The sequence below is a fragment of the Parabacteroides caeci genome (genome assembly GCF_023656795.1).
Classification (GTDB): Bacteria; Bacteroidota; Bacteroidia; order Bacteroidales; family Tannerellaceae; genus Parabacteroides; species Parabacteroides segnis.
Genome location: NZ_JAMOKT010000031.1, coordinates 1 through 57671, shown reverse-complemented (window position 1 = coordinate 57671; position 57671 = coordinate 1). Strand labels below are relative to the sequence as shown.

General features: G+C 39.0%; 34 protein-coding genes (1 of these 34 running past the window's edge). 32 read left to right on the top strand and 2 right to left on the bottom strand.

Annotation, left to right across the window (positions count from 1 at the left end):
- The 11 genes from NBH15_RS15915 to NBH15_RS15865 form a co-directional block, all read left to right on the top strand.
- On the top strand, positions 1-965 hold the final stretch of the coding sequence (locus NBH15_RS15915) for a YyaL domain-containing protein (RefSeq protein ID WP_250823035.1). Its footprint begins 1378 nt before the window's first position; 965 of the gene's 2343 nt are visible here — the last part of the coding sequence; its start codon lies off the left edge, out of view; the stop codon is at positions 963-965.
- Positions 966-998: 33 nt separating this feature from the next.
- Entirely contained in the window at positions 999-3260 is a 2262-nt protein-coding gene (locus tag NBH15_RS15910) for a hypothetical protein (RefSeq protein ID WP_250823034.1), read from the top strand.
- A 349-nt stretch (positions 3261-3609) separates the two neighbouring features.
- On the top strand, positions 3610-4476 hold the full coding sequence (locus NBH15_RS15905) for a DNA-directed RNA polymerase subunit alpha C-terminal domain-containing protein (protein WP_128134492.1): 867 nt from the start codon (positions 3610-3612) through the stop codon (positions 4474-4476).
- Positions 4477-4651: 175 nt separating this feature from the next.
- Complete coding sequence (locus NBH15_RS15900) at positions 4652-5212, top strand: RNA polymerase sigma factor (protein WP_250823033.1); 561 nt, start codon at positions 4652-4654, stop codon at positions 5210-5212.
- 140 nt (positions 5213-5352) lie between these two features.
- On the top strand, positions 5353-6345 hold the full coding sequence (locus NBH15_RS15895) for a FecR family protein (RefSeq protein ID WP_250823032.1): 993 nt from the start codon (positions 5353-5355) through the stop codon (positions 6343-6345).
- A 251-nt stretch (positions 6346-6596) separates the two neighbouring features.
- Positions 6597-9893, top strand: a complete 3297-nt coding sequence (locus NBH15_RS15890) for a SusC/RagA family TonB-linked outer membrane protein (protein WP_250823031.1) — start codon at positions 6597-6599, stop codon at positions 9891-9893.
- 10 nt (positions 9894-9903) lie between these two features.
- Entirely contained in the window at positions 9904-11547 is a 1644-nt protein-coding gene (locus NBH15_RS15885) for a RagB/SusD family nutrient uptake outer membrane protein (RefSeq protein ID WP_250823030.1), read from the top strand.
- A gap of 85 nt (positions 11548-11632) precedes the next feature.
- Positions 11633-13546: a glycoside hydrolase family 97 protein gene (locus NBH15_RS15880; RefSeq protein ID WP_250823029.1), complete on the top strand. Its 1914-nt coding sequence runs from the start codon at positions 11633-11635 to the stop codon at positions 13544-13546.
- 5 nt (positions 13547-13551) lie between these two features.
- Entirely contained in the window at positions 13552-14193 is a 642-nt protein-coding gene (locus tag NBH15_RS15875) for an SGNH/GDSL hydrolase family protein (RefSeq protein WP_128135718.1), read from the top strand.
- 18 nt (positions 14194-14211) lie between these two features.
- A complete protein-coding gene (locus NBH15_RS15870; RefSeq protein ID WP_244050517.1) occupies positions 14212-15711 on the top strand; it encodes a sulfatase in 1500 nt (499 codons plus the stop codon).
- A gap of 49 nt (positions 15712-15760) precedes the next feature.
- Positions 15761-17281 carry a sulfatase family protein gene (locus NBH15_RS15865; protein WP_250823028.1) on the top strand — a complete coding sequence of 507 codons (1521 nt, stop codon included), beginning with the start codon at positions 15761-15763 and terminating at the stop codon, positions 17279-17281.
- 37 nt (positions 17282-17318) lie between these two features.
- Here the strand turns inward: NBH15_RS15865 and NBH15_RS15860 are convergent, their stop codons facing one another.
- A complete protein-coding gene (locus tag NBH15_RS15860; RefSeq protein ID WP_250823027.1) occupies positions 17319-18299 on the bottom strand; it encodes an IS982 family transposase in 981 nt (326 codons plus the stop codon).
- A 141-nt stretch (positions 18300-18440) separates the two neighbouring features.
- Here NBH15_RS15860 and NBH15_RS15855 point away from each other — a divergent pair, with 141 nt between their 5' ends.
- Both NBH15_RS15855 and NBH15_RS15850 read left to right on the top strand, forming a co-directional pair.
- Complete coding sequence (locus NBH15_RS15855) at positions 18441-19544, top strand: sialate O-acetylesterase (protein WP_250823026.1); 1104 nt, start codon at positions 18441-18443, stop codon at positions 19542-19544.
- Between the two features lie 73 nt (positions 19545-19617).
- Positions 19618-22869: an SUMF1/EgtB/PvdO family nonheme iron enzyme gene (locus NBH15_RS15850; RefSeq protein WP_250823025.1), complete on the top strand. Its 3252-nt coding sequence runs from the start codon at positions 19618-19620 to the stop codon at positions 22867-22869.
- A 155-nt stretch (positions 22870-23024) separates the two neighbouring features.
- Here the strand turns inward: NBH15_RS15850 and NBH15_RS15845 are convergent, their stop codons facing one another.
- The gene (locus NBH15_RS15845) at positions 23025-23606 is read right to left on the bottom strand and encodes an RNA polymerase sigma-70 factor (protein ID WP_128135333.1); all 582 of its coding nucleotides are present in this window, start codon (positions 23604-23606) and stop codon (positions 23025-23027) included.
- A 267-nt stretch (positions 23607-23873) separates the two neighbouring features.
- On the opposite strand from NBH15_RS15845, the gene NBH15_RS15840 reads away from it, so the two are divergent.
- The 19 genes from NBH15_RS15840 (at position 23874) to NBH15_RS15750 (ending at position 57391) form a co-directional block, all read left to right on the top strand.
- Positions 23874-27293: a TonB-dependent receptor gene (locus NBH15_RS15840; RefSeq protein ID WP_250823024.1), complete on the top strand. Its 3420-nt coding sequence runs from the start codon at positions 23874-23876 to the stop codon at positions 27291-27293.
- A gap of 11 nt (positions 27294-27304) precedes the next feature.
- Entirely contained in the window at positions 27305-29053 is a 1749-nt protein-coding gene (locus tag NBH15_RS15835) for a RagB/SusD family nutrient uptake outer membrane protein (RefSeq protein ID WP_128135331.1), read from the top strand.
- A gap of 102 nt (positions 29054-29155) precedes the next feature.
- Positions 29156-30007 (top strand): alpha/beta hydrolase, encoded by an 852-nt coding sequence (locus NBH15_RS15830; protein WP_128135330.1) that lies wholly within the window; start codon positions 29156-29158, stop codon positions 30005-30007.
- Positions 30008-30045: 38 nt separating this feature from the next.
- Complete coding sequence (locus NBH15_RS15825; RefSeq protein WP_128135329.1) at positions 30046-31491, top strand: sulfatase family protein; 1446 nt, start codon at positions 30046-30048, stop codon at positions 31489-31491.
- A 27-nt stretch (positions 31492-31518) separates the two neighbouring features.
- On the top strand, positions 31519-32928 hold the full coding sequence (locus NBH15_RS15820) for a sulfatase-like hydrolase/transferase (RefSeq protein ID WP_128135328.1): 1410 nt from the start codon (positions 31519-31521) through the stop codon (positions 32926-32928).
- A 28-nt stretch (positions 32929-32956) separates the two neighbouring features.
- Positions 32957-35173 (top strand): glycoside hydrolase family 3 C-terminal domain-containing protein, encoded by a 2217-nt coding sequence (locus NBH15_RS15815; RefSeq protein WP_128135327.1) that lies wholly within the window; start codon positions 32957-32959, stop codon positions 35171-35173.
- A gap of 85 nt (positions 35174-35258) precedes the next feature.
- Positions 35259-37577: a GH92 family glycosyl hydrolase gene (locus NBH15_RS15810; RefSeq protein ID WP_244050519.1), complete on the top strand. Its 2319-nt coding sequence runs from the start codon at positions 35259-35261 to the stop codon at positions 37575-37577.
- A 135-nt stretch (positions 37578-37712) separates the two neighbouring features.
- Entirely contained in the window at positions 37713-38600 is an 888-nt protein-coding gene (locus tag NBH15_RS15805; RefSeq protein WP_128135848.1) for a FecR family protein, read from the top strand.
- Between the two features lie 405 nt (positions 38601-39005).
- Positions 39006-40502, top strand: coding sequence for a sulfatase family protein (locus tag NBH15_RS15800; protein WP_128135650.1), 1497 nt, complete (start codon positions 39006-39008; stop codon positions 40500-40502).
- A 1-nt stretch (position 40503) separates the two neighbouring features.
- Positions 40504-41952: a sulfatase family protein gene (locus NBH15_RS15795; RefSeq protein WP_250823023.1), complete on the top strand. Its 1449-nt coding sequence runs from the start codon at positions 40504-40506 to the stop codon at positions 41950-41952.
- Between the two features lie 49 nt (positions 41953-42001).
- On the top strand, positions 42002-43660 hold the full coding sequence (locus NBH15_RS15790; protein WP_369977445.1) for a beta-N-acetylhexosaminidase: 1659 nt from the start codon (positions 42002-42004) through the stop codon (positions 43658-43660).
- 50 nt (positions 43661-43710) lie between these two features.
- On the top strand, positions 43711-45081 hold the full coding sequence (locus NBH15_RS15785) for a sulfatase-like hydrolase/transferase (RefSeq protein ID WP_250823037.1): 1371 nt from the start codon (positions 43711-43713) through the stop codon (positions 45079-45081).
- Between the two features lie 49 nt (positions 45082-45130).
- Complete coding sequence (locus tag NBH15_RS15780; protein WP_250823022.1) at positions 45131-46567, top strand: glycoside hydrolase family 30 protein; 1437 nt, start codon at positions 45131-45133, stop codon at positions 46565-46567.
- A gap of 134 nt (positions 46568-46701) precedes the next feature.
- On the top strand, positions 46702-48291 hold the full coding sequence (locus NBH15_RS15775) for a sulfatase family protein (RefSeq protein WP_128135647.1): 1590 nt from the start codon (positions 46702-46704) through the stop codon (positions 48289-48291).
- 319 nt (positions 48292-48610) lie between these two features.
- Positions 48611-50389: an arylsulfatase gene (locus NBH15_RS15770; protein WP_250823021.1), complete on the top strand. Its 1779-nt coding sequence runs from the start codon at positions 48611-48613 to the stop codon at positions 50387-50389.
- A 49-nt stretch (positions 50390-50438) separates the two neighbouring features.
- Positions 50439-51959, top strand: a complete 1521-nt coding sequence (locus NBH15_RS15765) for a sulfatase family protein (protein WP_244050520.1) — start codon at positions 50439-50441, stop codon at positions 51957-51959.
- Between the two features lie 236 nt (positions 51960-52195).
- A complete protein-coding gene (locus tag NBH15_RS15760; protein WP_128135486.1) occupies positions 52196-52651 on the top strand; it encodes an HU family DNA-binding protein in 456 nt (151 codons plus the stop codon).
- 417 nt (positions 52652-53068) lie between these two features.
- Complete coding sequence (locus NBH15_RS15755; RefSeq protein WP_128135487.1) at positions 53069-55027, top strand: glycoside hydrolase family 97 protein; 1959 nt, start codon at positions 53069-53071, stop codon at positions 55025-55027.
- A 12-nt stretch (positions 55028-55039) separates the two neighbouring features.
- On the top strand, positions 55040-57391 hold the full coding sequence (locus tag NBH15_RS15750) for a glycoside hydrolase family 95 protein (RefSeq protein WP_250823020.1): 2352 nt from the start codon (positions 55040-55042) through the stop codon (positions 57389-57391).
- Positions 57392-57671 lie beyond the last annotated feature (280 nt).

Below are 57671 nucleotides of genomic sequence, written 5' to 3'. Positions count from 1 at the left end.
GAGAATTCGGGAACTATGTAAATACGGAAACCGGGGATGTGATTATCTACCATTCTGCTTCAGGAGCTATGGTTCCAGCCGGTTTGGTCATGGCAAGCCGTTATTTCAATGAGCCCAAATTCTTAGAGGTAGCCAAAGAATCGGCCCAATTTATGTATGATAGAGAAATTGTCGGTTTGGGATTTACTTCCGGTGCTTGCGGTGATATCATGCGGGATGCCGATTCAGAGTCGAACTTCGCTTTTACTGAGTCGTTGATGGCGTTGTATTATGCCACTTCCGATAAACAATGGCTGGATATGGCTCGTAATGTAGCCAATATAGCCGCTACATGGACACTTTCATACGATTACCAATTCCCCGTAAACTCTACCATTAGCAAGTTAGGCGGCCATGTGGCCGGTGCGGTATGGGCCAGTACCCAAAACAAACATGCGGCGCCCGGCGTGTGTACGATGTCGGCAGACCATTTGTTTAAGATTTACCGGGCAACAGGCGATCGGCGGTATGCGGATTTGCTTCGGGATATAAACCATACACATGCGGAAGTCATGGAAACACCGGGAAGACCTACCACTGGCATGGGACCGGGCTCTTCGATGGAACGTATCCAGGCAACAGATGCCGATGGCAAAGGAGCTGTCGGTGTTATCCTTCATACATCCAATGGCTGGACGGAAGGGAATGGTATGTTGATGGGTATCGAAATTCCGGGTATTTACCTCCGGACGGACAAAGATGAAATGTATGTATTCGATCATGTGGATGCCAAAGTAGTCAAACGTGATAAGTCGGGTATAACTTTGGAGATCACCAATCCGACGCGGTTTGATGCCTCTGTAAGTATTTTTGCGGAAGCATCGAAAGAAGCAAAGAAGCCGTTAGGATACCATAACTTCCTTGGTTGGAAAAAGGTTGACATAAAATCGGGTGAAACCGTGCAATGTATGTTGCCTTGTCAATAAAACAGAGTTTCTCATTTAAATAAACATAGTTTTATGCTTAAGAAAATATTGTTTTTTGTAATAACCTTGCTGGTTACCGGATGTACGTCCAAAGGGTCTTGGAATTTCAAGACCGATTATTTTGAAATAGAAGTCAATGACAAAGGGTATATCACTTCGATGCAAAACACGACGGTATCTCCTTGCCGGGAGTTCGCGATCGAGGATAAACCATCTCCTGTCTTGTCATTATATAATAGTGAGGAAAAGGAATATTATTATCCTTCCCATGCGGTATTCAACAGTCAGACAAACATTCTGACAGTAGATTATCCAAATGGTTCGGTAGCAGAAATTGCGATGGAGCCGAAAGGGAAATATATAAAGATGACTTTGCTGGATTTATCACCTCGGAATGGAGTGGACGATGTACAGTGGGGGCGTTATAATACGAATATAACCAATTTGTTCGGAGATATTATTGGTGTGGCACGTGATACGAGTGCCACTGTCAATTATGCGATAGGTGTATTGGCTCTCGACGATAATACGATTGGCGGCAGTTCGGATGTGGAAGGCGATGCCGGTCCTACACAGTATGTGGTCCATAGTCCGGATCCGAAGCTCTATCCGTTGCCGGACAACTTGCATGAAGGACAGGAAATTCCTTTAGGTGGAGATGGCATCAGCGATGTGGCTTTCTTCGCCTATAAGGAACCTTACTATCGTTTTGTTGCGGCAAATACGGCTATGGTGGACGAACAAGGTCGTGTTTTCATACAGTATCATTCCCGTAACCGGACGCTTCCGAGGGAGGTCTGTTACTCGTTGCTTCCTAACAAAATAAACAATGAGCCGAACCATATTGAGGTGGAACCGATACCCGAAGTGGATTTCATAGGATCTTCCGTGGCTCTTTGGGGAAGCCCGGATGATATCGCTTTGATGGATGTGATTCAAAACATTGTATTGTCGGAAGGATTGCCTTATCCAACAGTGAATGGTAAATGGGTAAAAGATCCGACAGCCTTTGTACCCGATGTCATTTGTTATGGGAATCAGTATGATAGTATCATTTCTTACGCCGATCGGTTGGGTTTTAAAGCGATCAGTGCTTATGATCTAGGTTTCGTAAGACCGGATAGAAATGTGGGAGGTTATATAGATGGAAAAGATTTTTCTAAGAAACCTTTTACCTGTGCAGGCGGGAATATGTCACATAAAGAGTTTACGGATAAAGCAAAAGAAAAGAATATCTTGGTTGGTCGTGCCAATATAACGAATGCGTTGGCACCAGGCACTAAAGATGCAAGCCCTGTGCCTAGCGATAGCCTGTGTTACCAGCAAAAACGGGTGCTGAAGAATAATCTGTCAGCCACAGATACAATCATCATTGTGGATGATCCGAAGTACTTGGAAGAAATAGCCAGCTGGGAAGGGCATTGTAAAAACTTAAACATGGTAAAAATAGGGAAAGAACTGATCCATTATCTAGGTGTTTCGGATACAGAACCATACAGGCTGTTGAACGTAACCCGTGGTTATTGGAATACGGAAGCAAGCAGTCATTCAGCCAATGACACTATTTATAAGTTACAGGTTACGTTGAATTACGGTTATGACGGAGTGATTCCTAATATGGCTCTTCAGGATGAAATAGCTGAGGTATATGCGGAAATAGCGTCAGTCAATGGTATCCGTTATTACGATTTTGATGGTTTTGAGTTTCTTTGGAACAGCGGTCATGGTTATTATTCTACAAAACGCTTTTTGCGGAAAATGTTTGAACATGCCAAAGAACTGGGAGTGGATTACATCCGTTTCACCGGTGCAGGGTTCAACGAAGGTTCATGGCATTATCAAAGTATCAATAATGCCGGTGGCGGAAAAAATTTGTATGATACGGAATTGAGGGTATGGGGTAGTACCACCAGCCAGGGGAAGGATGCCCGAGACCAATGCTTTGCTAACTTCTTCCCGATCTCGTTCGGCTCAAATTTCCCGATAGTGGAAACATCTACAGTGGAGACATATGAGCACGTCGAAGCCATGTCGGTGGGTTGGGGAGTAACTTATGCTCTGAAGTTAAGCCAGAAAGACGTGGAAAGTTGTCCGCAAAAAGAGGCCATTTTTAAAGCAATACGCACCTGGGAAGATGCCCGCCGGGCAGATGCTTTCCCGAAAGAGATAAAAAAAATGCTTACCAACCCATCTTATGATTGGCGTTTGGAAGAGGGAGTGGAAAAGGATACTTGGGTATTGTATCGAATGATTGATGGGGAAAAGGCCCAATCGTATCCGTTAAAGAGATTTTAGAATATTATATTTGCCCTGTATATGTAGAAGATGCGAGAGGAGATTTGAAATAAGTATACAATATATTCAAATATGTAAATAGCTGTCTGGTTCGCGAGGATAGGGCAGTTTTAATCTTTAGCATTGATTTTCTTACCATAATCTGTTGTTTTTTTAATCATATCTGTTACCTTTGTTCCTGTGGGGAATGTTTTAGAAGCCATGGCGTTGACTTCCTTCCGTTATAATTATGGAAAAAAGGTATTTTAAAGTTTTATTTCAGTTTGCATAAATTATCCCCGGTTCTAATTTCGGCTGAGATAGTAATATCACATTCTTTATATTTTGACTTAACTAAACTATTTACGTTATGATGAGTATGTTAACTAGATTACGCGATTATGCAAAACTTCTTTTTACCCGAGAACAGAAGCTTTGTCTTGTAAATAATGCATTTACAGCTCCTGACGCAACGTTGCAGGAAGAAGTTCTTATTGTCTCTCCAACACCCGAAGAACAACCTTCCGTGCCTGAGCAACAACGTGTAGAAGCACAGCCACAACCTGTATCTTCCAAAAAATATGTGACTGAAAAAGATGTTGTATATGAATCATTTAAAAAGCTCACTCCGGAATATCTGTTTATTATAACGGAAATGCGCAACTTGCTTAACTCTGAGAACAAAAAATTCGTATTCCATGCGTTGGCAACCCATATAAGTATTAAAAAGGTGGCAAAACATCTGAAAATTACACAACGCAAAGTAAAGATCATATTTCAGGAAGCCTTGGTGGATATCGGCATTCAGACCGGATTTATTAGGAGTTATCTGGATGAGAGCGAAAAGAAAGATAAGGAAATCAGGGAACTGAAATCGAAGATTATATCATTGAATGCCAGAATAAATAAACTGCAGGATGAGCAAGCCTTGCGAATGAAGTTTGCCGGAGAAAAGATTTCATTAGAGAACCAGCAACTTTTGCTGAAGAAGCCATTGACTGTCTCTCTTGATTTGGATACAAGGACCTATAATGCCTTAAGAGATAATCATATAGATACGTTGGAAGATTTAGTGAGATATATTTTAGAAAATAAAGAGATAGAAAGGTTGAAAACATTACATAACTTTGGAGAAGTCTCGTTTAAGAGGTTGAAAAGCGAATTGTTCAAAAAAGGAATAATGGATGTCAACGGGCATTGCGAACTTTTACGATATGTGACGGTTTCCAAGAAATAACTGTGATCCGGTTGTTTATAACTTTGTGGTTCATGTATTGGCAAATACTATTTGTAATAATAATAATAGGTTTATATTTGTACTGGATTAGAATATGTTACTCGGTGAAAATAATTATCTCTTGTCAAATATGTTAACCTGATAGTTATTAAATGAGGAGAATTGCAGTATAAACATGGATAGTGAACTTTTATATCGTCTGAAGGAGGGAGACAGGGATGCTTTTAATACTGTCTACTGGCGGTACAGTCCGAAGGTATACAACACCGTTCTGTATTTGCTGAATGACGCAGATTTGGCTGAAGATGTCGTTCAGGAACTCTTCCTGACTATTTGGGAAAAGCATGGAAATATATTACCTGAGCTTAACTTTGAAGCCTATATCTCGACCATCGCCCGTAATTTAGCCTATAAATATGTGGAAGAAGCTCTTCATAAAAACCTTCCGGTGGAAGAAATCAGGGATGCGAAACTGATCTCCAGCTCGGAAGAAGATGCGATTGAGGCCGATTCGTTGCGGGAATATATTTTCAATGTCATCTCTTCCTTTCCGGAAATGCGGCGGAAAGTATTTATCATGAGCCGTTTTGAAAACTTGTCGCATGCAGAAATTGCGAAAAAACTATCCTTGTCTGAACGTACGGTAGAAGCACATATCTATCAGGCCCTGAAAGAACTTCGCAAAGTGCTTGGAAATAAAGCGGTCGTTTTTATCTTTATCTATCTTTCCTTATAAAACCGACTTCCCTCTTTTCTGAATATTCCTTGTCTTTAAGTAGAGCTTATTTGTGAACTAAAGTTAAAAATTAGCCTGTTTTATCTTTTGACTAAGTAGTAGGTATATTTATCCCACTATAATATATAAACGGATTAATAATGAGAATAGAATTACTTCACCGTCTGATAGCAGGTACGACTACCGAAGAAGAAAACCGGCAGTTGATGGAATGGTTCCGGCAGTGCGCATCCAAAGAGGAATTCTTCATGCTTTTTGAGACAGCATGGAAAGAGAGCCCGGATGAGATGCCCAGGGACGTACAGGAACGCATGTACCGCAGGTTGAGTCGGGAGTTGGATGGCGAGAAAAAGTCGGCCAAAGTCGTTCCGTTACGTTCGCGTTTCTTCTGGAAGGTTTGGCCACGGGTTGCAGTGGCTAGTATTATCATTGTTTTGAGTTTGCTCAATTACCGTATGAACGATAAACAAAAACAACTGTCGACACAGAATTTCACGGTATCGGCCGAAAAAGGGCAGCGGGCCTTCGTCACTTTGCCCGACAGCACGAAGGTATGGCTGAACTCCGATACGAAGATCAGTTACCCGGCTGATTACGGCATGAAAGAACGTAATGTGGCACTGGTGGGAGAGGCCTATTTCGAGGTTGCAAAGAATCCGGATAAACGTTTCATCGTGGAGGCAAAAGGCATGCAGGTGGAAGCTCTAGGGACAGCCTTTAATATAAATGCTTACAGAGATGATAGCAAAATTATCGCATCATTGTTTTCCGGCTCCGTACGGGTCAGCTATGACGACCATGTGGCAATCCTCAAACCGCATGAATCGGTTAAAGTGGATTTGTTGACCCATAGTTTTTCACAGTATGCAGATGAGAATATGCAGGACATAGCCCTTTGGCGGCAAAATGAAATTACATTCGACGGGGAGTCGCTGGAGGAGATTACCCGGATAATGAATCGCCTGTATAATACGACAATATACATAGAAGACGAATCGTTGAAGAAAGAATGCTATATAGGAACCATCCGGAATAACAGTCTTGAAAACTTTATCGACATTATTAACCTGACAACTTCGGTTATATATGAAAATAAAGGAGATACTGTATTCCTGAAAAAAAGGATTCCTTAGCAAGAGTTAACCATACAGGATATACTACTTGTCTAATCTAACAATATTGCCTATGGGAAAGGAGTAAAAGAATTAAAAAAGCGAGGTAACCCTTTACAGAGCTACCTCACACTACAGATTTTGCAGAAATCCCCTTAAGTTGATACAGCCGATCTAGGGAATCGACTGTTTTAACGGGCCTTTTCTGCTTACAAAGTTACAAACATTTATTTATCTACATCTTATTTCTAATCAAAAGAAAAATGAGTAACATGAAGCATTTATTTAAACAGATGGTTTTTCTGACATTATTGTTAACCTTTCCACTACTGGAAATTCATGCTCAGATAACCATACATATCAAAGACAAACCCGCTTCGGAGGTGGTGAAGCAAATTGAAAAGGTGAGCAAATACTGCTTTTTTTACAAGAAAGGACTATCTGGTATGACAAATCTAATAACCATTGAAGCAAATGATCAGGGTATTGAAGCTGTAATGGGACAGATTATAAAACAGGTTCCTATTTCTTATACTATTAAAGGAGAAAACCAGGTTGTACTTTCAGAATCCGGACTTTCTGATACAAATGCCGATAAAAAGAAGTCTATTGAGGGGATTGTGACGGATACGAATGATGAGCCTGTAATTGGAGCCAATATCGTAATAAAAGGCTCTTCTAAAGGAACAATAACAGACGTTGATGGTAAATTTGTATTAGAAGTTCCGGAGAATGCCGTTTTACAGGTGTCTTATATCGGTTATGAAGCCCAGGAATTGAAAATCGGGGATAAAACCGTACTGAATATTCGACTGCAAGAAGATACGCAGAACTTAGAAGAAGTTGTTGTTGTCGGTTACGGTACGCAAACGCGTTCTTCATTAACCAGTTCGATTACGGAAATCAAGGGAGATCAGTTAACCAATTTACCTGTAGCTAATATATCAAGAGCTATAGATTCGTATGTTCCCGGAGTAACAGCTTCTGCCACTTTGTCGGAAAAGCCGGGGAGTGCTCCGACATTGAGTATTCGTGGTGAAAATTCGATGAACAATAGTGCACCTCTTGTTCTAATAGATGGTATAGAAGGAAGTATGAACTCTATAAATTCAAATGATATAGCAAATATATCCGTATTGAAGGATGCAGCTTCTACTGCAATTTATGGAGCCCGGGCAGCAGGAGGAGTTATCTTGATAACAACAAAAACAGGAAATAAGAATCAGAAAATCAAAATTAATTATTCTGGCTCTTATTCTCATAGGGAAGCTACTCGTCTACCTGAAAAATTAGATGGCTACACTTATACACAATACCGTATTATTTCGGAAGAGGCATCAGGAAAAAGTTCTGCATTAAATCATCCTGATATATTGGCCGCTTTACAAGATCCGGCTGTTACAGAAATTCCGGCTCCTTCACGTCCTTTAACACATTTTATGGGGACATCAAGTGTGGATCATATAAAAGAAATGATGGGATCTGCAGGTATGCACGATCATTCACTTTCCATGAGTGGAGGAAATGATAAAGTATCTTTTTTATTGTCTGGAGCTTATTTACAGGAAGATGCTTTATATCGTTATGGAGATTTTGGTTTCCGTCGTTACAACTTCCGTTCGAATGTTGATTTCAAATTTACGGATAAGATATCTTTAGCTACTCGTGTCAGTTATTCGAATGCAAAAACGGATTCCCCTGTTAGAGGTTGGGATACAGAAATGCATCAAGCTTATATCACAGCACCTATGGATCCTGTTAAATGGAGCACAACAGGGCAATGGGGAGGAAATAATAGTGGAAATGTAATTCAGGACTTGGTCGAAGGCGGTCATAATATTGAGATTCAAGATCGTTTGGAAGTTTCTGCCAATTTAAAAATAGATATAGCTAAAGGGTTGATTTGGAATACTATTGCGGGGGGCTATTATTTAAATACGAACACGACTGAAGAATACAAGAGCATTTTTCGTTATTCTGTAAAACCGGATGTTGTTATTGGCAAAATGTATGATCCAAATAGTTTGATACGCGGAGAAACTCGGGCGTTTTATCGAAATGTCCAATCATATGTGAATTATGATTGGAATCCGAAAGAAAAGCATACCGTAAAGTTAATGGGAGGAGCTTCTTATGAAGATCAAAGTAAAGATTATTATTATGGTAAACGGGAAAGTTTCTTGAATAATGATTTAATGGGCTCCTTGAATTTGGGTTTGGGAGACCAATATAGTGGAGGTAATATTACAGAATGGGGAATTGCTTCTTTTTTTGGACGTTTAAATTATAATTACAATGAAAAATATTATTTAGAAGCGAGTTTTAGGGTAGATGGTTCCTCTCGTTTTGTCAAAGATAAACGATGGGGATTTTTCCCTTCTGTTTCCGCTTCCTGGCGTATAAGTGAAGAAGAATTTATGGAAGATTTTACTCTTCTTAGTGATTTGAAGTTGCGTGCTTCTTGGGGAAATACCGGAAATCAGAGTAGTATAGGCTTGTATGATTATATCGCACAGATGCATGTTGGTACCGATTATTACCCTTTGGGTGTTTCTAACACACAGGAAAAATTTATCTCTCAAACTGCGTTGTCTTCTAAAGAACGTACATGGGAAAAGGTTGAAGTAAAGAATGTAGCGTTGGATTTTGGCTTCTTGAAAAATCGTCTGACCGGAAGTTTCGAATATTACATAAAAGATAACAAAAACATGTTGGTCAATGTGGATGTACCTGCAGTAATAGGAATGAAAGTACCGACGTTTAACACTGGCGAACTTCGTGTTTGGGGATGGGAAGGAACGCTACGTTGGCAAGATCAAATAGGTAAGGATTTCTCGTATGGAGTTAATTTTACTATACAAGACTCTCATAATAAGATTACAAAATTCGATGGGTCTAAAAATATTATTAGTGGTACACAAAATATAGAGGGTTATCCTATCGGGTCTTATTTCGGGTATGAAACGGAAGGCTTGTTTCAATCGGATGATGAAGTTAAAAAACATGCCTTTCAACATTTAAACAATGCTGCAGGCGATGTAAAATATAAGGATCGTGATGAAAGTGGTAAGATTGATGCCGGGGACTTAACTTATTTGGGTAATATAAGACCTCGCTATGTGTACAACATAGGTGTAAATTTGAAATATAAAAGTTTTGATGTTGAAATGCTTTTTGACGGTGTCGGCAAAAAAATGGTGAACTTGAATACTAATTTAGGAGCTCCTGTCACATATGTACAGTTTAAAGGACAAGAAGATGCCTGGACTCCTGAAAACCCTAATGCCATGTGGCCACGTATGTATCAGAATGCCGAATGGAACTGGTGGATATCAGACCGTACGTTACATAATGCTGCTTATTTTTCAATGAAGAATTTGCAAGTCGGTTATACCTTGCCTCAAACATGGATGGAGAAAATCAAAGTGGAGCGGTTGCGTTTATATGCCAATGTGCGTAATCCGTTTATTATCGATAATTATGTGGAATATCTGGATCCCCGATTAAATGCTTACAATAATTATCCGGTTTTAAGAAGTTATACCATAGGATTGAATTTAACCTTTTAATTAAGTAAAGATGAGAAAGATTATATATTTATTTACGATATCTGTCGTCTATTCATTTTTTATATCTTGTGAACTGGATCGTTTACCGACAGACGCTGTCACGGATGAACAATTTTGGAAAACAGAGAGTGACTATAAGTTAGCGTGTAATGCTTTTTATGTTGATTTTCCTGGTTATACAACCAGAGATGTATATTCAGACATCGCTTATGCCGGGTCTCCCGACGATATTAGCTCCGGAAGTTATTTGCCGACTAACTCTTTTGGTCCTTGGAAAGAAGCTTATAAAAAAATAGCAATAGCTAATAAGGTTTTGGAAAATGCAGACGCAAATATATCTGGTTTGGAGACCGCTATAGTTGCTCGTTATGCAGGAGAGGCCTATTTCTTTCGAGCTTTGCAATACTATGATTTACTGCGTTCATATGGTGGAGTTCCGATTATCGAAAAATTATTGGACATTAATTCTGAGGAGTTATATGCTTCAAGAAATACAAGAGAAGAAGTGGCAAATTTTATTTTGCAAGATTTGGATTTGGCTATATCCGGTTTGCCAATGCCTTCGAAATTGAAAGATACGGAAATCGGTCGAATTACAAAAACGGCAGCTCTTACGTTAAAATCGAGAGTTGCCTTATATGAAGGTACACGTCAGAAATACAGAGAAAAAGGAGAATATCGGGGCTTGTTACAACAAGCGAAAGATGCAGCTTTGGAGGTGATCAAATCGAATGAACATCAATTGTATAAATCTGCATCCAATGATTTTGTGGCAAATTTTCAGGAATGTTTTACTTATGAAGGAGAGGGAAGCAAGGAAACTATATTGGCAAACCGTTATCAACGTCCCTGGCGTAAAAATAATAATTCGTATAATTTATGGAGATCTTCTAATAATACTCCGACACGTGCTATTGTAGATGCTTTTCTTTGTGAAGATGGTCTATCCATTGATAAGTCTAATCTTTTTGAAGGTTATAAGACACCTATCTCAGAGTTTCAAAGAAGGGATCCGAGAATGGTTGCCACATTATTGGTGCCGACAGTGGATGTCTCTCATGAAGAAAAGCCTTATACACCCTCATTTGGTAATGGTACAAGCATGACCGGCTATGTATGGAAAAAAATGGCAGTAAAAGAAGATGCCATTGCTCTTGAATCTGATTTGGATGCAATTATTATCCGATATGCCGAAACATTGCTGAATTATGCGGAAGCTTGTTATGAATTGGAAAATAAAATTTCTGATGATGATTTGAATATTTCGATTAATATGTTGAGAGAAAGAGTCGGTATGCCGCATTTAACGAATGCTTTTGTACAAGGAGATAATCCTATTTCTTTAAAACTTGACATGCAAGCTGAAATACGTCGTGAACGCTTGGTGGAATTAGCTAATGAAGGTTTTCGTTATGATGATTTGTTGCGTTGGGGGATTGCCCAAGATGTATTACCTCTGCCTTTGGTTGGCATCCCCGATTTAAGAGAATATTATCCTAAAGTGAACGAAAATGTTTGGAAAAAAGTAAAGAATGGCTTTTTGGAAGTACAACCGACTACTACACGTACCTTTGAAGATAAACATTATTTGTGGCCTATACCTTTGGTACAGATTGCATTAAATGAAAATCTGGAGCAAAATCCAGGTTGGTAAATTAAGTATTATAAGATTACATTAAAAGTATCTGGTATAAAGAACTCTTAATGTAATCTTGATTATCTAAATAAAACTATTTCACATGAAAATATTGTTATTGCTATTGTGCACTTTTCTAATAATTAGTTGTAATGATTCAAATTCGATAAATATCATTCGGTCTCCTGGTTTCACGACAGAGGTTGGAGTATCTATTGATTCTGATTCTCTTTTTATCGAACTATGTAACAATAAGGAAGAACTGATCAGTCCGTCTCCTGTGATTCTCTTTTTGAATGGAGAAATTCTTAAGTGGTCACTGATATCAGAGAAGTCTTTTGAGAAAAAAGATATCATCTCTATGCCTTACGGAGAATTTCAGTCGGTGTCACAAGAATATAAAGAAGCCATATTCAACTTGTCCTGCCGGACAAAATCCGGGCAAACGTATCCGGCGGAGTTATTCGTCCGTGCTTACTCTGAAGGCATGGCCTATCGTATGGTGTTGAATAACCTGCCAAAAGACAGCCGATTGTTGGAAAGAAGTGAATGGATTCCTGCAAATCCGGGAGGAAAATGTTTGGTACCCAATGGAGAGCGCATGCCGATAGGTCCATCTCCTATATCTGAGCTGAAATCAAGGTATACAACCCCCATAATATATGGGATGGATAATTGCAATCTGTCTTTTCATGAAGCCGATCTGCATAACTATCCGCAGTTGTTTTTATCTAAAGGTGCTGAAGGAAAATCAATAAAGATGGTACAAGATGAGGCTGTTTGTGAAGGGACTGTATATTTACCATGGCGCGTTGTTTTTACCGGTAAAAGCATTGCGGATTTATACAATCAAAAAAGTATATATTTAAGTTTAAATGAGGCTCCACAAGGAGATTTCAGTTGGGTTAAAGCCGGAATATCCATGTGGGACTGGCGTGTAAAAGGCTGTACCTTCGATGGTTTTACTTACGGGATGAATAATGAGAGTTTGAAGCGGTTTATTGATTTTTGTGCAGAAATGGGACTTGACTATTTTTTATTGGATGCGGAATGGTACGAAAAGCATAATCCGCTCAAACCTGTAGAAGGATTGGATATAAAAGAGGTGATCTCTTATGGAAATCAAAAAAATGTGGGTACATTGCTCTATTATGATATGAAATACAGTGATAAAGATTGTCCGGTTATCGATTTTGACACTGTCGCTTCAACCTATGCGGGTTATGGAGCAAAAGGGGTAAAATTTGGTTTTTTGGGAGCTTTTGGTCCTAAATATACATTACAGGAAAAGACTCAAAAAACGGAAGAGTTGATCCGAATTGCCTCCAAGTATAAACTTTTGATAGACTTTCATGATAACCCTATACCTTTTAGCGGTTTGGAACGAACCTATCCCAATTATATAAATCGTGAATATTGTCATGCACAATTAGACAGGCGGGAGGCTTTTTCACCTGAAGAGTTTGTCAAAATAGCGTGTATAAATCTTTTGGCCGGTCAAATGGATCAGACCAATGGTACATTTGCATTGAATGATATGAAATCTCGCCTGAAAGGCCCGCGTAATGAATATAACTCGACAGTAGCATCGGAAACTGCCCGTTTTTTTATCACCCATACAGGGCATTTGTCAGTATTGATAGATGCTCCGGAAGCATATAATGCAAAATCGGATTTGTTTGCTTTCATCCGTTCTTTGCCTGTTACATGGGATGAGACACGTTATCTGGAGATGGATTTTGATTCCCATGTTGCGGTAATTCGCCGTAAGGGGGAGGATTGGTTTTCCGGTGTGGTATATAATGAAAAAGGCGGAAAGCACAGAATGGAGTTGGACTTTCTTGAACCTGATGTAAAATATGAAGCAACTATTTTTAGTGATTCTCCGAGTACTCATTATATAAAAAATAAGGAAGCATATTTGGTAAAAAAAGAGATTGTTCAATCCGATAAAGTATTGGAAACGACTGTAGCTCCCGGAGGAGGATACACTATTATATTTAGAAAACAAAACTAGATAAGATGAAAAAGGAATTATTGAATATAGGCTGCATTTTTATTTCACTGTTTTTGATTTTCACCAATTGCTCTTCTAAAAAGAATGTGTTGATAATAGGAGATTCTATTTCCCTAGGTTATACTCCTTTTGTGGAAACATCTTTGGCTGAAGAGGCGAATGTCGTTCATAATTATAAGAATGCCAAATTTACTCAATACGGATTGGATAGTATTTACAATTGGTTAGGAGAAACGAAGTGGGATGTGATTCATTTTAATTTCGGACTACATGACCTGTGTTATAGAAGCAATCCTACAAATCGTGATAAAATAAAGGGACATCAGACTACTCCCCTTGATATATATGAAAGGAATATGGAAAAGCTCATTGTTATTTTAAAAGAAACTGGGGCTGAACTTATTTTTGCAACAACGACAATGGTTCCTTCTGAGGAACCGGGGCGATATGCGGAGGATGTTGTTAAATATAACCGGACAGCTAAAGAACTCATGCGGAAGTATAATATTCCTGTAAATGACTTGTATCAGCTATCTTTAGACGTACACCCCAAATATGGTAAGGGGAATAACGACGTGCATTATAGCAAAGAGGGCTATGAGCTACTGTCAAAGCCGGTTATTGAAATGATTAAAAGTAAATTTTAACGGAAAGGAGACTTGATTATGTATTTAGAAGGAAAGAAACTGCAAACTTGTATATGTTTATTGAGCTGCTTTTTACCCATAATAGTTCATGCCGAGAAAAAGCAAAATGTGATTTTTTTATTGGCTGATGATTTGGGTTGGGTTGATTTAAGCTGTAATGGAAGTGCTTTTTATGAAACTCCTAATATAGACCGATTAGCTCAAAAGGGAGTATTCTTTAAAAATGCTTATGCAGCCTCCCCGGTCAGTTCTCCGGCAAGAGGGGCTATAATGACAGGAAAATATCCGTCTCGTACCGGTTATACCGGTTTGTTGGGGCAGTGGGGAAAACCCTCATTAGGCAAACTCATTGATGCTGATTTTGCTCCAAATATCTCAACGGAGGAATTTACAATGGCTGAAGCTTTTCAAGAGAATGGTTATAAAACAATCCATATTGGGAAATGGCATTTGGGAGAAAGTGAAGAAACATTACCTTTGTCTCAAGGTTTTGATGTTAATATTACCGGTTTTGAAGAAGGTGAGTGGGAAGCTCAAAGATTTAATGAAAGAGGTGAGTTTATTACTGATGTCCTTACAGATAAGGCCTTAAATGCTATTAAGGAAAACAGAAATGAATCATTTTTTTTGAATTTATGGTATTATGCAGTACATACTCCTATAAAGGCTAAGAAAAAAGATATTGATTATTTTAAAGAAAAAGCAAAACGGTTGGGACTTGACACTATCAATGCCATTGAAACCGGAGATCCTTTTCCTGCAATTCCATGGTTCTTACAAAAAAAAGGAGATAATCGGAATGGTACTCAAAGGCGTATGTTTCAATCTGATCCGGTTTATGCAGCTTTTTTGTATTGTTTAGACCAAAACATAGGAAGAATAATACAACTGCTGAATGATTTGAAGCTGAGTGAGCATACAACAATTGTTTTTTATTCAGATAATGGCGGATTGTCAACATCTGAAGGTTCACCAACTTGTAATGCACCGCTAAAAGATGGGAAAGGCTGGGATTCAGAGGGAGGAGTGAGAGTTCCTTTAATTATATATACACCTAAGGTAAAAACAGAAAAACATGTTTGTGACTGTCCGGTTGTGGGGACAGACCTTTATCCAACCTTATTGGATTTGTGCGGATTGCCACTGTATGAGGAACAACATATTGACGGGGTTAGTATATTACCTTTGTTAGAGGGGAAGGTTGTTAGAAGAGATCCTATTTACTGGCACTCTCCTCATTATTTCAATCAAGGAGGATATCCATTCAGTGCAATTATGGATGGAGATTGGAAATATATTTATCGTTATGATTTGGAAACATCTTATTTATATAATCTGAAAAAGGATATAGGGGAAAAGGATAATGTAATTCACAAGAATAAGAAGGAAGCGAATCGATTAAAAAGTCTTTTGACTACTTATCTAAAAGAAGTAAATGCTTTATATCCGAAAGAAAATCCAAACTATAAAAAGGAAGTAAAATATTCAGATAAAAATATAAGCAGCCCATTAAAATAATTTGGAGAAGATATTAAATAGGAATTAAAAAACTCTAACAGTATTAATCATGAATAAAAAGTTTATATTATTGCCTTTATTAGCAGCTGGTACGCTGAACATGTCGGCAAAAGACAAGCTGCCTAACATCATTTTTATCCTAGCTGACGATATGGGATACGGGGATGTTTCTTATCTGGATGCCAACTCCAAAATAAAGACGGAGAATCTGGATGGGATGGCACGCGAGGGAGTGGTTTTTACGGATGCACATTCAAGTTCGTCCGTTAGCACTCCTACCCGTTACGGTATCCTAACAGGACGTTACAACTGGCGTTCGACACTGAAGCAGAGCGTGTTGAATGGTTATTCCAAGGCTTTGATTGCTCCTGACCGAGAAACGATGGCCTCCATGCTGAAAAAACAGGGGTATACCACTGCCGGTATAGGCAAATGGCACTTGGGATGGGATTGGAATAATATCGATGCCGGGGTGGACAATGTCGATTTCAGCAAGCCTGTGGCGAACGGTCCGACTACGCGAGGATTTGATTATTATTACGGTTTCTGTGGTTCGCTGGACATGGCACCTTACGTTTATATAGAGAATGATATGCCAACCTCCCTCCCCGACAGGGTTACGGAAAACAAAGGGAAATACAGTTGGTGGCGTAAAGGGCCGACTGGAGCGGATTTTGTCCATGAAGACGTACTGCCTAACCTAATTAACCGTGCATGCAATTACGTAAAGGAAAAAGCCTCATCCGATCAGCCTTATTTCCTTTATTTGCCCCTACCGGCTCCACACACGCCGATTTTGCCGGTGAAAGAGTTTCAAGGGAAATCTGGTTTGGGAGATTATGGCGATTTTGTCCTGATGGTCGATGTCATGGTTGGTCGTGTATTGCAGGCCGTAAAAGAGTCGGGGGAAGATGAAAATACGATCGTCGTGTTCACTACCGACAACGGTTGTAGTCCGGCAGCCGGAATCAAAGAACTGATAGCTCAAGGGCATCACCCGAGTTCTATCTTCCGTGGTCATAAAGCGGATTTGTTTGATGGAGGACACCGAGTACCATGTATTATGCGTTGGCCCGGTGGTGCGAAACCGCATCAAGTGGATCAGACGATTTGTCTGACCGATTTTTATGCCACTTTTGCGGCTCTTAACGAATATACGCTCGATGACACCGAGGGGGAAGACAGCTATAATTTGTTGCCTGCCATCGCTTCGGAGGCTGAGGTCGCTCCGATCCGTGAGGCTACAGTTCACCATTCCATTGCCGGTCAATTTACTATCCGTCAGGGCGATTGGAAATTATTATTATCTCCAAGCTCCGGTGGGTGGAGTGCCCCGAAACCGAACGATTCGAAAGCATTGGCCTCTTTATCGCCGGTTCAGTTATACAATATGAAAACTGATCCTTCTGAACAAAAGAACGTGGAAGCTCAACATCCGGAAAAAGTGGCAGAACTTCGCTCCCTTTTGATCAAATATATAGAGGAAGGACGAAGTACTCCGGGGAAACCTCAAAAGAACGATGGAGAATACCCTTGGAAACAGTTGGATGATGTGTTTCACAAGAAATGACCATAGAATATTTAGATGAAAACACCCGTTGGCGGAATTAATTTAGTGCATACTTAATTCTGCCAATGGGCTTGTTGTTGATGAAGTTTACGTATTGCAGAATGGTAAGTGCACTAATTTTGCCGATGATTCTGGCAAACAAACCATTCGTTATTTTCGCATAGTTTCTGATGGCCAAGAACTGGTCTGTAAGTTGTGAGAATATTGTCTCAATCCTCTTTCTTGCCTTTGCAAACGGAATGAATGTCGGCTTCCAGTCCTTCTGGTTGAGCCGATACGGACACTCCAGTCTTATGTGTGCGGTTTCGAACAAGTCAAGCTGTACATCAGCTCCAATATACCCTTTGTCGCCATAGATGCTACAGTCGTGATAAGCATGTTTCACATCCTTCATATAATGGAGATCAGCCGTACTTGCCTTTGAGAGATCATAGGAATGGATAACTCCACATAACCAACAGAGAGCGTGTAACTTATAACCAAAATAATACGTGTTCTGCGAAGCGCAGAAACCGAAGTCTGGAGCTTGCGAGAAATCACCGGTACGTCCCATCTTGCATCGTTTCCCTCTTGCAACCCTACAGACCTCTATTGGCTTGGAGTCAACAAAGAATTGTTCCTCTCCACCATCCATTTCCATGGCAACCCTTTTGCGCAGTTCCTCACACAAGCCTGCAGTTTTCTTCCTGCGGTCATTGAACTGTCTCCTTGATATGAGATTGGGAATGCAGTCCTTGTACTCTTGCAATTTATAGTCGAACAACCACTTCTCACTATCAATGCTCTCTGTCTCTGCTGTCAGGGACAGTGCCACTACTTCCAAGTCAGAAAACTTAGGAACAGGACCACGGCGTGGAACATTACCCGATTCATTGACGAGATTTTCAGAGAATTGCTTGCATATCTCAAGTATTTTGACGAATTTTGCATAAAGGTTGTACATACGATGGTTTGAACTTAATGTTTTGATTGCCGCTAAGTTACTAAAAATCAACGATATGTGCAACTTTTTACTCATCTTTATCAACTTAAATTAATTCCGCCAACGGGTATGAAAACATTTTATATGAGAAGTGCTTGCTTTTTTCTTTTTCTGTTATTCTTAATAGAGAGCATAAGTGCTGGAAGTATCAGTCTGTCGCCTTATTTTCAATCAAATATGGTATTACAACAGGGAAAGCCGATTACGATTTGGGGAACCGCTTCTGTCGGAGAGAAGATACGGGCCGTTTTTGATGGAGAAACTGTTTTTTGTACAGCCGATAATAAAGGGGAATGGTCGCTGACTTTCAAAGCCCGTAAAGCCTCTTTTAATTCTAAACAGCTTCAAGTCGGAGACACGGTATTGCATAATATTCTGATCGGAGAAGTATGGATCTGCTCCGGTCAATCCAATATGGCAATGAAAACTTCTGCTTGCGATAAAGAAACATATGATATAAAAAAAGGAGAATATGCAAATATCCGCCTGCTTGCTTATTCAGGAATTCGTATTGTTGCGAACGAAGGCTACACGGAAAAGGAGCTGTTGCGATGTAACGTAAATGACTATTTCCGTTATACCTGGGAGGTCGCATCCAATGATAGATTCCAGGACTTTTCGGCGGTAGCTACTCATTTCGGCATACAGCTTCATGAAAAAGCAGAAGTCCCCCTGGGATTGATTTGTTGTGCGGTAGGAGGTTCAGCAATAAACAACTGGATACCGGAAGATATCTTGAAGCATCATCCGGTTACTCGTTCTTTATATGAGTCCGACTGGTTGTCAAATGAAGATGTATATGTAAATCATAGGAAAAGGTGTCAGAATGCATTTAAGAAAGTGTTACCGGAGAATAAAGCTTTTATCCCCGGTCAATTATCATACCGCTTCATAGCCGAGCCCGGATTTGCGTATGAGGCCTCTTTGGGGAAATTAGGAAGGCTTGGGGTCCGTGGTGTTTTGTGGTACCAGGGAGAATCGGATGCCTATAGCGATAGGTCGGTGATGGGTTATGAAGTCTTGTTTAAAATGCTGGTTGATAGCTGGCGTTTAAACTTTGATGATCCGGACCTGCCGTTTGTTATGATTCAGTTACCCCGGTTTAATTCACCTTATTGGCCTAAAATGAGAAACTTGCAGGAAAAACTATGCAGACAAATGCCCAATGTTCACTTGGTTGGAACAAGAGATTTGGGTGATGAGAAGGAAATCCATTATAAAGGGAAAAAAGTTGTGGGTGAACGTGCTGCATCAATCGTGTTGAACAAAGTATACAAGTAAATTTATAACTATCATGATAAACATTTCAATAAGACTGAGTTTCTTAGCTGTAAAACAAACTCAGAGATATATAATGAGAAAAACAATTTGTCTATTGTTGCTTTCGGGGATATGTTTTTCCTCTATAGCTCAAGCGGCTTCCCCCGAAAAGAGTGGTAAAGAAAGAGATCTTTACAACCGGCTCCAATGGGTAAAACCGGAAGCTGTGCGGCTTGCAATCGATGATATGTCCCACGACAAAACATTTGACAAGGGCACTGCCGAGCAACTATTGATAAAGCTGGAGGAGTTACTTAAACCGGGCTTTGAAGGAATCCTGCAAAACGATCCGGCTGCAATCGCCCGGGGAAAACAAGCATTGGAACTGCAACGGTCTATCCTTTTATCGAACCCGCTGCTGAAAAATGGCAAGATAATAGCCAGCCGCTACAAATTGCCGGGAAATGCGCGGAAAGCCATGACTCCGGAACTGGGAACCCAGCGTAACAACTGGACAAACCAGCAAACAAACAGATACAGAGGATTTGATGCCGAGATTGTCGAGTTGTCGGAATTAAACGATCGATTGTCTATGCGTACGGTATTTAAACCGGCAGACAGTGCCGTTATTGCCGATCTGAAATTGCATTGGGACGGTGAGCACATCATGTTCACCTCTGTCACTTCCGACGACCGTTTAAACGTATTTGAAATAACAACCGCCGGAACAGGCTTTCGCCCGTTGATTGAAACACCGGAGCCCGATCTTGAATTTTATGATGCGACCTATCTTCCCGACGGGCGTATCCTGACCGGTGCAAATGTCGGGTATCACGGCGTACCCTGTATTAACGGGAATGCCCCTGTCGGTAATATGATGCTTTATTCGCCCGGCGATAAAAAGCTTCGCCGCGTTACCTTCGATCAGGATGCCAACTGGAATCCGGTAGTCATGCATAACGGTCGTGTGATGTATACACGCTGGGAATACACAGACCTGATGCATTATTATTCACGTTTTGTCATGCACATGAACCCCGACGGGACCGAACAAAAAGCACTGTTCGGTAGCGGAGCCATGTTCCCTAACAGCACGTTCGATATCCAGCCTTTGCCCGGCCATTCTTCGGCTTTTGCCGGTATTATTTCCGGCCATCACGGGGTGGCCCGTTCAGGCCGTCTGATTTTGTTTGATCCGACAAAGGCCCGCAAAGGAGTGGAAGGCATGCTACAGGAAATACCTTACAGAAACCGCCCCATCGACCCTATAGTGAAAGACAGGCTGGTAGATGGCGTTTGGCCCCAGTTTATCAAGCCTATGCCGGTGAACGACAAATACTTCCTGGTTACTGCCAAACTGTCGCCGGATGCACTCTGGGGTATTTACCTGGTGGATGTGTTCGATAATGTGACTTGTCTGCATGAAGCGGAAGGCGAAGGATATATCAGTCCTGTTCTGGTGAGAAAAAGTCAGACACCGCCGGTTATTCCTGACCGCGTAAAATTATCCGAAAAGGAAGCGACCGTATTTATCCAGGATATTTACGAGGGCGAAGGGTTGCGTGGCGTACCGAAAGGAACGGTCAAGTCGTTGCGTATCCATGCGTATGAATATGCTTATATCAAATCCCCCTCTAACCATGAAGCGATGGGGATACAAAGCGGTTGGGATATTAAGAGGAACCTGGGTACGGTTCCGGTAGAAGAAGATGGCTCGGCCATATTCAAAATACCGGCCAATACGCCTATATCCATTCAGCCGCTGGACCGTGACGGACGCGCTATCCAGTGGATGAGAAGTTGGCTGACAGGCATGCCGGGTGAAATTATATCCTGCGTTGGTTGCCATGAAGACCAAAACAGCATTGCCATCCCCAAGCGAGTGACTGCTTCGACCAAACTGCCTGTCGCATTAACGGCTCCAGAGGGAGGAATCCGACCGTTTACCTTTGATCTTGAAGTACAGCCGGTATTGGATCGCGCTTGTATTGCCTGCCATGACGGAAGCGAAGGTAAGCCGGACTTACGGGGCGGCAAAAAAGATGCGCGTGGTTTCGGAACATCCTACCTGGCTTTACATCCTTACGTACGCCGGCAAGGTCCTGAAGCTGATATGGCAGTGCTCCAGCCTTATGAATACCACGCAAATACCAGCGAATTGATTCGTATGCTGGAAGTCGGTCATCACAATGTCAAACTGACAAAAGAAGAATGGTCGGCGCTGACAAACTGGATTGATTACAATGCCCCCGACAAAGGTATATTCGGTCCGATCAACCCGTTGAAAGGAGTCGATCAATATACACGCCGTATTGAGTTGAGTGAAAAATATGCCGGAAAAAGTGTTTGCTGGAAACAGGAGTTAACCGATTATGCAGCTTATTTGAAAACGAAGGGAACAATAAAGCCTGAACTTCCCGAATCCTTGAAAAGCAAGAAACAGAAGAGTCCCAAAGTAAAAGGGTGGCCTTTTTCTTCCGGCGAAGCACAGGACAAGCAGAAAGCGCTCGGTGAAACCCGCCTGTCGGTAGATGTGGCTCCGGGTATAAAAATCAACTTTGTAAAGATACCGTCAGGAAGTTTCGTGATGGGATGCAATACAGGATCGGCCGACCATGCTCCTGCCGGCAAAGTACGTATTGACAAGCCTTTCTGGATGGCAGAAGTAGAAATTACCAACGAGCAGTATGCAGCATTGGTTCCCGACCACGACAGCCGTTGTGTCGATCAGTTCTGGAAAGATCATACACACGCCGGTTATCCCGCCAACCTCCCCCACCAACCTGTTATACGGGTAAGCTACCGGGATGCTTTGGCTTATTGCGAAACTCTTAGCCGGAAAACAGGTTTGAACATTACGCTTCCTACCGAAGCCCAGTGGGAATGGGCTTGCCGGGCAGGCAGCGATAAGGATTTCTGGTTTGGAGATGCGAATGCCGATTTTGCCGGAAAAGAGAATCTGGCCGATGCCCGCTTATCGGATATGGCAGTCAAAGGCGTCGACCCTAAGCCTATGTCGCACGCAGATGCCTTATTCAAATATTATAACTACCTGCCGAAAGCCGCCGGAGTAAACGACGGTGCAATGATTCAAACGGACTCCAAAGACTATCAGGCCAATCCGTTCGGATTGCATGCCATGCACGGTAATATCGCAGAATGGACACGTTCCGCTTATCTTCCTTATCCGTATAAGGCAAATGCGCAGGAAGAAGGGGAACGATACGTCGTACGTGGAGGTTCCTATCTCGACCGTCCGAAATATTCGACCGCCTATACCCGTAAAGCGTATTACCCCTGGCAAAGGGTGTTTAATGTCGGTTTCCGTGTAATAATCGAACAGTAGATACGACCTGCCACTTCTTATAGGTCACATGGTGACTTCTTATAGGTCATTATGTGACTTATAAGAAGTCATTGTCTTGTTTCTTTGTCGAAGAAGGACTATTTCTTATGCTTAAAATCGTAAGGAAAATCAGACAATGAATAATTATTTTTTATTTAAAACAATAGTAGAAAATATCTTTTCGAACTTTGGTATTGCTTGTTCACATATTCGGAAATACGTTTGTATGCTTTAGCAATATGTTCATTAACCGTTTTTTCACTTATATTTAGCAATTCGGCTATTTCCCTGTTTTTTAGTTTGTCTGCTAGTACCAGACGGAATACTTCTCTGCATTTGGGAGGTAAAGAATTGACGGCATCCTGAATTAATGTACGGTATTCATTGTCAAGTAATTTATTTTCCGGTGTATCGTTTTCCGGTAATATCTCTATTTCATATAAAGAAAGTGACTCCTGTTTTTGAGCATATCCTCTACGTAAATAATGCAAGGCTTGATTTTTAACAGAAGTATAGAGATAACGTTCCGGTTCTTTTACATGTGATAGGGTTTCTCTTTTATTCCACATAACGGTGAATACATCCAAGACGACTTCTTCAGAAGTTTCTTTGGATTGTAAGTAATAGTAAGCCAGGTGGAACATCCTACGGGAGTATCTTTCGAATAATATCCGGAATGCATTTTTATCCCCTTTTATTACTTTGTCAAATAATGAGATGGTTTCTTCTTGATTCATTAAACGTTGTCTCTTTTTATAGAACTGGACTGTAAAAGTAAAACAAATATTTGTAAAAAAAAAATGAGAGGGAATAGGAGTTTTTGGGTTGTTCTGTCATCTTTATAAATAAACAGTGTTATAAAATTATGTCGAACTACAAAAGAATGTGCCATGAACAGTACCTGAAAGAATAAAAAAGAATTAGGAATGTTGACAGTATTCCAAAATTCAGCTTGTTAATCGGTAGAAAAACTACCAAATATAAAACTAATATTTATTAATAGTATGGATAAAACAACATTAAGAAAACAACCTTCACATCTGATGCGTGTATTGTGTCTTTTCTTTCTCCTTAATTTATGCGGTGGAAGTATCATTGCCTCTCAAAACGTAAAACTATCGCTGAATATGTCAAACACAACATTTAGCGATGTTTTTAGAGAGATTGAAAAAAAGACGGGGTATAAATTTGTATATAATACGACTGAAATCAACCAACACGACGTGGTTTCGGTGAATGAGACCAACAAGAATTTGTCTGATATTCTGGCTGGATTATTCAAAAACAAACAAATATCTTTCCGTATATCAAACAAGCATATAGCTTTGTTTAAAACTCAGAAAAAACGAGTGAGCGGAACCGTCCTCGACCCGTTTGGCGAACCGGTTATAGGGGCCAATGTGGTGGAAAAAGGAACCATGAACGGGATTATCACGGATATAAATGGTAAATTTGCTTTAGACGTAGTATCAGGAGCAACGTTAGTAATCTCTTATATCGGTTATACAACGATAGAAGTTCCCGTAGCGAACAAAGAAAATTTGACGATCACCTTGAAAGAAGATACGGAAACGTTGGAGGAAGTCGTTGTTGTGGGTTATGGGACACAAAAGAAAGTGAATCTGACTGGGGCTGTAGAGACTGTGAATACCAAATCTTTAGAGGGAAGATCGCTTCCTAATTTAAGTCAAGCACTACAAGGAAGTGTTAGTGGAGCTAATTTTTCTGTCGGAAACAGTGGTTTTGAGCCTGGGGCTGATATGACCTTTCAGATTCGTGGCCAAGGTGATGCCTATGTGTTAGTGGATGGAGTAGAAACAGATTTATCAAAACTTAATCCGAATGATATAGAATCTATTTCTATTCTGAAAGATGCTGCAGCCGCTGCTGTTTATGGAGCAAAGGCTTCATATGGTGTGGTTCTTGTTACAACTAAATCTGGTAAAAAGGAGTCTAAACCGGTGGTTAATTTTAATGCGAATGTGTCTTATGCGATTAATACACGTATGCCAAGTAAAGTTGATTCATATACTTGGGCTAAAGTCTTAAATGAAGCCGGAGCAAACGGTGGGGGGATTGTTTTTACAGATGAGGTTATAGATCGAATCATTGCTTATCAGAATGATCCTACGCTACCAGAAACCGTTGCAGATGGAGCAGGATGGGCTACAACGAACAAATCAAACGCAAATAATGACTGGTATGATATTTATTTTGGTGGGACCGTGAATAATCAGGAAAGCGTATCTGTTAAAGGTGGTGGAAAAAAAGCCTCCTATTATGTTTCAGCCGGACATGTATATAACGGTAGTACACTCCAGTTTGGAGAAGATAACTTTAGAAGATACAACACTGTCGCTAAAATAGATGTAAAGCTTGCTGACTGGTGGGATTTTTCTGTAAATAACAGGTTTATGAATTCTAACCGTATCAGACCAAATTTAGATAGTCAGGGAGACTATCCTTTATTATTCCACTTTGCAGCAAACAAAATGCCAACCGTACCTCAATTTAATCCGTCTGGATATAGAAATTATACGTCTATGATACCTTTGCTGGAAGATGGGGGAAATGATAAGACTGTTACCAATGAATTTGTGCAACGTTTTGCTACGGAAATACGTCTGTTGAAAGGATTTAAAGTTAATGCTGATTATACGGTTAAATATAATACGCTTGCTTTTACTTCCGATAACTTTACATGTTATTCTGATATGGTAGATGGTAGTTTTGTTGCTCAAGGAACAACGGTGCCTTCTTATGTAAACAAATATCAACAGCAACAAATGTATACATCATTTAATGTGTATGGCTCTTATGAATTTGATATCAATAAAAATAATTTTGCCATAATGGCAGGTGCACAAAGAGAAAATCAACGTACTGAAAGAATAACCGGTCGTAAAGATGGAATAGTTTCAAATGATGTTCCTTCTTTTTCAACTTCGACAGGTAATATTTATTCATTAACCGATGCTTTGTCTCATTTATGCAGAATGGGGTATTTCGCACGTATTAATTATAATTATGCAAATCGATATTTGCTGGAGATTAATGGTCGTTATGATGGAACATCCGTTTTTGCGCATGGTAATCGTTGGGGATTTTTCCCATCTATTTCAGCTGGTTGGAATATTTCAAATGAGAAATTTTTCGATAATATATTAAGTTCTATTAATAATTTAAAGTTAAGACTATCTTGGGGTAGTCTGGGTAATCAGAATGTAGATGCTTATCAAGACCTGGCTTTAATGGGCTTGAAAACCAATCTGTCATGGCTAATAAATGGAGAAAGGCCCTCTTACGCTACCCAGCCCAATTTGGTGAACACAGAATTGACTTGGGAGAAGTCAAATACATTTGATGTAGGTCTGGATATGAGTTTCCTTAATGGAAGGTTAGCTGTTTCAGGTGATTGGTATCAACGTAATACTTATAATCGTTTAGGACCGGCTGAAGCTTTACCTGCTGTATTAGGTCAAACAATTCCTCAAATGAACAATGCAGAATTACGTACTAACGGATGGGAGTTGTCAGTGTCTTGGAAAGATCAGGTCACGAAAGACTTTTCATATTCTGTATCTGCCATGTTATATGATTATTATTCGGAAGTAACGAAGTATAACAACCCGACTAATATTTTAACTACTTATTACAAAGGTTCTCGTATAGGTGATATTTGGGGGTATACTTCAAATGGACTTATTCAATCAGACGAAGAAGCTACAGAGATAACAAATTCAGGCTATCAAAAACAATTTTATGCTACTTGGAATAAAGGTGATGTAAAATATGAAGATCTAAATGAAGATGGAGTCATTAATAATGGGAATAACACACTTGATGATCATGGAGATCTATCAATTATAGGAAATTCTTCTCCTCGCTATCAATTTGCATTGAATCTGGGTGCTAAGTATAAAAATCTAGATTTTAGTATGATGATGCAAGGTGTTGGTAAACGGGATGTATGGTTCGGTACAAATAATGGTGCTTATTGGGGTATTATGAAGTGGAATCAGTCTTCGCTTAATAAAGGACGTCAGCTTGATTACTATCGTGATCAAGAAGCTACTACATATGTTGGTTTAGGATTGAATACTGATGCTTACTTTGCTCGACCATATAATAATGATTCTATGAATAATAAAAATAGACAGACTTCAACACGGTATTTACAAAATGGTGCCTATTTACGTTTTAAGAATATTCAAATAGGTTATAATTTACCTGAAAAGTTTATTTCCAAAATAAATCTGAGTAAAGTCAGATTCTATTTTTCAGGAGAGAATCTAGGGGTAATAACCGGTAACTTCCCGGATTATATGGATCCGGAAACAGCAACTCAAGGATATAATAATCAAGGAGGTAAAAGTATGAATCCTCAGGCTAGCTATTCTTTTGGCATTGATGTTGAATTTTAAAAAATGAGATTATGAAAAATGAATATTTAATTATAGGTCTATTGAGTTCTCTTTTACTTATGTTTGTCTCATGTGAAGACATATTGGATAAAGAGCCTCTTGATAAAATTTCTAATGACGCATATTGGAAAAAAAGTAGTGATTTAGACGGTTATGTGGTCCAGTTTTATCCAAACCTTGTTTCTGGCGGATATACAAGTAATTTTGGGACAGATGCTTCATCCGGAAGTGATAATGCGATTTACAAAGTTTCTGCTGATAATACGATGAACGGTGCCCGAGCAATTTCTACTGTTGCGTCTACAACTGTTTGGAATTGGTCTACAATAAGCTCTATTAATACATTTTTTGAAAATTGCAACAAATGTGAAGATGATCCTGCCCTTTGGAAACATTATTTGGGAGAAGCTTATTTTTTTCGGGCATGGCAATATTTTTCAAAAGTCAAAAGTTATGGAGATGTCCCTATTTATAAAACAACTTTAAATATGTCTTCTCCTGAATTGTATAATCCACGGGATAAAAGAACGGATGTTGTTGACTTTATTCTGGATGATTTAGATCAGGCAATTGAAAATCTGAATTATTTAAAGGATGTAAATGGTGGATCTAACCGTCTTTCTAAAGAAGCCGCATTAATTTTTAAATCACGAGTAGCTTTATATGAAGGTTCTTGGCAAAAATATCATAAGGGAACTGATTTTGCTACCGAAGGTGCTGATTATTTGAAGTATTTCAAAATAGCCTATGAGACAGTAGAAGAATTACAGACACCGGGAAAATATACTGTAGGCACATATGGTAACTCAGCTAAAGATTATGGAGAGATGTTTGGCCAGGATGATATGAGTAAAAACAGCGAAGTGGTCCTCTGGAAAGCTTTCAATAAAGATGCAGGGTTAAAGCATGAGCTACAAGCTTATACAACAAAGGAAACAGATGGTAGAGCAGCCACCTTGTCATTTGTTCAATCTTTCCTGGATAAAAATGGGGAACCGTTTGATTGGCAGAATGTAATTAGCACATATAAAGGAAATGCATTTCTTTCTTATCTTCAAGAATATGCAGACCCTCGTTTATCACAAACGATATGGATGCCCGGTGATTTAATGTGTAGCAATAATAAATATGGCGAGTATCATTTCGTAAAACCCAATGTGGATAAATCAAGTGTTTCTTTATGTTCTACAGGTTTTCAAATCAAAAAAGGAGCTAATCCACTGTCGGATGGTGCCGGATCTACCTATGGTGCCGGTTGTGAAACAGGTTTAATCGTATTCAGATATGCAGAAGCTCTGTTAAACTATGCTGAGGCTAAGTATGAATATGATGGAAATGTGGATTATGATAAATCCATTAATTTATTGAGAAGAAGAGTTGGAATGCCAGACTTTAAAGTTATTCATGATTCGAATGCAAAACAGTTTTCAGATTATGGTTATGAAATTTCTGATGAATTATTTGAAATTCGAAGAGAACGTAGAGTTGAATTAGGGCAGGAAGGTTATCGGACTGATGATTATAAACGTTGGGCAGCACATAAATTATTTCAAGGAAAACGGCCATTGGGATATCCTTTTTTGAAGTCGGAATTTCCTAATGCTAAAAATATATACACAACTGAGGATGGGTTACTTGACCCATTTAACAAAGTACTTCCAAATGGATATAAATTTGATGAAAATCGAGATTATTTGGATTGCATTCCTACTAACGAGATAACATTGAATTCAAAGTTGTTACAGAACCCTGGTTGGTAATTTGAGCCTAATTGTTAACAGGGAATATTCATAAAAATATTCCCTGTTAACAAACTTGAAAATTGCATTTTAATTTGTATAAAAGATTAAAACGATTTATATATGAATACCAAATTGTATATTTTTTTATTCTTTTTGTGTTGTTTTGAATTACAAGCGGAAGAATTTTGTCCAAATGACACATTGAGTTATAAACAGATAGAACAAGGAAGTTTAAACTTATATGTATTCTATCCTGATAATCAAAAAGCAGGAGTAAATCGTCCTGCTATTATTCTTTTTTTTGGAGGTGGATGGAACGGTGGATCTCCATCCCAGTTTTATCAGCAATGTGCATATTATGCTTCCTGTGGATTTGTTGCAATTTCTGCAGAATATCGAGTTATAAGTAAACATCATACAACTCCTTTTGAATGTGTAATGGATGGAAAATCTGCGATACGATATGTAAGAGAAAATGCATTAAAAATAGGCGTTGATCCTGATAAGATTATTGCAGGAGGAGGCTCAGCGGGAGGCCATGTAGCAGCTTGTACAGCGATGATTGATGGTTATAATGAAGAAGATGCTTCCATTTCTTCAAAGCCAAATGCAATGGTTCTTTTTAATCCGGTATTGGATACAACAAAAAAAGGGTATGGAGCATCGAAGCTAAAAGGAAAAGAAATAGAACTTTCTCCTAATCATCACATAAAGAACGGTTTACCTCCTACAATTGTCTTTCATGGAACAAGTGATAAAACCGTCCCCTATGAAAATGCTACTTTTTTTGTTTCTAAAATGAAGAAAGCCGGGAATAAATGTGAGCTTATTTCAGTAGAAGGTGCAGACCATGGCTTTTTTAACGGTTCTTTTTTTCGTCCTAAAAATGATGACACAAATTTTAATTTGACAATGAAAGAATCTGTTCGTTTTTTGTCTGAATGTTTAAATCTTCATGATCGTATAAAATAGAAAGGAAGAATCTGTTATAAACAATAAAACTGAAAAACATGAACTTTTTAAGGAAATCGATCTATTTATTTAGCAGTCTTGTTTTTTGTCCTCAAATTATGCTGGCACAAAAAAAGATTCCTGTCAAACCGAACATTTTATTTATTTTAATTGATGATTTAGGTAAGGAATGGATCAGCACATATGGCGCAGAAAATATAGAAACACCGGTATTCGATTCCTTGAGTAAAACAGGTATTACTTTTACTAATTGCTATTCGATGCCACAAAGTACTCCTTCTCGTGTGTGTTTACTAACCGGTCAATATCCTTATCGAAATGGATGGGTAAATCATTGGGATGTCCCACGCTGGGGTGCTGGTGCACATTTTGACGAAACATGTAATCCTTCTATCCCTGATATGATACGAAAATCCGGTTATGTGACGGCTGTTGCAGGTAAATGGCAACTAGATGATTTTAGAGTAGAACCTGATGCAATGAACCGGGTTGGATTTGATGAATATTGTATGTGGACAGGATATGAAACTGGAGTACCGGAGTCAAAGAATAGATATTGGGATCCTTATATTCATACTAAATCGGGAAGTAAAATATATCAAGGGGAGTTCGGCGAGGATATTTTTTCAAACTTTTTGATAGATTTTATGCGCAAGCATGGAAAGGGAGATAAACCAATGTTTATGTATTATCCTATGTGTTTAGCCCATACACCTCTAACTTCTACTCCTCATGAACCAAATGTAAAGGGAAAAATGGAATGTCATAAAGCAATGGTTCGATATGTTGATTATACGATAGGTAAATTGGTTTATGAACTCGAACATTTGGGGCTACGGGAAAATACAGTTATAGTAGTAACTACAGACAATGGAACATCAGGTGATATAATAGGAAAACGAAATGGAATGGATATAGCTGGAGGAAAATCAAAAACAACAGAAGCCGGAATCAATGCTCCTTTGGTAATTAGTTGTCCATCTTTTATTGATCAAAATGTAATAACAGATGTTTTAGTTGACTTTACGGATTTTTTTCCAACATTTGCAGAAATGGCAGAAGCCAAATTATTAGAAGAGTATATCTATGATGGAAAATCATTTTATCCTTACTTAAAAGGGGAAACAGATTATATTCCTCGTTCTTGGATAATGGGAATGGGAGGACATAATAATGCAAAAGTAAGTAAAAAAGGAGTTGAGAATCAGTATGTATTCCGTGACCGAGTCATTCGTGACAAACAGTATAAGTTGTACATCTCCCCTAAAAAGGAACCCGTAAAGCTATTTGATTTGTTGAAAGATCCGTATGAAAAGAACAATATTATCGGAGAAGATGAAATGACAAGTGTGATAGAAAAGTTACAATTACCACTTGAATCGATGTTTAAACAAGATTCAGATCCTACATACAATCCAAATCCTGCTCAAGAATGGGATATACAAGTAAGTGTAGAATCCCAGACATGGAAAATAAACTATTAAATTTCAATAATTTATATAAAATAGAAAATGAAGATGATGATAAAAAATACGACTTTACTATTAGGCTGTAGTACTTTTTTGAGCTGTTTAGCTTCTTCTTTTAGTCTAAGTGCAAAAAGTAATACTCCCAATATTGTTCTTATCATGGCTGACGATATGGGATATGCTGACTTTGGATGCTATGGTAATACAATCAATAAAACACCTCATATCGATCGGTTGGCAGAGAAGGGAATGAAGTTTACAGATTTTCATACGAATGGTGCTGTATCCAGTCCTACTCGAGCCGCTTTAATGACAGGGCGTTATCAACAATATTATGGAATAGAGGGGGTAATAACGGCAGCCAACCATCGTAAAACAGGATTAGATCCTTCTGCTACAACTATTGCAAAGTTACTTCGCGCCAATAATTACGAAACTGTGATTTATGGTAAATGGCATTTAGGGTATCAGAAAAAGTTTAATCCTATTCATTTGGGGTTTGATCAATTTGTGGGTTATGTTTCTGGTAATATTGATTATTTTAGTCATATTGACCAAGAAGGGTATGAAGACTGGTGGCATCAAGATCAATTACATCCGGAAGAAGGGTATACAACGCATTTGATAACTGATTATGCGGAACGTTATCTAAAACAAAAACATGATAAACCTTTTTTCCTTTATTTACCATTCGAAGCCTGTCATGGACCCTGGCAAGGTCCTAATGATGAAGCAATAAGGCTTATAAAAGAGGGGAAATATGAAACATATGACGGTCGCAAAGATATTAAAACTGCTTATAGAGAAATGGTAGAATCTTTAGACGAATGTGTTGGCAGAATAGTTAAAACCCTAGAAGAAAATGGTTTATCTGACAATACTTTGGTTTTATTTTTCTCTGATAATGGTGGAGCTAAATTATCAGATAACTCGCCTTGGTCTGGATATAAAGGTTCTCTGTTAGAAGGTGGTCATCGTGTGTCTTTTATTGCTCATTGGCCTCAACAAATAAAAGCTGGTTCTGTTTCAAATGAAACAATTATGTCAATGGATATATTGCCTACACTTTGCGAGGCAACTTCAACCCCATTGGAAGGAGTATTTGACGGACATAGTTTTTTATCTGTTTTGAAGTCTAATGACATGATGCCAGAACGTATTTTGTTTTGGCGTACAGGTAATGCTGTTTGTGCTCGGCAAGGGAGTTGGAAGTTAACATTAAATAGAAAGACGGGGCATGGTTCCTTAGTTGATTTGTCTGTTGATGTAAAAGAAAAAAATAACTTATGGAATCAATATCCGGAAAAGGTTGAATCATTGCGAAAAGCTATAGAGCAATGGGAAGCGGGTTTTAAAGAGGTTAAACAATTTTCGGACCGAAGTATTCCGGGTGGAGCAATGGATACTGGGGTTTCTTGGCAATTGATAGTTGAAAATTCTCAAATAGGTTAAAGATAAATGCAGATTAAAAAATTAGAATATGATAAAAAGAATTATTTTATTCGTTTTGATTTTATGTGCTATTGTGAGTCCGTTTAAAGCTCAAAAATCATCTTATCCTTTTCAAAATCCGAATTTACCCTTGGATGTTCGCATAAATGATCTGGTTTCCAGATTAACCTTGGAAGAGAAAGTTCAACTAATGAAGCATAAATCTCCTGCAATTGAAAGATTAGGTATTCCTGCTTACAATTGGTGGAATGAAGCCTTACATGGTGTTGCACGAACATCTGAGAAAGTAACAGTTTTTCCACAGGCTATTGGACTGGCTGCCACATTTGATGTTAAGGGGATGGAAAGGTGTGCAGATATGATCTCTTCAGAAGGGAGGGCTTTGTTCAATGAAGATTTACAATCTGGAAAAACCGGGACAATCTATAGAGGGTTGACTTATTGGACACCGAATGTTAATATATTCAGGGATCCTCGTTGGGGAAGAGGACAAGAAACGTATGGAGAAGACCCTTATTTAACTTCAAAAATGGGAGTTGCAATGGTTAGAGGCTTAGAAGGGAATGATTCAATTTATTTAAAGGCTGTTGCTTGTGCAAAACATTATGCAGTACATAGTGGACCAGAGCATAATCGCCATTATTTTAATGCAACCGTATCTCAGTTTGATCTGTGGGATACGTATCTTCCAGCTTTTAGAGAGTTGGTTACAAAAGCGAAGGTGCACGGTGTCATGTGTGCTTATAATCGCCTGGATGGACAACCGTGTTGTGGTCATAATGAATTGTTAATACATATTTTACGAGATCAATGGAAGTTTGATGGTTATGTTACCTCGGACTGCTCGGCGATTAAAGATTTTGCCAATCATCATAAAACGCATGTGAATAATATAGAAGCTGTTAGTGATGCTGTCTTGAAAGGAACAGATTTAGAATGTGGAAATTTATATCAATTATTGGAGCAAGGAGTAAAACAAGGTTTGATTTCAGAGCGTATGATCAATGTTTCTGTAGCCAGACTCTTTACAATCCTTTTTAAAATAGGTATGTTTGATCCGGAAGAAAAAAATCCTTATTCTTCTATTTCACGGGATATAATAGAGTGTGATGCACATAAAGCTCAGGCTTACGAAATGGCCAGAGAATCAATGGTTTTATTAAAAAACAAAAAGAATATATTGCCTCTTAATCAAAAGAAAATAAAAAAAATAGCATTGATAGGTCCAAATGCAGACGCTCCCTTGACTTTGTTGGCTAATTACTATGGCACACCGAGCGAGATTATAACTCCATATAAAAGTTTGCAAAAGCGTTTTGGAAATAAAATTCAGATAGATTATATAAAAGGAACTGATGTTGTGGATAAACTGAAAAATGGTCCATCCTTTTCCGAAATTCTAACTAGAGCTAAACGTTCAGATGTTATTGTTTTTGTATCGGGTATAAATGCTAATTATGAAGGAGAAGCAAGTGATGCAGGTGCAGGGGGATATGCCGGATTTACAAGTGGAGATCGCACAACGATGAAACTGCCGACTGTACAAACTGAATTAATCAAGGAACTAAAAAAAACAGGACGTCCTATAATACTCGTTAATATGTCAGGTTCTGTAATGAGCTTTGAGTGGGAAAGTCAGAATGTAGATGCTATTATACAAGCTTGGTATGGTGGGCAAGCTGCTGGAGATGCTATTACTGACATTCTTTTTGGAGATTATAATCCGGCGGGACGTATGCCAATAACGACTTATATGAATGATAATGATTTGCCTCCTTTTGAAGATTATTCGATGCAAAATCGGACTTATCGTTACTTTAAAGGGGATGTACGGTATCCATTTGGTTATGGTTTAAGTTATACCCGGTTTTCATATGAAGTTTTGCCACATGATTCAATTATTGAAACAGGAAAAGAATACAAAATTCAAGCAAAAGTGACAAATACGGGAGATAGAGATGGCGATGAAGTTGTTCAATTATATGTGAGACATTCCAATGATAATACTCGTCCAATACCTATCTGTTCTCTTAAAGGTTTTGATAGGATACATCTGAAAAAAGGGGAAAGCCGAATTGTATCATTTATCCTCACTCCAGAGGAACTTGCTTTAACCAACAGTGATGGAACAACAGTACAAAGTGAAGGTTCTATGGATATTTATATAGGAGGAGGGCAACCTTATAAATCTGAAGGGGTTTTTTATTCTTTGGATATAAAAGGAGAATCTTATCAGGTTTTCTGATATTTTGTTTAGTCCTGTTTAAATTTTGTTGGTGTATTTAATATAAACAAGTTAAGAGTATAATATTAAACATAAAAAGTAGAGAATGAATACAGGGATTGGAAAAAATATTTTTTTGCTGATATGTTTTTTTTGTGTGGTAAGTCGAGGTACAAGTCAAAATGATTATAGTTTTTATGTTAATCCTTTTATAGGAGCAAGTACGAGTACTCATAAAGCCGGAGCATATCATGGATTGGGCAAAACCTTTCCGGGAGCAACGACACCTTTCGGCATGGTACAAGTAAGCCCTAATACCATTACAGGAGGAGACAATGGTTCAGGATACAGTTATGAACATGAAACAATAGAAGGGTTTGCTTTTACACAAATGAGTGGAGTTGGATGGTTCGGAGATTTGGGTAATTTTTTAGTTATGCCTACAATTGGAAAACTATATACGAATTCAGGAAAAGAAGGAGGGATAAAAGGATATCGTTCATATTATGATAAAACAACAGAAGTTGCTCGGGCCGGTTATTATAAAGTAGTTCTTTCTGATAGCCAAATATTGGTAGAAGCAACAGCTGCGCCTCATAGTGGTATGCTACGTTTCACTTTCCCAGAAAATGCCCGGTCTCGTATACAAATAGACTTGGCTCGTCGTGTTGGTGGTACTTCAACCTTCCAAGAGTTTCGTAAAGTGGATGATTTTACAATAACGGGAAAAATGTGTTGTACACCTGATGGAGGCGGTTGGGGAAATGGTGCCGGGAAAGCTGACTATATTGTCTATTTTTATGCTCAGTTTTCGAAACCGCTAAAAACTTTTGGTGTATGGGATGCTCTAGTTCCGAACGAACAAGTCCGAAAATTAAAATGGGCAGGTAGCCAGGATTTGCAGGATTTAGCATCTGAAGCGAATGTGGTTATGTCTCCTGATTTTTATGCAGGAAAGCACATCGGCTTTTTTACAGAGTTTTCAACGTTTGAAAACGAACAAGTATTAATGAAAACCGGTATTTCGTTCGTAAGCGAAGACGGAGCACGTAAAAATCTCGAATCAGAAATAAATAATTGGGACTTCGATGCATTACAGTCAAAAACAGTTGATTTGTGGAATCAAAATCTTTCTAAGATACAAATATCCGGAGGTACATATGATGAAAAAGTAACTTTTTACACAGCTCTTTATCATACAATGATTGACCCGAGAATATTATCAGATGTTGATGGGAACTATCCGGGACCGGGGCAAAAGGTTTATTATTCTGAAGATTTTACAAAACGAACGATTTTTAGTGGATGGGATGTTTTTAGAAGCCAGATGCCATTACAAACAATTATTAATCCTGATTTAATAAATGATGTTTTATCTTCTCTTTTGACATTAGCAGAACAAAGCGGAAAGCACTATTTTGAACGTTGGGAGTTTTTTAATGCTTATAGTGGATGTATGTTAGGTAATCCTGCTATATCAGTTTTAACAGACGCTTACGTAAAAGGTATTATACCACAATTAGATATAGAGAAAGCCTATCAATACGCAGATACAACTTCTCAACTGTTTGGAAATGTCAAATATGGTTATACCCCGAATCCGGCAGGTGTTTCTAAAACATTAGAATATGCTTATACTGAATGGTGTATGTATTGTTTAGCTAAAGCTTTGGGTAAGGATGAAGATGCTCAGAAATATTTTAATCTATCTTTATCGTATGAAAATATTTATGATCCGGATAAAAAAACTTTCCGTCCACGTGATACAGAAGGTGTTTTTATTGCTTGGCCCAGCAAAGGTAAGTTACAAGGATGGTATGGTTGTATTGAGAGTAATTTATTACAACAAGAATGGTTTGTTCCACATAATATAACAGGATTGATAAAATTAAAGGGGGGGGAAGATAATTTAATTTTAGAGTTAGACTCAATGTTTGCTTCTACTCCTACCCATTTGTTGTGGAATCCATATTATAATCATGCTAATGAAGTTGTACATCATATTCCTTTTTTATATAATCGTCTTGGACAACCTTGGAAAACTCAATATTGGGTACGTCATATCTGTAAAAATGCTTATCTGAATAAAGTGGAAGGTTTGGTTGGGAATGAAGATGTTGGACAAATGTCAGCTTGGTATGTTTTAGCTTCTTGCGGACTATATCCTATTTGTCCTGGAGATACAAGGTATGAAATAACAAGTCCTACATTTAGTGAAATATCTATTCGTTTGGACAATGGAAATATGTTTACAATAAAAGCAACAGGAAATAGTAAAGAGAATGTTTATATTCAATCTGCAAAATTGAATAACAAGACATATCCATATTGTTATTTAGATTATAGTGATATAATGAAAGGTGGAAAGTTAGAGTTAGAAATGGGAGATTCCCCAAATAAAGATTGGGGAATTCAGAAAAAATAAGAAACTATTTTAGTAAACAGTGCGTTGGTAAGGTAAGGTTAGATTGGATGAAAAAAACAAAAATGATATTTTTTCATATGAAGAATAGGAGTTTTTTGTTTCTCTTGTCATCTATTAAATAAAAGACATAGAATAATGAACAATAATACAGATAAAATAGAGGATCTATTAAGTAGGACACGATTTAAATCGCTTCCGTTTAATGAAACGGAAATGTACGAACTCTTAAATGAGAGGATAGATAAACCGCTCATTATATCTTATTTTCAAAAAGATAATAACCGATGGAAATATTTGTTTGTCGCTGCATCTTTAGCCTTACTTATAGTTTTGTCCATACATCTAATAGGCAATGAACCAAAGCAAACGCTTGTTTATTATGAAACAACGGCAGTGCCAGACGCAAAAACAAAAATAATTTTACCCGATAGCAGTGTGGTTTGGCTAAATGCTAATGCCTGTTTGCGTTATCCGCGGGAGTTTTTAGGACAGCAACGAGAAGTAGAGATAAACGGAGAAGCCTTTTTTGAAATCCGTAAGGATGAAAATAAGCCTTTTATTGTGCAATCTGATGGGATAAACATACGGGTACTGGGAACTTCTTTTAATGTTGTTGCGCCAAAAAGTTCAGATATAGTAGAAGTCACTTTACTGAATGGCTGTATCGCTTTATTTAAGGAATTCAATCGCTCTGAGATTGCAGATAAAATTTTACATCCGGGGCAACGGGCGCTTTTCCATAAATCCAGTAATAAGATGGAAGTTAGTGATATTCGTACTGAGAACTCCATATCTTGGGTGACAAGACAGTTTATATTTAAAGAAAACTCATTGGAAGAAATTTCTGCAGAGTTGGAGCGAGCCTTTCATGTAAAAATACATATAGAAAATGAAACAATGAAGAAGCATACTTTCAATGCTGATTTCACAGATAATGAAACATTGGATGAAATTTTGTCTATCCTTCAGATTGTAGCTCGTTATAAAATAGAAAAGCGGAAAGGTGAGATTTTCCTTAAATAAATATAAATTATCAAAGTATAAAAAAGAAAGCTAATGAACAGTACCTAAAATAAAGAAAAAGAATTGGGAATGTTGACAGCATTCCCAAATTCAGATTGTTAATCGGTAGAAAAACTACAAGTATAAAACTAATATTTACAAAGGTATGGATAAAAAATTATTTATTCGACAAAAAGATTTTACAGAATGAAGAATTTGTATTTTTTTAGAACAAGAGTAACATTTCGGATACGAGTATTATCTTCACTCCTGTTCCTTGATCGAGGATATTCTAAACGATTTGATACGTAGAAAAGTAGCGGAACTACATGAAAAGACAGATCATAGTGTAAGATTTGTCCTGTCACAAACCTCTACTGTTTTGAAAATATATTAATTACACAAATATTAAAATACCAAATTCAAATGAAAAAAAGAATGTTACTTACTTTGCCATTAGTTGCTATATCTTCTAATTGTATAATTGCCCAACAAAATTCGAAACCCAATATTGTTTTCATTTTTGCTGACGATTTGACAATGGATGGCTTGGGTAGCCAGAATAAAGATGTCTCCACTCCTAATTTAGATGAATTAAAGAATGAAGGTGTGTTTTTTTCACATACATTTAATCAAGGAGCTTGGGGAGGAGCGGTATCTGTAGCCAGTCGCTCTATGCTTAATACCGGAAAGTATTTGTGGAAAGCTGCTTCATACAATAATTCTAACAAACAGTTTCAAAACAATGGTAATTGGCCAGAAGGTGTGACTCCTTATGCTTCAGAAAAAGCTCAACCGGGAAAACATTGGGGTGAATATATGAAAGAGGCAGGTTATACTACCTACTTCACGGGAAAATGGCACGTTCACACTAAGAAGGCAGAACAAGCATTCGATTATGTTGCTCATGAACGTCCCGGAATGCCTAATCAAACTAAAGAACGCTATGATAGGAAGTTTTTAGAAAATGAACCTGATACTTGGTTGCCCTACGACACAACCAAGCAAGGCTATTGGAAAGGAGGAAAACATTGGAGCGAGGTTTTGGCTGATGATGCTTTACAGTTTATAGATATGACAAAGCAAGATGAAAATCCATTTTTTATGTACTTGGCATTCAATGCACCACATGATCCAAAACAATCACCAAAGGAATACATTGATATGTATCCGGTAGATAAGATATCCATTCCTAAAACATTTATGGAAAAATATCCTTTTGCCGATCATATCGGATGCAGCAAGGATTTAAGAGACGAACAATTGGCTCCTTTTCCACGCACAAAATATTCAGTTAAGAAAAACAGACAGGAATATTATGCTTTAATCACCCATATGGACGAACAGATTGGAAAAATTATCAAAGCATTAAAAACTTCAGGAAATTGGGATAATACTTATATAATTTTTACTGCCGACCATGGTTTGGCTGTAGGAGACCACGGATTTATGGGTAAACAAAATATGTATGACTCTAGCGTACGTGTCCCTATGATCGTAACCGGTCCAGGAGTAAAAAAGGGAAAAACAATCGATCATTTTGTTTACTTACAAGATGCAATGGCTACGTCTATGGATATAGCAGGAAGTAATAATTTAAGTGATATCGATTTTCAATCGTTTCTTCCATTGCTTCAAGGAGAAAAAGTAAAAACACGTGATGCTGTGTATGGAGGATATATAGGTTTGCAACGTATGGTTCGTACAAAGAAATATAAAATGATTATTTATCCGCTGATAAATATTGTACGCTTATATGATATTGAAAAGGATCCGTTAGAAATGATAGATTTGGCAGGCAACCCCAAATACCGTAAAGTAATGGACAACCTGTTTGTTAAGTTTGAAGCACTTCAAGAAGAAGTTTGCGATCCTTTGGATGTCAAACCTTATTATAATCGATTTATCAACAAAAATAAGTAAAATGAATAAAAAAAGTCAGCTGTTATTTGGTGCATTGTCGTGTTTTTTTTTGCATGGTTATTCACAAAACGAAGAAAATCGTCCCAATATAATCTTAATCATGGCTGATGATTTAGGCTGGGGTGATGTAGGATTTAATGGAAATAAGATAATAAAAACACCTAATTTGGATGCTTTAGCTAAAGAAGGAACTGTTATGGATTGGTTTTATTCTGCAGCTCCGGTTTCATCTCCAACACGTGCAAGTGTATTAACCGGCAGGCATCCTTTTCGTTCCGGGGTATTTCATGCAAATGTAGGAATTTTGAGACCAGAAGAAATTACTTTACCTGAAATATTAAAAGAAAAAGGATATACATCTGGCCATTTTGGTAAATGGCATTTAGGGACACTTACCGACAAAGAAAAAGATGCGAACCGTGGAGGTAGCAAACATCCTGAATTATTTAATCCACCATCCGAACATGGATATGATGAAGCTTTTGTTTCAGAATCGAAAGTTCCTACTTATAATCCGATGCTTTGTCCTGTAAAGCCAGAAAATCGTTTTTGGGATTATTCTGCGGTATTGGATTCTTCACGAAGTTTTGGTACACATTACTGGAATATAAAAAGTGAAAAAGTAACTGACAATTTAAGCGGAGACGATTCTCGTATTATCATGGATAGGGTAATACCTTTTATTGATCAAGCTGTAGCTAAAAACACTCCTTTTTTAAGTGTAGTTTGGTTTCATGCACCTCATTTGCCTTGTGTGGCAGGACCGGAACATAGAGCTATGTATCAAGAGTATGAGCTAGATAAACGTAACTATTATGGTTGCATCACTGCTTTGGATGAACAGGTTGGGCGTTTGGTTCGTTATTTGAAAGATAGAGGAATTTATGAAAATACATTGTTGTTCTTTTGTAGTGATAATGGACCAGAAAGAGATGTGCCCGGGACTGTCGGCAATTTTAGAGAGCGTAAACGCTCGTTACATGAAGGCGGTATAAGAGTCCCCGCCTTAGCTGTTTGGCCTGGTAAAATAAAGGGAGGAAAGCATTTGTCTACACCTTGTGTAACTTCTGATTATCTACCTACAATTGCCAGTTTGTTACAAATCCCATTATCACATAAAATCGATGGTGAAAATATAATGCCCCTGCTTCTTGAAAAAAAAGATAAGAGGCAAAATTCTATTGTTTTCTGTTCCGATGTTCAGGCAGCAGTAGTTGATGGTGATTATAAACTTTATTGTAAAAAAGGTCAATATGAATTATTCCATATAGCTAAAGATCCCTATGAAAAAAATAATATCATTTCTGTAGAAACGATGATTTCTGATAAAATGAAAGAAAAGCTGCAATCTACATTGAAAGACTTTCAAAACTCATTCGAAGGGGAAGAATATGGACGATCTTCATACAATCGGGTTAAGCAAGACTGGCATGATGTAATGAATCATTAAAAATGGTAGATAGATAATTGGGTAGATATTAAATTATTATTAGTGAAATATGATGGAAAAAAAATATCATTTGTTTTTGGGGATTAATTTACTGTTCACCTTTATATGTTGCTCGTCACCTGAAGTAGAGGTAGGAACTTTGGATGTGATACCTCAACCCTATGAAGTAACTCAAGATACTGTTGAAAAACCGTTTGTGATCGACAAGAATACTGTGGTTTACGTGCCAACTAGGAATGAGTCCATGAAGCGTATAGCCAACTTTCTGATCTCGTATGTCGATGAGTTGTCAGGTATAAAAATGTCTTTGGTTGCAAAGCAGCCGAATAAAAACGCCATTCTATTAGAGGTGTCTGAGGAAGTAACAGAAAAGGAAGGATATCGGATGCTGGTGTCTACTGACTTGATTACAATAAAAGGAGGTAGTGAAAATGGTCTGTTTTATGCCGTACAGACTCTTTTTAAAGCTTTACCAAAAGTGAGAGGTACGGAAAAATTAGCCGCTGTTCCTGTTGGGAATGTTGAGGATTTTCCTCGTTTCGCATATCGTGGTTTTATGATTGACGTCGGTCGTCACTTTTTCCCTGTCTCTTATATGAAGCGAATGATCGATATGATGGCTTTACATAATATCAATTATTTCCATTGGCATTTGTCGGAAGACCAGGGATGGAGAATTGAGATTAAGAAATATCCGAAGTTAACGGAAATAGGTTCGACTCGCGATTCTACAATAATCGATAGTAAGACAAATAAATATGACAGGATACCTCATAAAGGATTTTATACGCAAGATGAGGTGCGTGAAATAGTACGTTATGCTGCCGATCGTTTTATTACGGTAATCCCGGAAATTGACATGCCCGGACACATGATGGCAGCTCTTGCCTCTTATCCTGAGTTGGGTTGTACGGGAGGTCCTTATAGTGTGCCGTGCAAATTTGGTGTGTTCAAAGATGTTCTTTGTGCCGGTAACGATCAGACTTTGCAATTTTGTAAAGATGTTTTAGAAGAGGTTATGGCTATTTTTCCTTCTGAGTATATTCATATTGGTGGTGATGAATGTCCGAAAGCTCGTTGGAAAGAATGTCCGAAATGTCAGGCTAAAATTTGTAAGTTAGAATTAAAGACTACACTAAAACATTCAAAAGAGAACCAGTTACAAACTTACTTTATGGAGGAAATGGAAAAATTCATCAATGCTCATGGTCGTAAGATGATGGGATGGGATGAAATATTAGAGGGAGGTTTGACTCCGAATTCAACAGTAATGTCATGGCGTGGTGTGAAAGGTGGCATAGAGGCAGCTCGCCAACATCATCCGGTTATTATGACACCGATTCATTTTCTTTATTTCAGTAATCCGCATTGGAATAAATTGAAAGGAGTAAACAGCGTGAAACGTGTATATGGTTTCGATCCTGTTCCTGCTGTTTTGACATCGGAAGAACAAGCCTTTATTTTAGGAACGCAGGCTTGTATATGGACTGAGTGGACTTCTGACACGGTTAAAATGGAGTGGCAAGCTTTACCCCGAATGGCTGCTTTGTCTGAGATACAATGGACTGATCCGAAGAAAAAAGATTTTGAATCGTTCAAGAAACGTTTACCGGATTTATTGAATAAATATGCATTGCGTGGTTATGGTTATCGTAAAGATATTCATGATACCTCAATCATGGAAATGCCGGCTGATTCTTTGAAATAAATAAGTAAAATATAGCACAAATGCAAATATCTTCTATTAGTAAAAAAACAATGTTATTGTGCGGAACTTTAACATTATTTTCCACAATAATACATGCTCAAAACAAACCTAATGTGATTATTATTTTTACGGATGATCAAGGATATAATGATTTGAGTTGTTATGGCTCTCCTCTGATTCATACACCTTGTCTTGATCGAATGGCTGAGGAAGGGTTGAAGCTTGAAAGTTTTTATGTATCTTCATCTGTGTCAAGTGCTTCGAGAGCCGGATTACTAACTGGTAAGCAAAATAATCACAATGGAGTGGATTGGGTGTTCTGGCCCGGAGAGAGGGGAATGCCTAGTGAGGAAATAACCATCGCTGAAGCGTTAAAAGCGAGAGGGTATGCGACTGGGTGTTTCGGCAAATGGCATTTGGGTGATTTAGAAGGAAGCTTGCCTACAGATCAAGGATTTGATCGTTATTTTGGAATACCTTATAGCAATGATATGTATATTGGTCCTTCTCAACAATTTGCATCAAATGTTACTTTTCGTGAAGGATATACGTTGGAAAAGGCTCTATTAGATCAGGCATTTGTCAGAAAAACAAGCGATAGGAATATTGTACGCGAGAAATTGGCTAACCTGTGCCCTTTATTTGAAGGTGATAAGATTATTGAGTATCCTTGTGATCAAGCCACTACGACTTTGAGGTATTTTGAGCAGGCAATTGATTTTATTGAAAATTGTGGGACACAGCCCTTTTTTGCTTATATTACTCCCAATATGCCTCACTATCCCTTATTCGCATCAGAACAATTTCGAGGTAAGAGCAAGAGAGGTGCTTATGGAGATGCAGTAGAGGAGATTGATTGGAATGTTGGTAAGTTACTGGATTTTTTGGACAAAAAGGGATTGTCGGAAAATACAATCGTGATTTTCTCATCGGATAATGGACCTTGGTTGGATAAAGGCGATGATGGAGGTTCTGCTTATCCTTTGAAAGATGGAAAGTTCTCTTTGTATGAGGGAGGACTTCGAGTGCCTTGTATAATTCGCTGGAAAGGTTCGGTTCCGGCAAATATAACGAGTGATGCCATTGTTGCCAGTATTGATATTTTTCCAACACTTATGAATCTTGCCGGTATTTCAAATCCTGAAAGCAGGGTAGATGGGGTTGATATTTCAAAATTTCTGTATGATCCGTCTCAAGTTATTCGTGAACGATATTTGTATATAAAAGATGGTATTATTAAAGGTATTCGAAAAGAAAATTGGGTATTTCTTCCCGAAACAGGTGAACGCATTTATAAAAAAAAGGATATGCCACAACTGTTTGATTTGAAAACAGATATAGGACAAAAATGTAATCAATTACATTTTTGTCCAGAGATCGTTCATGAGCTAGACAGTATAATAAAGAAAAACAATCAGTGATCTGCCACACTATATTTATTATTAATCTGAAATAAACTACTATAATCATATGATAAAATATTATTTTGTATTTTTAGTTTCTATCCTTTTGGTTGGCTGCAAAAATGATATTAATTATACACACATTTACACAAATCAATATGACCTGTTTAAAGAATTCAAACCTTCATCTACTGATGAAAAAGTAAATGGTACGCTTTCATTAGATATCAATACGAGTCAGCCTTTTCGTAAACAAACGATCCATGGGTTTGGTGCTTGTTTTAATGAGTTGGGATGGACTTCTTTAAATAAGCTGTCAGAGAGCGATCGCTCTGAAATCATGAAAGAACTGTTTGACCCTAAAACAGGGGCTTGTTTTAATATTTGCAGAATGCCTATAGGTGCGAATGATTTTTCTTTGGACTGGTATTCATATAATGAAACAGAAGGAGATTTTGAGATGAAAAATTTTACTATAGAGCGTGACCGGAAAACTTTAATCCCATTTATTCTTAATGCCAAATCGTTTAACCCTGATCTAAAAATCTGGGCATCACCATGGTGTCCTCCTTCTTGGATGAAATATAACAGGCATTACGCTTGTGCTTATACAGGAGAAGAGTATGATGAAAAGTATAGAAACGGATTGCCAAAAGACAAAGTCGGTTTTGAAGGGACAGATATGTTTATTCAAGAACCAGTTTATTTAGAGGCTTATGCTCTCTATTTTAAAAAGTTTATTCAAGCATATAAAAAAGAGGGTATTTCCATTTTTTCAGTCATGCCTCAGAATGAATTTAATTCTTCTCAAATATTTCCAAGCTGCTGTTGGACATCTCGAGGATTGACTTCATTTATTGGTGATTATTTAGGTTCGGCAATGAAAGAAGAAGGAGTGTCGGTAATGTTTGGAACCATGGAAAGACCTAATACAGCACTAGTCGACTCTGTGTTGCAGAATGAAAAATCCGCAAAATACATTCATGGCGTCGGTTTTCAATGGGCGGGCAAAGGTGCGGTTTCTGAAATTCATAAAAACTATCCGGATATGCTGCTTCTTCAAACAGAGCAGGAATGCGGAGATGGAAAAAACGATTGGAAAGGTTTTTTGTATTCGTGGGAATTGCTGAAACACTATATGAATTGCGGAGTCTCTATCTATGATTATTGGAATATCTCCTTGGAAAAAGGAGGTATTAGTAGATGGGGGTGGGCCCAAAACTCTCTTGTAGTCGTAGATGCTGAAACATCTTCGTATCAGTATAGTTATGAATATTATTTAATGAAACATATCAGTCATTTTGTGAAACCGGGTGCTGTTTATTTGGAAGCAAAAGGCAACACTCGCGAAACCCTGACATTCATGAATCCTGATAATAGTATTGTCGTTTTGATAATGGAGAATAGTGGCAAAGGTAAGATGTTAGATATTAAGGTGGATGGTAAATCTTGCACCGTTTTTATCAAGCCTAATAGCCTAAATACTATTTGTTTAAATAAATGATTGTTAGAATTGTTTTTATGAAATTAGAGTAAAATGGAGATAATTGCTACCTGTATTCATTGGTGCATAATGATATCATTATGAATAAAAAGTTATTTTATAAATAATATAGATAAAAAACAATAATTAGAATTATGAAAAGGATTTATAAGATCGAATCACTATTGGTTTCATCCCTGCTATTTTCCGCTTGTGCCTCTAAACAAGCTTTAGAACCAAAGAAACCATTGAATATTGTTCATATTATGTGCGATGACCATTCGTTCCAAACAATAAGTGCTTATGGACATCCAATCAGCCAACTGGCTCCAACTCCCAACTTGGACAGGTTAGCAGCCAAAGGTATGCTTTTTAATAAAGCGTTTGTTGAAAATTCACTGTCAACACCAAGTCGGGCATGTTTGATGACCGGTCTATATAGTCACCAGAATGGTCAACGTTATTTGGGAAAAGGAATTGATACGACAAAGATTTTCTTTTCTGAAATTTTGCAGCAACATGGATATCAGACAGGCATCGTTGGAAAATGGCATATGCAATGCGAACCGAAAGGTTTTGATTATTACTCTGTTGTCTGGGATCAAGGAGATTATTATACTCCTGCGTTTAAAACAAAAGAAAGCGATGGCAAATACATAAAGGAAGAGGGATATGCGACAACCTTGATAACCGATCATGCCATTAATTTCTTGGAGAAGCGCGATCACGATAAACCTTTTTGTCTGTTAGTACACCATAAAGCGCCGCATCGTAACTGGATGCCTGATACCCAATATCTGGATTTGTATGAAGATGTAGAATTTCCTTATCCTGAAACATTTAATGATGACTATATTACTCGTTGCGATGCTGCCCGCAGTCAAAGAATGCGAATAGCTGAGGATATGACCCTTATTTATGATTTGAAAGTAAATGAATTGATGAAAGAAGAAGAAAAAGCTGCAGATATTCAATGGGTAGATAAGGCGTGGAAAGAGTCTTTGGAACGGATGACCAAAGAACAGCGTGACACTTGGATCAATGCCTACAAACCCAAAAATGAAGAATTCCTCAAACAGAACCTGCAAGGTGAAGAATTAGTGAAATGGAAATACCAGCGGTATTTAAAAGATTATTTGCGTTGTATTAAAACTATCGATGATCAAGTCGGCCGCTTGCTGGACTATCTGGAAAAGGAGGGATTGATGGAAAATACCGCTATCGTTTATACATCAGATCAAGGATTTTATATGGGTGAACATGGTTGGTTTGATAAACGTTTCATGTATGAAGAATCGTTCCGCACTCCTTTGATTATTTATTGCCCGAACCAAACAAATGCAGGTAGTGTTTGTAATGAATTAGTTCAGAATATAGATTTTGCTCCAACTTATTTGGACTTGGCTGGTATAGAGATACCAGATCAGATGGAAGGTTGCTCTTTAGTGCCTCTTTTGAATGGGGAAGTACCTACAAATTGGCGTGAGTATTTATATTATCATTATTATGATGCCGGACATCATGTTTGTCGTCACGATGGAGTGAGAGATAGTCGCTATAAGTTAATTCATTTTTATGGAAAAGTAGATAATAAACCTATCCAAGCAGAAGAATTGTATGATTTGCAGAATGATCCAAATGAGTTGAATAACTTGTATGGAAAAAAAGAATACAAAGAAGTTGCGGAGCGTATGCAAAATAGACTTAATAAATTTCGTATAGACTTAAAAGTGGATGAGTATTGATATTATAAATAAAGGGGAAATAAAAACATTATATACAATAAATAGTTCAAAGAGGATATCCATTCAACCAATTATGGATGGAAGCAAGAAATATATTTATCGTTATGATTTTTATTTATATAATCTATATTGGAGAAAAAAATAATGTAATTCATAAGAATAAAAGGACGCGAATCGATTAAAAAGTCTTTTGGCTACTTATTTAAAAGAGGTAAATGCTTTATATCCGGAAAGAAATCCGAATTATAGAAAGAAAGTCAAATAACCGGATAAAAAACTTAGGCGGATTAATTCTGCATACTCATTAATAAAAAATATTATGAAACACAATCGAATAATAGCTTCTTTAACCTTATTTTCGCTCTTCCAAACAGGAACAGAGGCACAAGAAAACACTCGTCCGAATATTATATTTGTAATGACGGACGATCAGGGGAAAAACGACTTAGGTTGTGAAGGCAACTCTTATATTCACACCCCGCATATTGATGCCTTTTATGAACAGGCATTACGGTTTACAAATTACCACGTTTCTACTACCTCTGCTCCCACCCGCAGTTCAATCATGACCGGACGACATACGAACCGGTTGAATATGTTTCATACAATCAACGGACGTTCGTTATTGTATGAAGATGAAGTACTTTTACCTCAAATATTGGCCCAAAACGGATATGTAAATGGTATGTTCGGAAAGTGGCATATGGGAGACAATTATCCTTTCCGTCCAGAGGATAGAGGATTTCACGAAGTGGTACGCCATGGTGGAGGTGGCATAGGTCAAGGACCGGATTATTGGGACAATGATTATTTTGATGATACATTTTGGCATAATGGAAAGACAGAAGATTACAAAGGTTATTGTACGGATGTATTTTTTGACAATGCTTTGGAATTTATAGAAGCCAATAAAGATACGCCCTTTTTCTGTTATATTGCCACGAACGCTCCCCATGGACCATTAAATGTCCCTGCAGAGTATTTAGAGAAATATAAAAACGCAAATCTACCGGAAAATATAAAACGTTTTTATGGTATGATAACAAATGTGGATGATAACTTTGCTCGTTTGGAAAGAAAGCTGGAGGAATTGGGATTGCGAGAAAATACAATTCTTATATTTACTACGGATAATGGCACGGCCGGAGGAAACAGAGTGTATGATGCAGGAATGAAAGGTGGAAAAGGCAGTGTATATGAAGGTGGACATTGTGTTCCTTTTTATATTCGTTGGCCACAAGGAGGTATTGCCGGAGGTAAAGATGTAGAGGCTTTAGTGGCACATTACGATTTGTTGCCTACATTTGTTGATTTGTTAAATCTGGATTTCAATCCCCCAAAAGCGTTGGATGGTATCAGTTTGAAGCCTTTGCTATATGGTGAAGCCGAAAATTGGCCGAATCGCGTTTTGTATATGGATACTCAACGCGAGCTTAATTTGGTGAAATATAAAAGTTATACAGTCATGGATAACAATTGGCGTTTGGTAAACGGAAAAGAACTGTATGATATGAGAACAGATTTGGCGCAAAAACAGAATGTAATAGACGAACATCCAGAAGTAGCAGAAAGGCTATCTTTAGGCTATGAAGATTGGTGGAGTTCTATCATGGAAGAAGGTGTTAGTGAACGTTACGCATATATAAAGGTTGGAACAGAGAAAGAAAATCCGGTTCGAATTTCAGCACACGATATGCTCAATGGAAGTCTTTCTGTATGGCATCAAAATAGTGCTATTACGGCAGGACGTGCATCAGGTGTATGGAAAATCGAGTTCATTAAAGGAGGAACTTATAATATTAGTCTTTGCCGTTTTCCCCGTGAGAGCGGGCTGCCTATTAATTCCATATTTCCTAAGACTAATTCTCGGATCGAAATAGAAACACACACACCTGCCAGTACAAAATCGGATTTTACAGAGGCCTTTCTTTATCTTGCGAATGTAAGTAAAAAACAAAAGATAGCAGCCAATTCAACCGAGGTGAATTTTACAGTCACAATTCCGGCAGGTAAATATGATATGACTGCGGAACTGATAGATAAAGCAGATAGAACTTTTCCGGCATATTATATTTATATAAGCAGCCCATTAAAATAATTTAGAGAAGATATTAAATAGGAATTAAAAAACTCTAACAGTATTGATCATGAATAAAAAGTTTATGTTATTACCCTTATTGGCAGCTGGTGTGTTGAACATGTCGGCAAAAGATAAACAGCCCAACATCATTTTTATCCTAGCTGACGACATGGGATACGGAGATGTGTCTTATTTAGATGCCAAATCTAAAATTAAGACGGAAAATCTGGATAGAATGGCCCGTGAAGGGGTCGTTTTCACAGATGCCCATTCAAGTTCATCGGTAAGTACCCCTACTCGCTATGGTATTCTGACAGGACGTTACAACTGGCGTTCGACGATGAAACAGGGAGTTTTGAACGGTTATTCGAAAGCCCTGATTGCCCCGGGCAGGGAGACAATGGCTTCTATGTTACATAAACAAGGTTATACGACAGCCGGTATAGGCAAATGGCATTTGGGATGGGATTGGAATAATATTGAAGCTGGAGCAGATAGTGTTGATTTCAGCAAGCCGGTAGCTAACGGACCTAGCACCCGGGGATTTGATTATTATTATGGTTTTTGTGGTTCTTTGGATATGTCACCCTATGTTTATATCGAGAATGATATGCCGACTTCGCTGCCTGATAGGGAAACTGTCAATAAAGGAAAATACAGTTGGTGGCGAAAAGGACCGACGGGGGCAGACTTTGTCCATGAAGAGGTATTACCCAACCTGATAGACAGAGCTTGCCGTTATGTGAAAGAAAAAGCTTCTTCCGACCAACCTTATTTCCTTTATTTGCCACTTCCGGCTCCGCATACACCTATCTTGCCGGTAAAAGAGTTTCAAGGTAAATCCGGCTTGGGTGATTATGGCGATTTTGTATTGATGGTCGATGCGATGGTCGGACGTGTTTTACAGGCTGTGAAAGAATCGGGGGAAGATGAAAATACGATTGTTGTATTCACAACCGACAATGGATGCAGTCCGGCTGCCGGAATCGAAGAACTGATTGCTCAGGGGCATTATCCGAACTCGATTTATCGTGGGCATAAGGCGGATTTGTTTGATGGCGGTCATCGCGTACCGTGTATTCTTCGATGGCCGGGAGGTACCAAACCTCATCATGTAGATCAAACGGTTTGCCTCACTGATTTTTATGCGACTTTTGCTGCTCTGAACGGATATACCCTGATGGATTCCGAAGGAGAAGACAGTTATAATTTGATGCCGGCAATCGTTTCAGATTCAGATGTGTCTCCCATCCGGGAAGCTACGATACATCATTCAATTGCGGGTCAGTTCACCATTCGCAGGGGAGACTGGAAGCTACTGCTGTCTCCGAGTTCGGGAGGTTGGAGCGCACCGAAGCCGAATGATTCGACGGCATTGGCAACGTTGCCGCCAGTACAGTTATATAATATGAAGACTGATCCGTCCGAGCGGAAAAATCTTGAAGCGCAGTATCCGGACAAAGTGGCCGAACTGCGTTCCTTATTGGTGAAGTATGTGGAAGAAGGCCGAAGTACTCCCGGTAGACCTCAGAAGAATGACGGAAATTATCCCTGGAGGCAATTGAACGATGTCTTTATCAAAAAGTAACTCTGATGACATACAAGGAAAGGTCATCCTTTAATCTGAACATGACACGCTAAGCCGGAGATGGCGTGGGAACTCCGGTAACGAGATTAAACCCTCTGCTTGAGGTATCGAAAACAATCCCATAAGACAGCAATGTTGCCTATGGGTGACAGGATGACTTCTTATAGGTCACCATGCCGGCTTTCGGATTGTTGCATATACAAAGAGCAGGGGAAGACTTTTAAAAATGTTCAATTATGGCATTCTTTAAAAAAGTTCTTAAAAAGATGGGGGGCAAGTGGCACCCGCAAGCAGTTACCGTGGGTAAGCCCGTAGCTACGAAAGAGGTGGCCGACCGTTTGTCGCAGATTTCTACCGTGAGCCGAGCTGACGTCTATGCAGTCCTGATGGATCTGGCAGGCGTTTTGGCCGATTATATGGCTCAGGGACGGAGCGTGAAGATCGATGGTCTGGGTACTTTCTACTACACCTGTACCTCCAACGGTAACGGAGCCGAAACGGCCGACAAAGTGAATGCATCGCAGATCACCGGCGTACGTGTTCGTTTCATCCCCGAAGCCACGAAGAAGAGCGGCAGCAAGTCTATGAACCGCACGCTCGTAAGCGACAACATCTTCTGGATGGAGTTTAACGGCGCAGCTGAGACGACACCCGAAGAAGGTGGTGGAGAAGACCGTCCGGAGATCGAATAATCTTTCTCTGAACGAATAAAGAGGTATTGCATAGCTATTGTTTTATTCTTCAAAATGAAATAAAGTTATGCAATATCTTTTTTCAATGCATCTACCCTCCTTTGTTGGGTAAAATGTTTGTAGGAGCCACATTTGTGATAGCAACGAGTCCGGTGTTTGCGTCCGGTGCGGACCTGCCGGTCGTAAACCGACCCGTAGCTGTTGCTTCTCCGCGACAATCAAAGACCACGATAACCGGTGTGATATAGTCCTGTTTTATCCTTTACTTTTATCGACTGATTTTTTGAAGGCGTGCGGATAGTTTTCTTCCCTTAATCCCGGATTTTGCAAAATAATACCCGTATTTTATAAAAGTACCTATTGGATTTGTTTCTTATTTTTACCATTTCAATGTTTTGAAACCTAATATAACTTAAGATGAATAATCGTATAACGAAGTTTTTAGCCATAGCCCTGTTCTTATTGAGTATAAGTCAGATTGTAAAAGGGGAGGCGGTAGACGCTGTTACCGCTGCTACCCCGGTAAAGTTGAAAATAGAGGCGAATACCGATAAACAATTGGTACTGGATGTCTCTTATGAGGAAAATTCAGTTATCCGGGAAGCTCCTTTAGGATTGAATGTTGATCACCGTCTGCTGGGGAAAGACGTTCAGTTGCTTAACAAGGAAAAAAAGGAAAATAATACGCTTGTCTACCAATTACAACAAGCCGACGGAAGTCGTTTTTATCTGGATGCCCGGATATTTCCTGACGGGATTGCCCTGCGTTACCGCGTTCCGGCAGATGGACCTGTATGTATTTATGGAGAGGAAACATCGTTTATTTTCCCGTCACAGACTAAAGTTTGGTATGCCAGCGGTCCATTTCAATACGGCTGGTTGCAACAGTACCAGGAACGGGAGACTGACCGTATAGAAGGCGAGTTGTTGGCTCCGCCTGCGACTTTTCATTTACCGAATGGAATTTATGCGGCGATCACGGAAGCAAATCTGTTCAATTATCATGGTGCAGTACTGTTGGGTACAGCTCCGAACAAGGTACAGTTTGGTTATGTGGAAAATAAGGGACATGTGGAAACGGGAATAGTTACTGGCCTTCCTCCTGCTAAATATTGGCATGAAGAAGTGCGTAATATCCCGTGGATTGTTTCCCCGAAAGCGGAAAGTCAGGAAATTGTAACTCCCTGGCGTATCCTTATGTTGTCAAAAGATTTGAATGGCTTGGTAAATAACCAGATCATTGCTCAGGTTTCTGATCAGCCGAATAAAACGCTTTTCCCGGATGGAGCAAAGACAGATTGGATAAAACCGGGTAGGGCGACCTTTACGTGGTATGTGCAGGGTAGTGAGAAACTAAGTGTAGCTACGCAAAAACGGTTTGTAGACGGATGTGCTGAACTGGGTATTGAATCCGTAGTGGTAGACGATGGCTGGGAGTTGTGGCAACAAACAGAGAAAGAGGTAAACGGACGGACTAAATGGGAAATACTGAAAGAGTTGGTGGATTATGCCAAAGCCAAGAATGTGGATATTTGGGTATGGCGTTCTTCGTCTCCCCGTTCTGGAAATAAATCAGACATTGGTCTGGTGGATCCGCAAGAACGCACCAATTTCATGAAGAAATGCGCGGAAGTTGGGGTGAAAGGGTTGAAGATAGACTTCTTCCATACCGAAAACCTCTTTACGGTGAATTTGATGGAGAATATTTTGAAAGATGCCGCCAAAGAGAAGTTGATGGTTATCTTCCACGGTGTGAATAAACCGACCGGCGACTCCTATACCTATCCGAACTTGTTGGCGAAAGAGGCGGTGAGAGGTTTGGAATGTGTAGGTGGAGAGGATAGCTGGGCTCCGGGACCGGCTTGGCCTTATCACAATACGGTATTGCCCTTTACCCGTTGGTTGGTAGGAGCTGCCGATTATACGCCGATGAGTTTCACTACGCAATGCTCTCCCTCCGTCACCTTTGGATGCCAGTTATCATCCATTTATATGTTTACCTCCCCGATGTTGATCTTTGCGGCAGATGTGGATGAAATGTTGTCCTGCCCCGGACGCTCGTTTATAGAAAGTGTACCGGTGATTTGGGATGAAACGGTTGTATTGCCGGAAAGCGAGATCGGCAGGTTGGCTGCTTTGGCACGCAGAAAAGGGGATGTTTGGTATCTGACCGTCCTTAACGGAGAGGATGCCCGTACGTTTGATGCGAAGCTGGATTTCTTGCCGAAAGGGAAATATCAGATGGAAATAGCTACGGATGCCCCCGGCAACCGGAAACAGCTTGTGGTGAAGAAAAGTAAAGTACGTTCCGGCCAGCGGCTTAAAGAAGAATTGATGTCGGGCGGTGGCTTCGTGGCTCGTATTAGCAGGTATTAAAATATTATATTTATGAAACGGAATCTATTTATCACACTTTGTTGTATAGTTTCGATCGCGCTATCGGCGCAACAACAGGATTGCCGGTTATGGTATGACAAGCCGGCAAAAGATTGGAACGAGGCTCTTCCGGTGGGGAACGGCCGTTTGGGAGCGATGGTGTACGGTGACTATCGACGCGAAACCATTCAGTTGAATGAAGAAAGTCTGTGGGCCGGAGCCAAAAGCGATGCCAATGCGGCATCTGCCGACAAACTGCCTGAAATACAACAATTGTTGCTAAATGGAGAGATCGGAAAGGCGGTGGAGTTATCGGAAAAATACATGAAAAGCGATCCCTTGCGTATTCGTTCTTATCAGCCGTTTGGAAATATTTATATAGACTTATTGACCGGCCGGAGCGTTAATTCGGCTGTTTCCGATTACCGGCGGGAACTGGATCTGGAGACTGGCATTGCCTCTGTCTCTTATACGTTAAATCAGGTGACTTATAAACGTGAAGTGTTCGTCTCTGCTGAAAATGATGTCGTCGTCATTCGTTTGTCGGCCGATACGCCTGGCGCTCTGACGTTCCGGTTACATTATGACAGGGAACAGGATGCTACAGCCTGTCCGGTATCGGCCAATGAGTTGGAGATAAAGGGGCAGATTATAGATTTGCCGGAAGCGGAAATGGGTGCGATCGGTCCTCACATGCGTTTTGCTGGCCGGATTGCCGGGTTTCATAAAGGTGGGCAGTTGATGGCGTTGAACAATGCGTTTTATGTAGAAAAGGCAGACGAAGTTGTTTTTTATTTGACAGCTGCTACAGATTATAATTTTGCTAAGTTGGATGTCGACAGGGAAATCGATCCGTTGAAAACGTGCCAACAAATTCTTGCCCGGCTGGGTAAGGATTCGTATGAAAAAGTAAAGCAGGCGCATGTGGCAGATCATAGTAGTCTGTTCAACCGTGTGACGTTCAATATGGGCGAGTCTTCCATATTACCCACCGACCGTCGATTGGAACGGGTGAAAAACGGAGAAACCGATCTTTCCTTGATTACGCTTTATTTCCAATACGGGCGTTATCTATTGATGAATTCTTCCCGTGCTCCCGGTGTACTTCCGGCTAATTTGCAAGGGTTATGGAATGAAGATATGTATGCGGCTTGGAGTTCCGACTTCCATACGAATATCAATATCCAGATGAACTACTGGCCGGCAGAGGTTTGTAATTTGTCGGAGACGGTAGTGCCTTTTTCCAATTTCATCAATGCGCTCCGGGTACCAGGTCGGGTAACAGCAAGTAAAACTTACAATGCCAAAGGGTGGACGATGAATCACCTGACAGATCCTTTCGGTCGTACAGCCATTGCCGATGGAGTGGGATGGGGTACTTTCCCGATTGCGAGTGCTTGGTTGGTCTTACATCAATGGGAACATTTCCTGTTTAATGGCGATAAGGAGTATTTGAAGAACGAGGCGTATCCAGCTATGATGGAAGCTGCCGAGTTTATCATGTCTTATTTGGTGGAAGATAAAAACGGGTATCTGGTGACAGCTCCTTCCAATTCACCGGAAAACAGGTATAAGTTACCGAATGGTAAGACGTATATGCTGACATATGGTGCAACGATGGATGTTGAGATTATATACGAGTTGCTTCATGCTTGCCTGGATGCCGGTAAGATTGTTGGTGCAGACTCTAAGAATAATAAGAAGTTGTCTGAAACCTTGCGTAAATTACCGCCTATACGGATAAGCAAACGTTATCAGACAATTCAGGAATGGATTGAAGATTATGAAGAGGTCGAACCGGGGCACCGGCATATCTCTCATCTCTTTGGGCTTTATCCGGGTACTTCGATCAATTCAACCAAGAAGGATTTGTTTGAAGCTGCCCGTAAAACCATTGAACGTCGTCGTTTCTACAATGAGAATGAATCGAACCGACAAGGTTCGTACACCGGTTGGAGCCGTGCCTGGATGATTAATTTTTATGCCCGTTTGCAAGATGGGGAAGAGGCTGGCAACAATGTACAGATGTTACTGGCTAAAACAACCCAAAGCAATTTGTTTAATATCCATCCTCCTTTCCAGATAGACGGTAATTTCGGAGGTACAGCAGGTATTGCCGAAATGTTGTTGCAAAGCCATAATGGAGAAATTCATTTGCTTCCTGCGTTACCTCCCTTTTGGAAAACGGGAGAGATACGGGGATTGCGTGCACGGGGTGGCTATACGGTCGATATGAAATGGGAAGACAGTAAACTGGTTTCTGCTAAGATTTCTGCCGACAAACCGCAAAAGGTGAATGTCCGTTATGGGGATAAAGTGAAAAAAATACAGGTGTCAACAGGTACGGATTTCGTCATAAAATAAGAAAAATCCTCGATGAAATGGGGGTTTTTGGTCAAACTATAGTCCTATTGGTTGTATGACTATAGTGCTATGGTAAGTAGCACTATAGTGTCAAGTTGGTTGGCATAGTAGTGTTGCTTTTTTCAAATTAAAAAAACAGTTTTATTATATATATATTATCATTACTGTCCCGTAAAAGTGGATAAATAGTTCTTTGAAATAATTGAAATATAGTCTATTAGATACTACTTTTTAGGCGCGACGATTTGAAATCATACCTTTGAGGTCAATTAAGGTGACC

Coding starts and splice junctions, on each gene's coding strand:
- NBH15_RS15880 (WP_250823029.1), top strand. CDS start 11,633: ATGAAAATATTGTTATTGCTATTGTGCACTTTTCTAATAATTAGTTGT.
- NBH15_RS15840 (WP_250823024.1), top strand. CDS start 23,874: ATGGATAAAACAACATTAAGAAAACAACCTTCACATCTGATGCGTGTA.
- NBH15_RS15860 (WP_250823027.1), bottom strand. CDS start 18,299: ATGAGTAAAAAGTTGCACATATCGTTGATTTTTAGTAACTTAGCGGCA.
- NBH15_RS15870 (WP_244050517.1), top strand. CDS start 14,212: ATGTATTTAGAAGGAAAGAAACTGCAAACTTGTATATGTTTATTGAGC.
- NBH15_RS15760 (WP_128135486.1), top strand. CDS start 52,196: ATGGCATTCTTTAAAAAAGTTCTTAAAAAGATGGGGGGCAAGTGGCAC.
- NBH15_RS15900 (WP_250823033.1), top strand. CDS start 4,652: ATGGATAGTGAACTTTTATATCGTCTGAAGGAGGGAGACAGGGATGCT.
- NBH15_RS15795 (WP_250823023.1), top strand. CDS start 40,504: ATGAATAAAAAAAGTCAGCTGTTATTTGGTGCATTGTCGTGTTTTTTT.
- NBH15_RS15825 (WP_128135329.1), top strand. CDS start 30,046: ATGAACTTTTTAAGGAAATCGATCTATTTATTTAGCAGTCTTGTTTTT.
- NBH15_RS15790 (WP_369977445.1), top strand. CDS start 42,002: ATGATGGAAAAAAAATATCATTTGTTTTTGGGGATTAATTTACTGTTC.
- NBH15_RS15775 (WP_128135647.1), top strand. CDS start 46,702: ATGAAAAGGATTTATAAGATCGAATCACTATTGGTTTCATCCCTGCTA.
- NBH15_RS15805 (WP_128135848.1), top strand. CDS start 37,713: ATGAACAATAATACAGATAAAATAGAGGATCTATTAAGTAGGACACGA.
- NBH15_RS15820 (WP_128135328.1), top strand. CDS start 31,519: ATGAAGATGATGATAAAAAATACGACTTTACTATTAGGCTGTAGTACT.
- NBH15_RS15835 (WP_128135331.1), top strand. CDS start 27,305: ATGAAAAATGAATATTTAATTATAGGTCTATTGAGTTCTCTTTTACTT.
- NBH15_RS15855 (WP_250823026.1), top strand. CDS start 18,441: ATGGTATTACAACAGGGAAAGCCGATTACGATTTGGGGAACCGCTTCT.
- NBH15_RS15905 (WP_128134492.1), top strand. CDS start 3,610: ATGATGAGTATGTTAACTAGATTACGCGATTATGCAAAACTTCTTTTT.
- NBH15_RS15815 (WP_128135327.1), top strand. CDS start 32,957: ATGATAAAAAGAATTATTTTATTCGTTTTGATTTTATGTGCTATTGTG.
- NBH15_RS15890 (WP_250823031.1), top strand. CDS start 6,597: ATGAAGCATTTATTTAAACAGATGGTTTTTCTGACATTATTGTTAACC.
- NBH15_RS15885 (WP_250823030.1), top strand. CDS start 9,904: ATGAGAAAGATTATATATTTATTTACGATATCTGTCGTCTATTCATTT.
- NBH15_RS15865 (WP_250823028.1), top strand. CDS start 15,761: ATGAATAAAAAGTTTATATTATTGCCTTTATTAGCAGCTGGTACGCTG.
- NBH15_RS15780 (WP_250823022.1), top strand. CDS start 45,131: ATGATAAAATATTATTTTGTATTTTTAGTTTCTATCCTTTTGGTTGGC.
- NBH15_RS15910 (WP_250823034.1), top strand. CDS start 999: ATGCTTAAGAAAATATTGTTTTTTGTAATAACCTTGCTGGTTACCGGA.
- NBH15_RS15845 (WP_128135333.1), bottom strand. CDS start 23,606: ATGAATCAAGAAGAAACCATCTCATTATTTGACAAAGTAATAAAAGGG.
- NBH15_RS15830 (WP_128135330.1), top strand. CDS start 29,156: ATGAATACCAAATTGTATATTTTTTTATTCTTTTTGTGTTGTTTTGAA.
- NBH15_RS15755 (WP_128135487.1), top strand. CDS start 53,069: ATGAATAATCGTATAACGAAGTTTTTAGCCATAGCCCTGTTCTTATTG.
- NBH15_RS15895 (WP_250823032.1), top strand. CDS start 5,353: ATGAGAATAGAATTACTTCACCGTCTGATAGCAGGTACGACTACCGAA.
- NBH15_RS15785 (WP_250823037.1), top strand. CDS start 43,711: ATGTTATTGTGCGGAACTTTAACATTATTTTCCACAATAATACATGCT.
- NBH15_RS15810 (WP_244050519.1), top strand. CDS start 35,259: ATGAATACAGGGATTGGAAAAAATATTTTTTTGCTGATATGTTTTTTT.
- NBH15_RS15850 (WP_250823025.1), top strand. CDS start 19,618: ATGAGAAAAACAATTTGTCTATTGTTGCTTTCGGGGATATGTTTTTCC.
- NBH15_RS15765 (WP_244050520.1), top strand. CDS start 50,439: ATGAATAAAAAGTTTATGTTATTACCCTTATTGGCAGCTGGTGTGTTG.
- NBH15_RS15750 (WP_250823020.1), top strand. CDS start 55,040: ATGAAACGGAATCTATTTATCACACTTTGTTGTATAGTTTCGATCGCG.
- NBH15_RS15770 (WP_250823021.1), top strand. CDS start 48,611: ATGAAACACAATCGAATAATAGCTTCTTTAACCTTATTTTCGCTCTTC.
- NBH15_RS15875 (WP_128135718.1), top strand. CDS start 13,552: ATGAAAAAGGAATTATTGAATATAGGCTGCATTTTTATTTCACTGTTT.
- NBH15_RS15800 (WP_128135650.1), top strand. CDS start 39,006: ATGAAAAAAAGAATGTTACTTACTTTGCCATTAGTTGCTATATCTTCT.